Here is a 44,721-nt window from a genome sequence, read left to right on the forward strand (position 1 = left end):
CAGATAAATCGTCTGCCCAATCTTCACAAATGGTTTGTGGAAATTTTCGCTAAACCCACATAGCTATTGGATCATTCTTTTTGTGGAGGCCTCTAATTCATCGGCGGCGACACCTGGCCCAGTGTCGGAGATTGCAAAAATCAGGAAGTACGAAGATCCAGAATCTAAATCGTTAGGATTTTGTAGTGGGCTAATTTTACTACATTTTTCAAGACTCTGATTTGCTGGAATATTTGAATTTTCGCTATTCTCCACAATATTAACAGTTTTAGCGGGCTTTAGACTGCTTGCTTCTGGTTTGAGATTAACTTTTACTGCAACTCCTCCTTCTTGAGTAAATTTGAGAGCGTTACCGATCAAATTTATTAAAACTTGTCGCAATTTGACTTCATCTGTGCGAACGTATCTGGGAACATCAGGGCTGTATTCTACTACTAATTGCAATTGTTTGTCGTCAGATTTGATATGGAACATATCTTCGAGATCGTCCATAAATTGATACAAATCAAAATTTTTATAGTTGAGAATAGTCCGACCAGCTTCAATCTTTGATAAATCTAAAACCTGGTTGATTAAAGTTAGTAAATGGTCGCCGCTGCGAGTAATAATTGCGACATTATCTTGATGCTCTTTGGGTAGATTTTGGCTGCGGAGCATGATTTGAGAAAAGCCGAGGATGGCGTTGAGGGGAGAGCGCAATTCGTGGCTCATGTTGGCTAAAAAACTGCTCTTCGCTTCGTTGGCTACTTCGGCTTTTTTCTTGGCAAGAGCGAGCTCCGATGTGCGTTCTTCTACTTTTGTTTCTAAGGTGCGGTTGGAATCTGCTAGATTAGTATAAAGTCTGGCATTTTCAATGGAGATGGCTGCCGAAGCCGATAAGACTTTCAGCAGTTCTAATCTGTCTGATGTAAATGCTCCAGCAATCAGGTTGTTTTCTAAGTAAATTATGCCGATAAGTTGACCTTGGTTCAGGAGTGGCGCGCACAATATTGATTTGTTTTGATGCTGTTTGATATAGGGGTCGCTGTTAAAATTTTTGCTGGCAAATGCTTGGCTTAAAACTACTGTCTCTCCTGTACGGGCAACATAATTAACAATCGATACTGGTAGGTTATTATCTATAGAAATTGACTGCAATACCGCAATACTCTCCGAATCGATCGCACCCGCAGCTTCGATTAGCAATTCCCCGGAATTGTTATTGGCAGAATCTGAGGGGGAATGGAAAATTAAATAGCCTCGTTGTGCTCCGGCATTTTCAATCAGTATTTTCATCAAAGAAGCCAGCAACTTATCCAAGAGTATTTCGCCAGAAATGGCTTGGCTGGCTTTCACTACCGCAGCCAAATCTAAAGCTGAACTTCCTAAGCCAGGGGTGTTTAATTGGCTGGCTATAGTTACTGTACTGGCATCATGAAATTGAGTTTCTGATGTGGATTTTATTAATAATTTTGGGTGAGTTGCTTCTAACTTTTCTTGTTTGCGTTTGGCGCCCCAAATTAGATAGTTGTAGTGCGCTTTTTTTAGGTAAATTTCGGCAAATTCTGCTTTACCTTTGCTCAGCCAGAAATTGGCTGCTAATTCTGCGGCTAATGCTTCATTTTGGATAAAATAGCCGTCTCTGGCTGAAGTAATCGATCGATCGTACAAATCGATCGCCTCCATCTCCTTACCCACAATCCGCGCCATCTCCCCAGCTACCAATAAGTATTTATGCTCAAAGGTCTCCGGACAGCTATCAGCCCAGATTTTCATCTGTTTTTGGTTGGCTTTGAGCTTTCTCAGATATTTTTGGCGATCGCCCTTGGAAGCTTGCGGGTAAAGCGCAGTTAAAATTAGAGAATAATAAAAATTATGTTCGGCTACAATAATTGTGCCGATCGCCAAACTCAATTTTTTCTCAGCTTCCACAGCATAGCTGAAAGCTGCTGCATACTCTCCGTACAAATACAAAACCTGGCATTTCAAAATTTGATAGCCGCAGATTGCCAAAAAACTGCCGCGATCGGCACACCGCTCTAAATATTGTCCTTCGCTAATTTCGCCATTAGAAAATACCTCACAATTAGAAGTTTCTCCCAGTAAATTAAACAAAGCTATCTGACAGCCTAGTAAGTAATCAGTAGCAATTTGATTGTTAGTTTTAAAGTTAAATAGCAAAAAATTCCACACTTCTACACGCAGAGATTCGAGATTTTTGCCCTGGGGGATAGAATACATCAATTTGTAAAGCTGAATGTAACCTGCAAATTGCAATTCGCCGGATTCTAAGCCAGCTTGATAGCCATTATGGCTAATCGAATCCGACAGTTTCAGAGGCTGTATCCAGTGATTTAAATGAGCGACAAGCATTTCCGATGCCTTGCATTTTTGCGTCAAATCGTGAAAGCGATCGCTCAAATTGAGAGCTAACATCCCAAACTCGTATCCCGAGCGATAATCAGCCATCGCAGCCGACAAAACCAAGCCGTAGCAAGCATAGCTGTAAGATGATTCCGGCACCGGGCCGTATTTCAGAGAAAGATTGACAGATTTTGTAACAACTAATTGGTAAAGTATCGGATTGGAAAATAAACTCGCGGGAATAATTTTATCCAGAAGTTTCATCGCGGTTCTTTTTTCCGAAATCTTCATTTCCGGTACGTGCAGCAAAGCACCAATTGCCCGATCGCCCAATTGCGCTGTTGCTTCAGCAAATTCGGCTTTGCAAGCTTGCTGCAACTGCTTTTGGGGCAACTCAACCCCCAACAAACGCAAGCCCTGGCGCCCAAATTTAATAGCTTCCTCGTATTCCCCCAACATGGTATGCAGCGTAATTAGGCGATCGAAAAATTCCGCTTTTTCCACCGCCAATTGCAACTGCGATAGTGCCGAATGAATCAAAAATTGCGATTGCTCGAAATTGCCAATCAGATAATTCAATTCCGCAGCTTCCAGGTACAACTCTCGCGTCAAATTATATTCAGTTTCCCAGCTATCCGCAGCCAAAAGTTCGATCCCAAAACAGACATACTTGACAGCAGCCGCATAAGCTGTAGCAGCTTTGGCTTTTTTCCCAGCCAAAAGATTGAGTTTGGCAATTTTATCTCTTTCCGTGCGATCGATCGCCAAGGGCAGCTCCCCTGCTGTCGCCATTTCTATCGCCCCTATCGCCTTTCCTGCCGCCAGATTTAACTGATCGACAATTTCAAAAAGCTCCTCCGACAAATCTTCACCATCGCTATTATCCAATAACAAGCGACCGATTTGCAAATGAACCGCTTTTTTCTGCCCTTCGTCAATCAAAGCATAAGCAGCTTGTTGGACGCGATCGTGCAAAAACTTGTACTCTTCAAACAACAGTTCAATATCCAACTCAGACACCGGAAAAATCAAACCAGCTTCCAGTGCGGGCTTCAAATCTGAGAACACCAAATCCGGAGATCTTTCACAAATTTTTGATAAAGTAGTTAAGTCAAAAGATGCCCCAGCACAAGCTGCGAAACGCAAAATATTTTGAGTTATTTCCGGCAATATTTTTATTTTTTTTACCATCAAATCAACCACATTATCAGTGATATCCCTTGCTTCAATTTGAGCAATATCCCACTGCCAAAATCCTCCACAACCTCTATTTTTTAGAGCCTTTGGTTCCCGAATCGATAGCTCGGAAGATTCCAGAAAACTAAAATTAATCAATTTCTCAGAATGCAGCATTTTGAGAAATTGATTGACAAAAAACGGATTTCCATTAGTTTTGCATAACACCAAGTCAGCCAAAGATTGCACAGACATAGCATCGCTATGCACAGTGTCAGCTATTAAATTACTAACATCTTGGATGGTTAAATTAGCTAAATAAATAAAATCAATTGTAGCGCCTTCTTTTTGCATTTCATCCACAGTAATCATTAAGGGATGATGGGCGCTAACTTCATTGTCTCGATAGGCTCCAATCAGCAATAAATATTGTGTATCACTATCCACTACCATCAATTGAATTAAATTGAGAGTAGCTGCATCTACCCACTGTAAATCGTCAAGAAAAATTACCAGTGGATGTTCCGCCGAACAAAACACGCGAATAAATTTTTCAAACACAAAATAGAAACGAATTTGCGCTTCATTTGGTCTCAACTCTGCTACCTGGGGCTGTTTGCCGATAATTAATTCTATTTCGGGAATTACCTCAATAATTACTTGACCGTTTGCACCCAATGCAATTAAAAGTTTAGTGCGCCACTCATCGAGTTTTGCGGAACTTTCGGTTAGCAGTTGTCGCGCCAATCCCGAGAAAGCGCTAATAATCCCTGAATAGGGAATATCGCGCTGAAATTGGTCAAATTTGCCGGAAATAAAATAGCCGCGTTTTTCAGTAATTGGTTTGTAAATTTCTTGTACCAGCGATGATTTCCCCATGCCCGAATAACCGGCAACTAGCATCATTTCGCTTCCAGAAAAACTATGTTGTGGGTTCGCAACTCGCTCGAATGCTGCTAGCAAAGCCTGGACTGGCGCCGCCCGCCCGTATAGTTTTTGAGGGATTTGAAATCGATCGGAAATATCTTCTTTAGCTAAAGCAAACTCTAAAATAGTTCCTGTTGTCTGTAATTGACGCAGACATTCTTCTAAGTCTGCTTGAATTCCCCAAACACTTTGGTAACGGTTTTCAGCAGTTTTTTCTAAAAGTTTCATGACTATTGCTGACACAGCCGGAGGAATTTGTGGATTGATTTTGTTGATGGGCAATGGCTGTTTTGCAATGTGACAGTGTACCAATTCCATTGCATCTTTGGTCTCAAAAGGCAATTGGTTGGTTAGCAGTTCGTAAAAAGTAATGCCGAGGGAATAAAAATCTGTACGGTAATCTAGAGAACGGTTCATTCTCCCTGTTTGTTCTGGTGAAATGTAGGCTAAAGTTCCTTCTAAAATATTGGGATTTTTTATGGTAGGAGTTTCGCGGGTTAACAGGGTGGAAATTCCGAAGTCAATAATTTGGATTTTTCCTGTGGCTGGGTTGAGAATAATGTTGCCGGGGTTGATGTCTTTGTGGATGATGTTTGCTGCGTGAATTTGTCCTAATATTGCGGCGGCTTGAATGCCGATATTGAGAAATTCAAACAGGCTAAAGCTTTGCTGTTCCTGCATTTGTTTCAATGAGAAACCGCCAAAATCTTCTAAGATTAGAAGGAGAGTGTTGCGATATTTTTGTAAGTCGTAAGCTTTGATGACTCCTGGCAGGTTGAGGATTTGAAGAATTTTGTATTCCTGTCGGTAGCGGACTATTTCGCCGGGAGTTGGATAGTCTTCGTTGAGCAGTTTGAGAATAATTGGCTGTTGATTTTGTTCTCTAATACCTCGATAAACTGTTGAAATAGAATTTTCGTGTATTTTATTTAATGTTTGAATGCCGGGAATTTCAAGCATTGCATATTTTCCTTTTTTATTAACTGGAAATTAACTTAGAATAAGACCGGGCATAGGGCATAGGGCATAGGGCATGGGGCATATCTCACCATGCTTGAGAACCGCTATAGAATAAGATCGGGCGGTTGAAATCGCGTCTATACAGGCAAAACTCGGATGGTGCGCGGGTTGAAGAGTCGGCGGTTGAAATTAGGTTTTTTCTTCTGTCCGCGCACCATCCGGACATCGTTTGTGTAGACGCGGTTTCAACCATACGTCCTATCTGAGTGTGAAATTTCGCTAACTGTAAAGGCTTGCGACATATTCGCCGTAACCGTTATAGGGCAAAGTTGGGCGAGTTTCCCACGACCAACTGTTACCGGGTCCGACTACCCGTTCGCTGGCTTGCGACCATCTGGGGTGCGGTTTGTCGGGTTCGACATTGGCTTCAAATGCGTATTCGTTGGGGCCGATGGTATTCCAAAAAGTAGCGGGCTGTTTTTCCACAAATTCAATTTTAACGATCGACTTTGCGCCCTTAAAACCGTATTTCCAGGGAATCACCTGCCGCAGCGGCGCCCCATTTTGTTTGGGTAAGCGCCGCCCGTACAATCCTGTGGCAAAAAATGCTAAATCGTTTGCCATTTCCTCGATTCGCATACCTTCGGTATAAGGCCAAGGATAAAATTGCGACATCAAACCGGGGCCGGGAGTGATTTTTGAGTCGTAAAATGAGGTGAAGCGCACAAATTTAGCGTTCGATTGCGGTTCGACATCAGCCATGAGTAATTTCATGGGAAATCCGACCCAAGGAACTACCATCGACCAGGCTTCTACGCAGCGAAATCGATAAACTCGTTCTTCGATGGGAAATTTTTTCTGGAGGTCGTCTATATCGTAGGTGCGGGGATTTTTGACTAAACCAGTTACTTCTACTTTCCAGTTTTCGGTTGGTAAAGCTTGGGCGGCTTGCCAAATAGATTTTGTGCCTCCGTATTCGTAAAAGTTGTTATATTTGGTAGCTAGGGCTTCGTCGGTAATTGCCCGATCGACTTTCGCAAAGGTAGGATTCCGGGTCAATCCAGCGTAGGCTTGGGTTGAGCCTTTATCCAGAGCAGTTTTTGAGCCTGTATTGCTTTGACAGCCTGTCAGTGGTAGCAGCGAAGCAGTGACGCCGGCGCCGATTAAATTGGTCATGAAACGGCGGCGGTTGAGAAAGGCTGTTTCTGAGGTAATTTGTGAGTTGGAAATTTCCCAAGGTTTGGGAACGCGAATTAAGGGCATAGTTCAGTTGACAGTTGACAGTTGACAGTTGACAGTTGACAGTTGACAGTTGACAGTTGACAGTTGACAGTTGACAGTTGACAGTTGACCGCTTGAGGGCTACCTCTCCATAAAAGGAAGAGGATTGAAACAGTGAATAATTTTGTTTTATTTCCCCCGTTGAGGAGGAGGCTTTAAACCATTATTCTTCGTAATAGTTAAAAGTTAGTAGTTAGTTTGGCGAAAGTTGCCAAAATTTCAATTTTTCAGTTGATTTGAAATTTGAAATTGACTCCCTTGCCGCAATTACTGGATCTACAATGACAGTATACCGTAATTCGTTGACAGCGAGTCCAGCCGAGCAATCAAGTTCGGTGCGATCGACTTATTAAGCCTCGATCGCATAAAAGTCCTACCAATTTGAGATTTTAGACTTCGACGGCTTCTGCGGGCTACGCTGACTGACAAGTGGCGATCGCGGTTGTCCTTGCTTACCGAAGTGTCGAACGATAGAAGAATTGGGGATGACTGACTCGATAGTGGTGGGAATTTTTTCTACAGTTGTATTATTTACGCCCACAGGTGTCAGCCAGAATTTAGGCGCGATCGACAGCAGCAACTGTGGCTAAAATCTAGGAAACAATTATCATAAAGCAAAGATTCAAATTATTTAATTTGTCCACAGGAAGCGGCACGCACCGCCCCGCTTTCCTCCCCCACTCCTCCCTTTAAATCGGACGGGGGTCTCCAGCGGCAAGACAAATGAGTTACTGCATAAATCCCAATTGCCAAAATCCCAAAAATCTCGATCGCGCGACAGCCTGCACAAATTGCGAGTCGAACTTGCTGCTCAAAGGGCGCTACCGAGTCTTTCACACCCTCGGTCAAAGTATCGCTTGCCGCACCTTCCTAGCAGCCGATGAAGACCAACCAGCGCAACCCCGCTGCGTCATTCAACAGTTCTGCGGCCCCATGCCGTCAATCGCCGACGGTCAAAACCAGTTCAACCGGACATTTTTGGGTTCTGCCTCAGTTCTCGACAAGTTGGGCAAACACCAGCAAATACCGAAACTGCTGGCATCTTTTGAAGTCGAAGGCTGCCAGTATTTAGTGCAAGAATACATTGAAGGGCGCAATTTAGCCGATCGGCTTTCGGAAAAAGGCGTTTTTAAAGAAATTCACATTTGGTATCTGCTGAGCGAGTTGTTACCAGTGCTGGAATTTGTCCACGAAAATCAACTGATTCACCGAGATATCAAACCGTCCAATATTGTTCACCGCAAATCTTCCCAAACGTCGGCAGCAATAGTCGGGAAAGAGCATCTGGATTCTTGGGAGGAGGAATCCGGGCTAGTTTTAGTCGATTTCGGATCCGCAATTCCTGCCAACAGCGGGCCCCTGAAAACAGAAACAGTGACGGGTTCTGCCGAATACGCGGCGCCGGAACAAATTAAAGGTGAAGCAATTAAGAGCAGCGACATCTACAGTTTGGGCGTCACCTGCATTCACTTGTTAACGGGAATGTCGCCCTTTGATTTGTTTGACATCAAAGCCGACGCTTGGGCCTGGAGGGATTATTTGAAAGTACCAGTTTCGGCCAGACTCGGCCGCATCCTGGATAAAATGGTGCAGCGAGAACCATCAAAACGCTATCGATCGATCGAAGCAATTCTCACAGACATGAAATACGGCCCGACACCGATAGAGGTGATTGCCAGCAAACCCAAGTGGACTTTAGCTTTGTGGGGGGGAGCCACAGTTGCTCTGATTTCATTGGTGCTCGGTTCTCGCTTGCCATCTCCGGTATCGGAGGCTTTCACTTCCAATGAGCCTGTTTCTAGCATTCCCGACATTCGGTTCGACCCGCCCCCCATGCAGAATTTCAGCAGCGAGCCATCGCTGTCACACCCCGCAGTGCGGACTTTGACAGAGCAAGACAAAAATCCGGTGTGGGCGGTAGCAGTCACTCCCAACGGCCGCGTGATAGTTAGTGGCAACAACGATGGGACAATTCACCTGCTGCACAAGCGTCACGGTAAAGTGCTCAAGGTTTTGGCGGCACATTTGGGGCCCGTGTGGTCAGTGGCAGTGAGTCCCGATGGCAGGACGATCGCCAGCGGTGGCGCTGACGGTACGATTAAACTGTGGAATTTCTATTCTGGCCAGTTAATTCGGACATTGGACGGACACACAGACGGCGTGTTCTCGGTGGTGTTCAGTCCCGACGGCAAAGCCCTCGCCAGTGTAGGCAAAGATAATGCTTTGAAGTTGTGGCAAGTCGAAGGCGGGGCCGAGTTGCAAACACTCAAAGGGATAACCGACGAAGTGCATTCGGTAGCTTTCAGTGCCTATAAAGACACTTTGTTTGCTGGCAAAGGCGACGGTAGGATCGAGATGTGGAATTGGAAAACAGGGGCATTCCAAGCCACTCTGACTGGTCATGTTGATGCTGTTTCGGCGCTTACGATCAGCCCCGACGGTACAATTTTGGGCAGCGGCGGCTGGGACAATACCGTGAGGATTTGGGATATCACCACGGATCACGGGCCCGAACCGTCCGGTGAGGTGACTTTTGCCGGTCATACCGATCGAATTCAGTCTGTAGCTTTCAGTCCCGACGGGGCGACGCTAGCCAGCAGCGATTTGAGCGGAACTATCAAGCTGTGGGCGATGGATGGCGGGGAGCAAGGCACGCTGAAAGGTCATTCTACTTGGGTGGAATTGGCTTTTAATCCTCAGGACAAAACTCTGATCAGCGGCAGTTATGACGACACGATCAAGGTGTGGCAACTGTCTCCTTGATTGTGGCGATCGATTCTCGGTGCGATCGAATTAAATCAAGGTATGTAGTTGCGCTTAAGCGCTCTTTCTTAGCGCTTTTGAACAAATCGAAGAGCGAAGACAGCGCAACTACGTGCCTAAAAATCTACCTCAATAAAACCAAATTGCCGATCGCACTACCGCTTTCCTGCAATTCATGAGCGGCCGCAATCTCGTCTAAACCAAAGCGCCCAGCAATAACGTGTCGCAAAACTCCAGCTTTCAGACAAGTCGTAATATCTGCCGCCGCTTGTTGGTGCGCTGCTTTGTCCATAGCATAAACTAGGACGTAATGAACGGTAAGATTTTTGTAAATTAACGAGTACACAGGAATTTGAGGCGTTGCATTTGAATCAGAAGCATAGGTGGCGATCGTGCCGTTACGGGCGATCGCTTTGAGATTAATTTCCAGATTTCCGGCAAAATCAACTTCAATTATGCGATCGACCCCTTTACCGCCCGCAATTTCCTTAATCCGCGCCACCACATCTTCAGCTTTATAATTAACAATATAATCAGCTCCCGCAGTTTTAGCAATTTCTGCTTTTTCCGCAGAACTTACCGTCGAAATAACCGTCGCGCCACCCCATTTTGCCAATTGGATCGCATAATTACCAACAGCGCCCGCCCCGCCCGCAACCAATACAATTTTCCCAGTAACAGCACCATCTTTAAAAACACAATGGTGTGCAGTCATAGCCGGAACTCCCAAACAAGCACCCGCTGCAAAATCTGTATTTTCCGGTAGAAAAACCGCTTGTTCGCTGGGAACAACAACATACTCCGCCGCCGTACCAAACTGGCGGGGCAAAGTGGCTTCATAAATCCAAACACGTTCCCCAATTCGAGACTGTGGCACGCCTTCTCCTGCTGCTTCAATTATGCCCGCACCGTCGTTGTGGGGAATGACTCGCGGGTATCGCATTGTGAGTCCGCCCCAACCGCTGCGCTGCTTAACATCGGATGGGTTAATTCCGGATGCGCGTACTTTAACCAGCACATCATTTGCGCCCAATTCTGGAACATCGATTTCGCCAATTTTGAGGACATCTTTCGCGTTGCCGAGTTGTTCGTAGTAAGCAGCTTTCACGGTTTTTTTCTCCTGATGTTTTCAATCTCGATCGCTCCGCCCCGCGTTACTTTATCACAAATAATTGCTTTAAAGCCGGAACCTTTTTTGGAAGAAATAAAAAAAAATATTCATTACTCCAATCCTCTTCCTTCCTTTGTCAAGTGCTGTCAACTGTCAACTGTCAACTGTCAACTGAATCAAGCACTTCCGCCGTTAACGCGGATATTTTGTCCGGTAATCCATCTGGCTTGTTCGCTACACAAAAAAGCCGTCACATCTGCTATATCTTCAACTTTTCCGAGTCTTCCGAAAGCAGTCATTTGCATAAATCTTTGAATTTGTTCGGGGGTTTTGCCGACAGTGAAAAGTTCTGTATCCGTGGGGCCCGGAGAAATGACATTGACTGTAATTTGCCGATCGCCCAATTCCTTCGCCAGCGATCGAGTTAGCTGTTCCACCGCGCCTTTTGTCGCCACGTAAGCCCCGTAAGTTGGCATCATTATCGCCGTTGTCGAACTAGAAAAGTTGACAATTCTGCCTCCATCTGCCATGCGTTTAGCAGCTTCTTGACAAGCAAAAAATGTGCCTTTGACGTTAACTGCAAACAGATTGTCAAACTCTGCTTCGGTAACTTCTGCTACAGGTTTGTAAAGAATTACTCCCGCATTGTTGACTAAAATATCGACTTGTGAATAGGTTTCGAGAGTGCGATCGAACAAATTGCCAATTTCTGCGGTTTTGCTGACATCGGCTTGTACGGCTAATGCTGTGCCGCCTGAGAGTGCGATCGCGGATACAACCTCTTGAGCGGCTTCTGTTCCTCTGGCGTAGTTGACGACAACCGATGCGCCTTCTTGGGATAATCGGAGGGCGATCGCGCGTCCAATTCCCCGCGATGCACCAGTCACAATTGCAACCTTTCCTGCTAGTGATGCCATGAGATTTACTCCCCAATTAGCGTTGATGCTGCTTCTAAACAATCATACTATTTTTTTAGGAAGCCGATACAGACTGACCTCAGAAATCGGGTTTCTGCGGAGATTTCTCGTAACTCAATTCAAAATTCGTAGAAACCGGGTTTCTAGCCCCCATGCGTAGTTTCAGATTCAGGTACAGAAACAAATTTAAAATCTCAAACAGTCAGAATATCTGTAGGAATTGCACTTGCTAGCCAACACCTGTGGTAAAGTAAACTCGGCTGTTAAACTAAAAATATATGACCGTAAATTCCGAGTTAACAGAGCAGTATTTGTCAGCGGGCGAGAAACTCCAGCAATCAGGAAAATTTGAGGAGGCGATCGCCCAATACCAAAAAATACTAGCACTCGAACCGGATGTGGCGGTGGCACGCAGCAAGATAGCCGAAGTTTATTATACGCAACAGAGATATGTAGAGGCGATCGCCCAGTGCTACCAAACCCTGCGCCAGCAACCCAATTTCGCCCCCGCCTACAAAACCCTCGGGAATATCCTGCAAGCCCAAGGGAAGACAGACGCAGCGGTGCGGGCGTACTCAAAGGCGATCGAATGCGAGCCTAGATTTGTCGCAGCCTATGTTAACTTAGGCAGTATGTGTTACAAACAAGGCTTGCTGGATGAAGCGATAACATACTACCAAAAGGCGATCGCCATGCAGCCAGACTTAGCAGCCGCTTACTGGAACTTAGGCAAAGTATTAGAACAGCAAGGGCGAACCAATGAAGGTTTAATTTATCAACAAAAAGCTTTAAACTTACAGCCAAATTTAGAAAAACCAGGCACATAAATCAATAGCCAAAAACGAGCAACAAAACAACTTCTAAATCTCTCTTTTCTCTGACTCTGCGCCCTCTGCGCCCTCTGCGGTTAAAAAGCATTCTCTTTATTATAAAAATTATAAAATAAGATTGTTCAAGCAAAATTTCAGTAGATATACCAGGACAAACAATATGGATTTAGACACAAAAAATCAAGACCAACAGCACCCGCAATACAAACGCGATCGAGCCACAGTCGATAGTTTATTAGGCAAAGAACCAACCGACAACAATTTATCAGAATTAGCAAGATTAATCATTCGCTATAAAGGATTTCCCGGCGCTAGAGATATCCAAGCAGACTTAAAAAAAGCCCTGCAACAATGGAATCATACCGAAGAAACTCTGTACGAACAAACCCGCAAAATTCACGCTAATGGTGAAGTTTACAGGAAACAAAAAAGCGATCAAGAAGATTGGGCTTAATACAGTCTTCAACCCGCGGAGGCGGGTTTTGTTTGTGTAGACGCGGTTTCAACCGCCGTCTTATCTTAGTCTAGATCCCCCTAAATCCCCCTTAAAAAGGGGGACTTTGAGTGCTTCTTGTCCCCCCCGACCTAAGGGGGGCTAGGGGGGATCGGGTCTAGTCACAAAACAGCAGTTTATGACTGCGTTTGACGTTTGTTTGGCACCAACGAACATTGTTGTGTCCCGACAAAATCCCTCTAAACCATCTCAGCCGAAACAGGCATTGCAGGCTGCGGCTGGAACTGGAACAGCGAATAAACCACGTTGCGGCGGATATCCGTCATCATGTCCAAAAACAGCTCGTAACCTTCCGTTTTGTACTCGATCAGCGGGTCTTTTTGTCCGTAACCGCGCAATCCCACAGACTCGCGCAAAGCATCCATTTGCTGCAAGTGTTCCCGCCACAAAGTATCAATTTGCTGCAAGATAAAGAACCGTTCCGCATCTCGCATCAAATCGGCACGGATGGCATTAACTTCCGCTTCCTTCATGTCGTAAGCATTGCGGACTTGTTCGTGGAGGAAAGTTTTGATTTCCTCAACTGACAAATCTTCTAATTGATCCGGAGTCATGTCAGCTAACAGATAAACAAATTCCTTCACCTTGCTGACAAGTTTGTCGAGTTCCCATTCTTCCGAAGGCAAATCGGGATTGATGTATGCTCCCACGATGTCGTCCATCGTTTGTTCGGCATACTTGATTACCTGTTCCTTCGAGTCCAAACCTTCCAAGACTCGGCGGCGTTCCGCATAGATGGCTCGACGCTGATTGTTCATCACTTCGTCGTATTCAAACACCTGTTTGCGGATGTCGTAATAGTAGGTTTCGACTTTTTTCTGAGCGCCTTCGAGCGATCGAGTCAGCATTCCAGATTCGATCGGCATATCCGCCTCAACACCGAACATATTCATCAAAGTACCCACCCGTTCGCCCCCGAAAATCCTGAGCAAATTGTCTTCCAAACTCAAGAAAAACCGCGTAGAACCGGGGTCTCCTTGGCGTCCCGCCCGGCCGCGCAACTGATTGTCAATCCGGCGCGATTCGTGGCGTTCAGTACCGATCACGTGCAAGCCACCCAACTGCACAACTTCATCGTGTTCGGTGCTGGTAAAAGCATCATATTCGCTGCGAGTACGATTGTAAGCTTCCCGCAATTTTTGAATTACGATGTCTTTGGTGGGCGCTTTTTCCGAGGCTACAGCCACGATATCATCGGCTTGCAATTCCGAGAGCGATCGCTCCCCGTACTCCTTCACCGCCAATTCAACCGCCACTTTCAGCAGTTGCTCGACCTCTTTCGATAGCTGCGTCGGGAAAATCTCGGCCGAAGCCTTCCAAGACTTGACTTTTTTAGCAGTTTGACCAAAACCTTGAGCTGCGGGGCGGGCGCCCATACCGGGCGCTTGTACCAGCGAAAACCCGTCTTCATCATCGGGGCGCACGATCCGGGGCATCAAATACTCGCGCAACTTCAGGCGTCCCATGTACTCAGAATTACCGCCCAGAATGATGTCGGTACCCCGTCCGGCCATGTTTGTGGCGATCGTCACAGCGCCTTTGCGTCCGGCTTGAGCGATAATTTCCGACTCCCGTTCCACATTTTCCGGTTTCGCATTCAGCAAATTGTGAGGAATCTTGAGTTCCCGAAGCAGCCGCGACAGCAACTCGGATTTTTCCACACTGGTAGTACCCACCAGCACCGGTCTACCGATTTCGTGCATTTCGGCGCATTCTTGGGCGATCGCCTTCCACTTGCCGGCCTCTGCCTTGTAAACCATATCCGAAAGGTCGCCACGGCTGGGAATCCGGTTAGTCGGAATCAGCGTCACTTCCAGACTGTAAATCTTCTCAAACTCGGTTTCCTCAGTCTTCGCCGTCCCAGTCATCCCCGACAGCTTCGGATACAGCAAAAAGAAATTTTGATAAGTAATCGTCGCCAGCGTCTGAGTTTCTGGCTGAATTTCCGCGTGTTCTTTGGCTTCGATGGCTTGGTGCAAACCGTCACTCCAGCGCCGTCCCGGCATCACCCGCCCTGTAAACTCATCGACAATCACCACTTCGCGATCGAGATTGACGATGTAGTTAATATCCTTAATAAACAATTCCTTCGCCTTAATCGCATTAAAAATGTAATGCGCCCAAGGGTCAGCCGGATCGTATAAGTCCTTCACTCCCAACAAATCCTCAGCTTCGCCAAACCCTTCATCGGTCAACAGCACATTCCGCGCCTTTTCGTCAACCTCGTAGTGTTCCTCATTTTCCTTTCTCAGGGAAGCAGCCACCTCAGCCGCCCGGATGTACTTCTCGCTGGGGCGTTCCACCTGACCCGAAATAATTAGAGGTGTTCTGGCCTCATCAATCAGCACCGAGTCAACCTCGTCAATCACGCAGAAATTAAAAGGACGCTGCACCACATCTTCCATGACAGTAGCCATGTTATCGCGCAAATAGTCAAAGCCCACTTCGCTGTTGGTGGCGTAGGTAATATCGCAGTTATAATTTTTCTTGCGTTCCACCTGATCCATGCCCTGCTGGATCAGTCCCACAGTCAATCCCAGGAAGCGGTGCACCTGCCCCATCCATTCCGCGTCCCGCCGTGCGAGATAATCGTTGACGGTGATGATGTGCACGCCTTTACCGTTGAGGGCGTTGAGGTAAGCCGGCAGCGTCGCTACTAGAGTTTTGCCTTCACCGGTTTTCATTTCGGCAATTTGGCCTTTGTGCAGGATGATGCCGCCGAGGAGTTGGACATCAAAGTGGCGCATTCCCAAAACTCGCTGTCCCGCTTCCCGCACCACTGCAAAAGCTTCGGGCAAGATTTCATCGAGGATTTCTTTCTCTTCGTTGAGAGATTTAGCTTTGGCCAGACGTTCTTTAAACTCCGCTGTTTTGCCTCTGAGGTCGTCGTCTGAGAGGGCGCGTAAGTCTTCTTCCAAGATATTGATATCAGCTACCCAAGGCTGAAATTTTCTCAGTTTGCGAGCGTTGGGGTCGCCGAGTAGATTTTTAAACATGGCAGGAGAGGCAGATTTTTAATAATTTAGCTAGTAGCTTGCAGAATTAGGGGCTGTAGTGTCAGCCACAACGTTTACCTTCCCCGATTGTAGCAACCATTTGCCGTCCTAGGCGGTCGAAGGCGCCCTTGGGGGCGATTTGGGATTTGGGATTTGGGATTTGGGATTTGGGATTTGGGATTGAAGAAGTGACTTCTCTTGTCCCTTGCTGATTCAGCAAATCATTTCCACAAACTATTGAGTAAGGGCGTTATGCGGGCAGTTTGTGGATTAGGTGTATAGCCCGAAGGCGGATGAGGAGATTTTAGAGCAACGGGAAGTCATTGTAATTATGTCCTTCTGAATCCTTCGCAAGGCTCAGGACTGCGAAGAATCGAGCGAGATTCTTCCCGGAGTTTACTTGCAGAACCCTTCACTCCGTTCTGCAAGTAAACTCCGGGTCGGGATCGGAATGACAGACAATAGATGCGTAAGTCCTGTACTCAACAAAACGGTTACTCAGTTTTACTGACGAACTTATAAGCTTGATAACCTCCGTAGGTTAAAAGTGCCCCTGCTGCCACAATTCCTGCAACTGGGAGAGTCACAGGAGCAGCCACAATAGTTGTTGCTGTCGTTGTCAAGCCCAACCAACCTGCGACACCAGCAGCAGGCACTGTTGCAGTAGTGGCTATAGGTACAGTGGCAATTGTAATTGAACCCAATGACGAACCACCAAGTGCAGCGATTCCAGCGATCAACTCGTTTTTCATTTCTCTAACTATTGTGATAATTGTATATTTTATCTCATAATTTACCGCATATTTTTTTTTCTGTCAATATCGAATCAAAAAAAAAAATTAGGATTTTCCAGTGTCTATACCGGGCTGCAACGCAGGATTTTAAAAAATTGATAATCTCAACTATCCTTAAATTTAGGAGACACTTCAAACGCTAATTGTGACCCATAAAAACAAACATCAAACTCAGTAAAAAAATTAGTTCGCCCTAAAAGAATGGGAATATTATTCACCCTACTCCAGGCAAAAACTAACTGAACTGGATCAAAGTCCCCTATTTTTGCCAAGACTAATAACCCTTTCGTTTCAGCACTCGCTAAATTTCCCGCTAAAGTAACAGAAAATCTTTGCTCTTCCCAAATTGCCCCTAATTGCACCCCAACATTATAGGGCAAAACATTTACGCTAGCTCCTGTATCCAGTAAACCCATAACCTCAACAGAACGATTTTGATAAGTTAGTGTTAAAGGCAGATACGGAACATCAGCTAAAACACCTGACTCATCTCGTTTAGGTTGAAAAGAATATCGCCTACCATTAAACATTTTGAGTTTGTTTTTGTTCTGTTTCTAGTAACTGCATTAATTGCTCTGCTGCACTATTAGAAGTATGCACGGAATACATAATTTCAGCAGATTCATTGCCCATGACAATTCCTTCTTCTTTCGCCAATTCTGCTATTAAAAACAGCATTATTTGAAATTTATCAGTGCGGGACAATTGCTGAAGTTGGGCTAATAATTCAAGATTTGACATAAAACGCCATTGAATTCGTTTTTCCATTTTATCACACCCTTGAGATTTAAACTACTCCACAACAGCAGTGTGAATCCCTAATTCCTGAACAGGCAAGATGCCTGTTCCACAAAGAATGAATTTGATTGTGGAACAGGCATCTTGCCTGTTCTTGAGAATGGTGTAAGATGTGAGATTAACCCTACTCTTCAACAGGCCTGGGGACTTCGTAAGTCAAAAAGTCATAGGCCATTTTCGTATTTGGAAAAATTGCCTGGGCTTCTTTGAGCAAGTCATCCAGGACGATCGCATTTCCCGGAGCGTAACGCGGGCTAAAATGCGTCATGATCAACTGTTTCGCCCCAGCGAGCAAAGCTACTTGAGCCGCCATCGTCGAAGTTGAATGCAGGCGATCGAACGCCATTTGAGCATCTTGATGGGCAAAAGTCGCTTCATGCACCAACAGATCGGCATCCTTCGCTAAGTCCACCGCGCTGTCACAAAAAACCGTGTCTGTACAGTAAACAAACTTTCGCCCGACTTGATCCGGGCCGCAAAAATCACTACCTTTAAACTGTCGCCCGTCCGATAATTTTACCGTCTTTCCTTGTTTTAATTCACCGTAAACTGGCCCCGACGGAATACCCACAGCCTTCGCTTTTTCTACATCAAAATGTCCCGGACGGTCTTTCTCAGTTACTCGATAACCAAAAGCAGTAACTCGGTGTTTCAAAGGAGCGCAGCTAACAATATATTCGTCATCTTCATAGACAACTCCCTCATGACTTTTGTGCACCTTCACGGGGTAAGAAAAATGAGTTTGAGAATAGCGAACGCCAGCTTGCAAATATTCTTCAAGTCCCGGAGGCCCGTAAAGATCGATGCGCTTGACATTCCCCGCCAAACCGCAGCTAGCCAGCAAACCCATTAAGCCGAAAATGTGGTCGCCGTGCAGGTGAGTGATGAAAATACGGCTCAGTTGGCTGACTTTTAGCTCGCTACGGAGGAATTGGTGCTGGGTTCCTTCGCCGCAGTCAAACAGCCAGAGTTCCGCTCGCTGGGGCAAGCGGAGGGCGATGCTGGATACGTTGCGCGATCGCGTGGGGACGCCGGAGCTAGTTCCGAGAAATGTAATCTGCAAGAGTTAAATCACCTCAATTAAATCTTAAAAAATATGTTACAAATATCCAGAGTGCGGCGAATCCGACATAAAGGAAATATTCGCAGGCAGGAACCGAGATAAATCGCTGTTGCTGCTAGGATCTAGTCGCTCCAATCATTTTTGACGCACAAAGTGCCAAACCCAATTCTGGGTGCATCTGGTTTTTGAAGAGGGCGAAGCATGACCGTATATGAGTTATTAGTTATAATCCCATATTGACTGCGGTCATGCTTCGCCCCTACAGATATATTTGCTTGCATTGAGATGCACCCCCAATTCTAACGTTTTCTTTCTGCCGTTCTCCTTCCTTTTTCCCGAACCTTCCCGAACTCTTAAAAATTCTCAAACTCATACAGCACAGGAGGAAAATTTTAAAATGCAGTCAGGAGTGTTCTTTACTTCCGTTCTTTCGACATTAAAAAAACGCTACTTTTGGATTTCGCTGTTGTTTTGGCTGGTAATGGTAGCCCCAGCACAGGCGGCGCTGATTTTGCGAGTTGCGGTACAAGACGGGACGAGTCAGATCAAAGTCGGCAGTTCTACTAAGGCTGCAATCCGCGACAGCAGCGGGCGCAATTTGGGGGAACTGCCCGCCAACAGTTCTCAGTCTGCTCAATTTCGATCGGGAACTGTGGCAATTGGCCGCTGGGCTGCCAATCAAATTTGGATCGAGCCGACCGGAAACGGTTATGTTTGGATTGGCGATCGATGGTATCGGGGACGCACGCTTCTAGTTCCCGAAAAAGGAGCCTTAACCGCCGTCAACTATGTCGATATCGAACAGTATCTCTACAGCGTTCTCGGTGCCGAAATGAGTGGCAATTGGCCTCAAGAGGCTTTGAAAGCCCAAGCAGTCGCCGCCCGTTCCTACGCTCTCCACAAGCGCCTCAAAAGCGAAACCGACCTTTACGATGTGGATGACACTCAGTCTTCCCAGGTTTACAAAGGATTGCAAACAGAATCTTCGGGTACTTATGCCGCAGTGGATGCCACCGCCGGTCAAGTTCTGACTTACAACGGTCAGATTATTTTAGCCGTTTTCCACTCGGCGTCTGGCGGACATACGGAAAATGTCGAGGATGTTTGGACGGAACCCCTGCCTTATTTGCGGGCTGTTCCTGACTTCGACCAAGGCGCGCCGGTTTACCAGTGGAAAGAAAATTTTTCCCGCGCTCAAATGAGCAGCAAGATTTCTGGTGTGGGGAATGTAATCTCGATGAAGCCAGAACGTACTACCGCTTACGGCAGCGTTTTATCCATGAAAGTAGTCGGGGATGGCGGTTCTAGGGTGATGACTGGCGCGGATTTGCGTCGGGTTCTAAATTTAAGGAGTACCCGCTTTACTGTGATTCCTCAGTACGGCGGGATTTTTAGCGGCCAAAATAGGGGGAAGCCTCCTACGGGTTTTCAAGTTGCTGGCAAAGGTTTCGGTCACGCTGTGGGCATGAGTCAGTGGGGGGCTTACAATTTGGCTAGGCAGGGATACGGCTACCAGCAGATTTTGTTGCACTATTACCGGGGTGCTGCTTTGGCTAGAATTGCTGTGCAGTAACTGTTGGGAATGGGGGATGGGGCATGGGGCATGGGGCATGGGGCATGGGGCATGGGGCATTGGTAAGAAATAACAAATAACCAATAACAAGTAATAACGAATAACTAACTAACTGTCCACTGCCAACTGCCAACTGCCAACTGACTAACTAAATTAAGGATTGCTATGCAAAAGTGGGAGTATTTATTTGTGGATGCGAATATGTATCCTTTTGGAAATAAGCTAATTAGTTTATATGTAAATGGTGAGGAGCTGCGAGATTGGAAACAAGGCTCGCTACATCTATTTGTCAATCAATTGGGGGAGGATGGGTGGGAACTTGTGGCTCTGCGACATGACTCGAAATACGACCAAAATTGTTTGATTTTTAAACGCCCTAAGATTGTTAAAAAAATCAGAAAAACACCAGATACTGATATTCAAAATAAATGATTTGGGCGTTGTTTAATCAGGGTATGAAAATGGGTAACTTGAAAATTCAGAATATTGACTGACTCGCTTGTTTCATTTTTTCACATTGAGTCGTTCATACCGTAAATCAGCAACGCCAATACAAGGTACGTAGTTGCGCTTGAGCGCTCTTTCCTAATATAAGCAAAGAGCGCTGAAGCGCAACTACGTACCTAAGATCAATTCTCAGAAGACTTCTAGTCTCCGGCGGTTAGAAACCGCGACTACAAAAACAAAGTCCACCTCCGTGGACTAAGAAAAAATCTGTGTGCTGCATTCCTGATTCTTCGGGTTATAAATTAATTGTCCGATCGCCCAATTCGCCGCTGCCATTCAGCATCTATTTTTGCTGATTGTTCGAGTTCTTGTTGAGTTAATTCGCTTTCTGTGGTATAAGCTAAGTCTTCTCCACTCAGAACGTTTTCGCCTGCAAATTCCTGGGCGTAGGCCAGTTTTTGCTGCAAGTTGGCATCGGGTTGGTTTAATAACATGGCTCGCTGCTGCCGATCGTGATTCCGAGCTTCTATCCTGCTATTTTTCCACTGAATCCAGAAGTAGCGAATTAAGGGAATTGTCAGAAATCCGACGCCGTAAATCAGCAGCAGTGGATAAATACCGCTGACGAAGCCGATAAATCCACCTGCGATCGCACTTTTCGTTAATAAATTCCCCAAAACCAGCGCACCGACAAGATTGACGGCTCCTAAACCTGCTGCGAGCATGATTTGGCCGGAGTCGGCGTGACTGAAACGCCACAGCATTTCTCGCAAATAAGTTCCTGTTGGTTGAGGATTTTGCAGGAGGGCTGTGGTTTGCAATTGCGGAAAATGATAGATGATTTGCCCTTCGGGACTGACTTCGGGGCGGCCGTCAAAACGGGCCAGGGCTGGTAACATATATTCTTCGTATTCTCGGGCGTATCCCTGTCCGAGATTGTCGAGATAGGGCGCAATTTGTTCGGCTGCGACTGCGCCTCGGTTGTTGCGAATTGCGGTGGCTATATCGCTCCACTTGCGCTCTTCTAGATTTTTATTGGGATTCCCGTCTCCAAATATAAAGGAGAAAACTGCTTCCAGAAAACTCATTTGGGGTTTTTGACCGCGATCGCGCGATCGCTGCTGGTAGTATGGTTCATCATGGTTCCAGTAAAAGATCCAGATTAAGTCGTTCCAGAAGTAGGGAAAAAAGAAAAAGCCTCCGCCGCCACCTCCACTTTCGCCTCCGCTTCCGCCTCCTCCACCGTTATTGTCGCTGTTCATGCTGGAGAGTAAAAGCGTAATAGCAACAACAATTAAAAGGATGGAAGCTACCAGCACTAAGCCAAAAGATATTCTAATCAAGTAAAATAGAACTCGCCAGATTTTTTGCCACCATTCCTGCAACTGCAAGCGCAAGAATTTGTTTCGCAAAATATCTCGAAAGTTGTTGGGAAATATGTAGGCAATGTCGCCGGATTCTGCTACTTGCAGGTTGCCGCCTGCTTCGGAGGCCAGCGTTAACAGTTCTCGCTGGGCAAAATTGACATCTAGTCCAGCTTTTGCCGCCACGTCTCCAACCGTAACGCGGTAGCCAAGTTGCTCGACGGCTTGCATAATCCCGGGATTTGGAGCCATGTGTTTCTCTTTGTGAAAATTACGCGGTTATTTTTAATTATAGGTTGCGGGCATTAAAGCTGGTTTAGACCTGGAGAATTTAGGCTTTTTTTGTGGCTGACCTTGATTTTGGGGCAAAACATTGCTACTTTTGGCATGGTTCAAAAATGGCAGTTTTAAGGTAGCACTGCACGGCAAATTCTGCCATCATTAAAGGTACATCAAAGCTGATAGCGATTGCTGTCAGCTTTGGGTCGAGAATACCGGCGATCGCCAGTAATTCGTCGCGTCGATCAATTGAAAACATCTACTTGATTCTCATTTGTTTCTGAGTGGTATTTGTATTCTTGGATCAGAGTCAAAATTGAACTAGATACAGGGGGTGTCGGAATATAACCACCTGCGACGAATGCCATCTTAATAAAAAATATCAGCTTGCATAATTAAATTAGTGAATAGTGAGTAGTGGATAGTGGATAGTGAATTAGATTGTTTCTAAGAACTCAAACAAATAGTTTTCATCTTTTAAGTTAAGAAAATTTTCTTTACCATTGAGAACATCTTCATAAGTCATTTTATCCAATTCATCTTTGCTCAGGTTGAGATCGATATCAGGCTTTCCTTTCATAACTATGCCTAAGCCAAAATCGCAATCCAACACAAAGACTCGCAAATCTTTGCGATTACTTCTTAGATAACAAATCGTTTTCCAGACATCACCACACCAGTTGCCATCCCATCCAGGTAAATTCATGTCGATCGCAGCTTGCAGAGACTGAGCTGGACAGGCTGCGAGGACATGGGGTGGTTTGCAATCATGCATGACTATTACGCCATTTTCATTGAGGTTGTCCAAGGTATTCAGGACATCTTGCAATGATTGTTCGTAGGTATGCAATCCATCGATAAATGCTACATCAAACCGTTCGATCGGATTGGCACTTGCAAAAAAAGCATCGCTAGTGGCGTCTATATATTCCGCTGTTGCATTACATAGATTTTTACTAGCCCATTCCAATTTACGTTCTTCAGAAAATGCAAAACTAGGATCTACTCCCACCTTTTGAGCGATCTCGATCGGGAAAAAACTATCGCCATTATTTACGCCGATTTCTAAATACCTCAGGGCTTTTTTCTTGTCGATTATTTTTTGAATTACATCGGTTCTGAGCATTTCGGTTTCCTGAGATAATAGACAACAATTTGAAACCTAACTATTTAGGCTGACTGTTTACTATAACATATCTCACGCATTGCCCCACGTATTTTTGTTACTGCTGTTGGGGGAAGGGGGAAGGGGTAAAGAGTACAGGACTTACGCAAAGAATCTATCTGTAGGGTGCGTTACCTCTGGTAACCGATCGCCAACGCTACTAATAGTGTGGGTGCGTACTTTGTCTTTGCCAATATCACGATCGCTATTTTCTGGCGAGCATCAAGCGGTAAACTGGCTGCGACTGATTGGCTCGGACTCATTCTTGTAGATTATACCCAGGTTTTTCCTAAGTTCCCTCTGAAACCATCATAAGTTCCGCGCAGACAAGCCCAAATTTTCAATCTTCTTGATAGGTTTTCTAATAGCAAGATTTTAATAACTAAATTAATCATAATTTTAATTCTATGAATACTAAACATAATCAATAGTTTGTTCTCCATAGCGAGACTAAGTTCGACAAAGGTGTTATTCCTGCATCGGTAGTAGTAACGCAACGGAGAACAATTCAATCGCATTATTTTTATTTTAGGATAAAATAAATTAACTTCTTGAGTCTCTCCAAATCGTTGTTTTAGAACAATATTTCTATTGACAAATATAGAATAATTTTGTTTCTTTAATTTTAGACAATATTCCCAATCAACTGCTTCAATAAATAAATTTTCATTAGGAAAGGGAGTATTGTAAGCGGCTTGAATGGAAATAAGAGAACCTGCTGTAATAACGGCATCACATTTATAAATTTCAGGGATTTGATCGTTTATAAGAAATTGTTTTAGTTGATACTTATCTAAGATCATTCCATTCCATTGTTGTCCTGTGACTCTATCAACAGGAAGTGGAGCAATAATTCCAATTTTTTGATGAGCTTCTTTGAGATTATCATAGGTTTCAATTAATCTTTTTAAAGCATCTGGTGAAGGTTCAGTATCTTGATCGAAAGTCCAAATAAAATCAAATTCATTTTTAATAGACCATTCAATACCCACTCGTAAACCGCCAGAAATGCCGATGTTTTGGGGATAAGATTTGACGATAATAGATTCGTCTAATTCTTCAGGAGACAACAACACATGAGGCGAGTTATCGACTATTAAGATTTTCTCGATCGAATAAGTTTGACACTTAAGAGAAGCGATACACCGCTCAAGGGCAGTTTTATCTGAATAGGCAGTGATATAAGCAACAATACGATACGACATTACCTAATTAATACTTCCAACTTATTTTTACTACAAATGAATACAATTACCCCGACTGCTTAGTCCTGCTTGAAAAATTAACATTTTTTACGCTGGAATAGTCTGACATTACCATGCTAATTAGCAATTGTCAACAACTGTCTCAAATTGTTGTTGGATCTGAAAAATATCTCCATGACAAGGAGTATCAGGCAGGACTTCTTTCTGACCTGCTCTCAATCCCGTCCCGACATCAGCAATGGTGAAATCTGGCTGAAACCCCTGCGCCATCGCATCTAGCAAATGCCAACCCCAAGACTGATTGGCTCGGACTCATGCTTTGGGGGGCGAATTAGGACTAAGGCGACAGCCTTCACCTTACACCGATCGCTCGCAAACTGTTACCCTCAATTGAACCGTACCCTACTTTTTTCCCAAAAGCTTTTCAGTGTTGGCTGAACTTTGAAAACTTAATAAAAGTTTAAATATGTAAAAAAAATATGTTTTTTTTGCAAGTCTTGCAATAGTTATCTACAATAGATAGGACTTGCGCGTGTTGTCAAGTTTGTCCTTGTGTCTCACAAGTCTTTTTCGCATTCTCAGCACAACTCTAAACTAAAATTGTTGTGCAAGTATTCATAGGAAAACTTTACCCGCTAATTTTTGAGATTAGCCACTAACGAAAAGAATCGCATATGCCAAGAACTCAACGCAACGATAACTTTATTGACAAAAGTTTCACGGTAATGGCTGATATCATCCTGAAGATTATGCCCGCGAAAAAGAAGGCGAAGGAAGCTTTTGCTTATTATCGGGATGGTATGTCGGCTCAAGCTGATGGCGAATATGCTGAAGCGCTGGACAATTATACTGAAGCGCTGAAGCTGGAAGAAGATCCTTACGATCGCAGTTATGTATTGTACAATATGGGTCTGATCCATACTAGCAACGGCGAACACGATAAAGCTTTGGAGTATTACAGCGAAGCGCTTGAACTGAATCCCAGAATGCCGCAAGCGCTGAACAATATTGCTGTGATTTACCACTATCAAGGGGAAAGGGAAAAGGAAGCTGGCAATGTTGAAGGGGCGGAAGGGCTGTTTGATAAAGCTGCGGATTACTGGAAGGAGGCTATTCGTTTGGCGCCGAACAATTACATTGAGGTGCAGAATTGGCTGAAGACGACAGGGCGATCGCAAATTGATGTGTATTTTTAACTATGATGGGAATGGGGAATAGGGAATGGGGAATAGGGAATGGGGCATCGGGCATAGTTAATAGTTAGTAGTTAATAGTTAGTAGTTTCTCTAATAACAAATAACAAATAACAAATAACACATAACTTGTTTGGCCTCTTTGCCCCATGCCCCATGCCCCATGCCCCATGCCCTATGCCCAATTCCCAATTCCCTATGCCCAATTCCCAATTCCCAATTCCCAATTTTTATGATTGACAAAGAAGAAGTTCGGAAAGTAGCGAATTTAGCCCGATTGGAATTAACGCCGGAAGAAGAAGAGCAGTTTACTGGTCAACTGAACGGTATTTTGGATTATTTTGAGCAGTTGAGCGAACTGGATACGAGTAAGGTAAAACCGACAACTCGGGCGATCGATGTTAGCAATGTTATGCGATCGGACGATTTGCAACCGTTTGCTAACGGCGAGAGTATTTTGGCGGGTGCTCCCGATCGCGATGGGGAGTTTTTTAAAGTGCCTAAGATTATGTAGAATTTCCGCTGTGTACCTGACTCGATCGCCCTAACCCCCCTTAATCAGCAGGGTGGTTTTATTGTCGTCAGACAAATTAGGTACGTAGTTGCGCTTCAGCGCTCTTTATAATATTAGGAAAGAGGGCTGAAGCCCAACAACGTACCTAAGGGTGCTTGTGGCGTACCTTACGATCGCACTAAATTCTCACTCCAAAAGATGCGGCCAATTCCCGTTCTGGCTGCATACCAACTGTCGGCGGCATCGATCGACTTGCAACCTGCTCGATTAGTTGTAATTGCTGCGGTAACATATTAGCTAAACTGTAGCGTTCTAGGGCGGTTTGACGGGCCTTGACCCGAATTTCTGCCATGCGGGTAGGATGGTCTAAAACTTCGTCAATGCGATCGGCTACTTGTTTCGGCGAGAAGTAATCGACGATTAAACCGTTTTCTCCATCGCGGATAACTTCTCTCACCGGGCCCGTATCGGAACCGATTACTAAACATCCTGCCGATAGAGATTCAATCATCGACCAAGATAGCACGAAAGGTCTGGTTAAATAAACGTGTACGTCGGATGCTTGAATTACTTTTAAATACAGTCCGTAAGGTAGCGGCCCGACAAAGTGTACTCGCGACATATCTAGCGGCACTTTTTTGAGCATATGGTCTTTGTAAGACTCGCCGTTGGGTAGGGAACGGCCGTAACAAACTCTGTCTGAACCAACAATTACAACGTGACAGTTGGGGCGGCGTTCTTGCACGTAGGCGATCGACTCAATGAACTCTGGAAAACCACGGTAAGGTTCCATTCCCCGCGATACGTAGGTGACAATTTCATCAACGCCGGACAAATCTAAGTTCGGTAAAATTAGTTTAGCACCGGGATCTGGTTTAAAATAATCGGTGTCTACGCCGTCGTGGAGTACGGATAATTTTTGTTGTAATTCTGGCGGAAATTGCGATCGCTGCCAATAAGTCGGCGACAAACCCCAATCGCAAGAATATAAATCGATCAGAATCGGCGCATTTTTGATTCTAATTCTCGCCATATCGTCAACACTTAAAGGTTCCGCCGGATCGAAATCTGCGTCGGAACCAATGGCGTGATAAAACCACTCGAAATAACACAAAAGTGGCGTATTTGGAAAAGCTTCTTTGACAAATAGTGTCGGCCCCCAACCTGAATGTCCGCAGATTACATCGGGTACAAAACCGTCAGCTTTGAGTTGTTCGGCCATTCTAAATACAGCTTGTCCGTAGATGACGGCACTTTCTAAAGGGCGCACGTATTGGTGAGTCTGGGCGTGGGGTTCGCGGCTGGGGGTAAATGCTGCTTTGCGAACTCCGGGAATGTCCCATTCTGGACGCTCGTTTTTAGTGCCGAAAACAATTTGATTTTTGGGATTGGCGCCTAAAGCCGTGATAATGTGGCGGTATTGGGCGGGGAAGTTGGGGTGGAGAAATAATGCTTTCATTTTAGAAGGAAGAAGGAAAAAGGAAGGAAGATGAACAGGATTTACATGATGTTCGATCGATTAGTTATAATTCCAGCAGGTGTGAGACTGCTTTAAAAACATCGCTGTCAACTGTCAACTGTCAACTGTCAACTGTTTAATGGTGCTTTGCAAATCCAGACGCAATCTCGCGGTACTGAAGATGTATTTTTCAGGAGGATTTCATAGTTTAAATGGTTGAGAAATTTTTCCATAATTGTATCTGTCATTATTGAGAATGCAGTGCCATCTCTGCGTCCCAGCAAGTTTTTGTCCCACTCGCCGGCGAATTTTTGCCACCCTAATTCGCTGAGAATATTGCCGTGGTGGAAGACGCAAATGCGATCGCCCCGCAGCAGTTTTGGAATGCGAGTTAGGTAGTTGAATATGTCTACGGCTTCTACGTGTACCATGGTATCGTAGCAAAAGCAGACATCGGCTGCACCCTCGGCGATGCCGTCTAATGTTAAACCGTCGAGTTTGACGTAGGAAACGCGATCGACTCCCAAGCGCGATCGCGCGGCTTGCAGCATTTGACTGGAAATATCGGCGCAAATTAGGCGATCGCAATATTTCAGCAACAGCGAACCAGTTTTTCCGCCACCGATACCAATTTCTAAAACCGTATGTTCTTTTTTGATGTACGGTGCAACAAACTCCTGTTCTATCAGTGCTTCGTATTCGGCTAAGGAGTTGGCCGCACCAGCAGCTTTACCTATCCATTCGTCCCCAATATGGGAAAGTTCGGGATTAGTTTCTTCCCACTGTTGGGCGTAACTGTCCCAGGCTGTTTCATAATCTACTCTTGGGCGATCGGTCATTTTTTCATCGTTCATTTTTGATTATTTTATAGTATAGATGTCTGGATTTTGAATATGTTCCGCAAGTCTTCGTTTCTCCTTGCCCTGTGCTACCAATTATATCAAATCCGGTCTTCATTGGAATGATTCATCTCTCCATTCTCTTCCTCTGTGTCCTCTGTGTTCTCTGCGGTTTAATAATTCCGGTACAGCCAGATTTGATATTACCAATTACCTGTTCTACCAATGCCCTGTTTGCCCAATGACCTGTTTGGCCAATGACCTGTTTGGCCAATGACCTGTTTGGCCCATGATTAATGACTGCTGAAATATGCTTCGCAGAAAATGTCTGCATAAGCTTGAGTCATCTCCTCAAAAGTATTGAGTGAATCCAAGACATATTTAGCATTTCCAGCTAACTGCTGGCGCAAAGATTTATCCTCCAACAAACTAATCAAAGCTGCAAGTAATTGATCCGGACGATCCGGCGTATAAAACAAACCGTTAATTCCCGGCCTCACTTGTTCCTTAATTCCAAAGACTGGCGATGTAATAATTGGTAAATCGCAGGCCATCGCTTCCAAAATCACTCGCGGAAAACTTTCGACACGAGAAGTGCAAACAAAAATATCCGCCGCTTTGTAATATTTTCCTGGTTCCCCGGTTTCCGGGACTACTGTCACCCTTTGTCGCAACTCTTCCGGCAATGCGTTCACCATATCGGCTAATTTATTGCTGTAAATACTCGGCCGATCGCCCACAATGAAACACCTAATCTTATTGTGCCATTTTTCAGGCAAAAGTGAAAGTGCTTGAACTAAATCTTGCTGGCCTTTACGTTCGCAGACGGTTCCCAGCAGCAACAATACCACATCTTCCGCTGCCACACCTAAAGTGTTTCTAGCGTCTTCAGAATTCTCGGAATTTTCCAGTTTGCTCAAATCTAAGCCGTTGTGAATCACTGTAAAATTGTGGTGGCTGTTGAGAGGCAAATACCTGTCACGCGTTGCATCCGCCACAAAAATCACCTTGTAAGGAAAGCGGAAACACTCCAAAGCTCTCGCCGCAATCTCCGAGCCAAACCTGTTAAAATAAGTTTGCCAAGGTTCGCTTTCGTGCACGTTCCACACCGCCGGAACTCCGATTTCTCGCGCCGCATCAACTACAAAGAAGTTTTCTAAAGTATTGGCATAAATTGCATCTACTTTTAAACTTTCAATTTCCTTACTAAAACTCCGGATAGCTTCATCGTAAGCATCGCGCTGGTAGATGTGTTCGAGGGGATTGTCGCGTACAATGACTTCAATTCCCTGTTGTTCGTAAGCTTGGCGCAGGGGGCCGTCTGTCGTGCAAAGTACGATCGGCAAAATCACACCCTCAGCCGCCAATTTCACCGCAATTTCGTACTGATGCAGCGGTGCCCCCGTAAAATCCAGCGAATTGCTGCACATCAAAACCTTAAGAGGATGAATAGAATTGTTTGTATTGGCTACCAACAAACCAGAATCCGAAACTTCCAATGTATAACCCTCTTCCTTTTTCCCTCTTTCTTCTTCCTTCTTCCCTCTTCCTTCTTCCTTCTTCTTTCCCTCTCCTTTCATAAAAACCCGTCGGGGTTGAATATGAAAATACTCATCTTCTAAAGACAAATGAGGACTGTAAAAGCTGTCATTTTTCCCCGCATACTTGCGCCGAAAAGCCGCAACTTCTTGAGGATTGTCAGTAAAACCTCTCGAAGTTCCCTCCTTGTGCAACAACTCCGCATCGGGACAATACACGCACCGATAACCCCGTTCTAACAATCGATATCCGTAATCGACATCATTGTAAGCAACAGCAAAATCATCCTCATCAAAGCCGCCCAATTCTAAGAACAATTGACGGGGAGTAATCGTGCAAGCAGCAGTTACTGCCGAGTAATTTCGCGTTACCATCGCTTGAGAAAGATAGCCTCGATTCTCCTTATCCATCAGCTTAAAAGCGTGACCGGCCAAACCGTGATGGAGGCCGTGAATTACTCCCGCGTGCTGAATTCTACCGTCGGGATATAACAGTCGCGCGCCGACTGCACCAACGCCGCGAATTTGAGCGTATCCCACCATTTGACTCAGCCAGCGCGGGTTGATTGCTTCAGTATCGTTGTTCAAAAACAATACATATTCGCTGTCAACTTTCTCGACGGCGCGGTTGTTGATTGCTGCAAAACTAAACTTGCCACCAGGATTTTTGATTCGCAAAACTTGGCAAGTTAATTGCTTTAAATATTCTAGAGTTTTCGGATCGTCGCTTTCATTATCTATGACAGCAATTTGAAAGTTTTTGTAGGTTGTAGTTTCCAGAGAATCTAGACAGGCTTTCAGCAATTTCACCTGATTTTTAGTAGGAATAATTACCGTTACTGACGGGCCGTCATCCGGGAAATCTTGGGCAAAGATGCCCAAATTTTCTTTGGTAGCCCAGGCGTGCTGAGCGACATTGCCATTAATTTGTCGGCGGTTTAGTGCATCTTGGATTGCTTTTTGACCTGCGCCAAAACTGGCGGGTTTTGCGGCCCCAGATATGGCTGTAGAACCGGGTGCAGTTCGCCAATGATACAGCACTAGAGGCAGGTGCGCGACGTGGCGACAAATTTCGGTTGCTCTTAAGGCAAAATCGTAATCTTGCGAGCCTTCAAAACCGAGGCGCAAGCCACCTATTTCTTCAAAAATCTGTTTTCTGACGGCGCACAAATGACCGAGATACATATAGGAAAGCAGCAGTTCTGGCGACCATTGCGGTTTGAATTGTGGGGCGAAACGGCGACCTTTGGTGTCGATTTTGTCGTCGTCTGAGTAGAGAAAATCGGTGGTTGGATGGGTGGCAAAATATAGCGCTACTTCGCCTAGGGCGTCGGGAGTTAGTTCGTCGTCGTTGTCTAAAAATAGGATGATGTCGCCTGTGGCGAGGGCGGCTGCGCTGTTAGTTGCGGCGCTGATGTTGCCGTTTTCTGTGCGAAATTGTATGCAGATACGATCGTCCTTTTCGGCCCAATTTTTCAAGGTGTCAGCAACCGTGGCGTCGGTACTATAGTCGTCAGCGATGCAGAGTTCCCAGTTTTGATAGACTTGATTGATTACACTGTCGATCGCACTTTCGAGAAAATCTATCTGCGGATTGTACACTGGCATGACCACCGAAATCTTGGGCAGCGCTTCCCCACAGGATTTTAACCGAGAGATCAAGTAATCGCGCGATCGACTATTCCACTGATTCACCTCCAACCAAGCGTCATACCTATCAATCGGTTTCGGCACCACAAAACCCGCAGGCGGTAGCAAATCCCCCGGCGCAGTCAACTGTTTTTGCTGTTGGTAAATCTTCCCCAACTGGCGCATCACCTTGACAATTTCCCAAGGCATCGGCACAATTCTGCCCAGACGCTGTTTTCTCTCCCTAGCCCGCTGCCGGATTGCCTCTACAAAACTCGAAAACTCCTCAAATTTATCAGCACTTCGCTGCCAAATATGGTAGCGCCGCACAGTCAATATTTGTGGCGCTTGAAAATACAAAATTTCCTCGGTATCTAACTCAGCTTGCAGCGAAACTTGCCATTCCCCTGGCGGCAAATCGACAAGTGCCTCAAAGCCGCTTTCCGAACTGTTAACCCAGTCGGGAAACACTTCGCCGACATCTTTTCTCCGCAAACCGTAGGCGCATTCTACAGAAATATCTCCGCACACAAAGCTTAATTTAGCAATTTTGCGATCGTGGTGACAGCACCAACCTGCGAACAAAATTTGACCCTGACGCTGTTCCCACACTACGGGTACATCTAACGATGCTTGAATTGTTGAAACCAACAGCGGATAAGTTGCCAAGAGATGCCAATTTCCGCCTGCTTCTTGGGCTTCTAGTACCACTTCGTGCCGTCCGGCAGGCGCTTGCAATTCAATAGTAAAACCCGCTTTCCTCGCAGCCAAAATATTAGAATGTGCTAGCGCTATATCGCTTCTTTCTATGCCGTAAACGCCCGAAAATATTTTGTCATCAATTCGGACACGCACTGCTTTAATCTCAATCTTTGTGTTAAATACCCAGCCCACAATTAGTAAATTAGAATCGCTAATTTGCCAAGTAGTGGGTTGGTCTAACGAAAAAATATATTTCGGGAAGAGGTCACGGATTCGGCGCCTAAAACCCCACAAATTTTCTCGGATTTGCCACCAGTCAGAAGACTTGATTGCCTCAATTTCTGCCCGCACTCTTTCTGTTTCCTGGCGCGATTTTTCTAAGTCTTCCCGACTTTCATTTAATTTTTCCTGAGTTTGACTCTGTATTGTTTCCAACCACAGTAACTCAGCTAACTTTTGCTCCAATTTGAATTCTTTTTCTTCGTATTTTACCTGACTCTTCCCTAATTCTGCTTCTAATTCCAAGACTTTTGCTAAAGCTGTTTGAAATTGCGATTCTTTGCCGGCAAGCTGTACCTGAGTTTGTCCTAATTCTGCTTCTAATTCCAAGACTTTTGCTAAAGCTGTTTGAAATTGTGATTCTTTGCCTGCAAGTTGTACCTGAGTTTGTCCTAATTCTGTTTCTAACTTCAGGACTTTTGCTAAAGCTTCTTGAAATTGCGATTCTTGACCGGCAAGCTGTGCCTGAGTTTGTCCTAATTCTGTTTCTAATCCGAGCAGTTTTGCTAAAGCTTCTTGAAAATTTGATTCTTTGCCTGCAAGTTGTACTTGAGTTTCTCCTAATTCTGCCTCCAATCCCAACACTTTCGCCTGGGCTTGGTGAAATTCTTCTTGCCACTGTTTGATTTCGGAATTGCTGGTTTTTTGCTGTTTTTCCAGCAAGCGGATTTTTAGCCAATCTTCAAAAGGCCCGACAGAAGATGCTGGAAAATGAATAATTTTATCGCTGGCAGAATTCGATTCGCTGCCCAGATTGCCAGCTTGGGTTTCCAAAACTTGATATAGTTCTAAGGCTTCGGGAAAATATTGTTCTATTAAACTTGGTCTGTGACTTTTGACAATATCGTTGACTAATAAAGATTCTTCAAAATTGTCGGCAGGTATCGCCCCTAAATTAACGTTAAATTTGTCGTTGACTCGATCGATAAAAAATTCCGGAGTGTTGCCGATCGGGTAAACGTTGGCCAACAGACAGCGATCGGGAAAACGTTCGGACAATTCTAAGACTTTTTGGTTGTAGTGAATCCACATTTTTACTGCCATTTGGGGATTTTGCAGCAAGCTGACATCGGTTCCGCGGCGGTACAGCGAATCCACGACTTCCCAGGGCGATCGATAAACGCAGATGAAATTGGCTGTGGGAAGCAAATTTAGCCAAAAATCCCAAAACAGGGCGGTTCGCGGGTCTTTCCAGCCCCAATGGTTGTCAGTTTGTTGGTTTTGCGCGATCGCCCGTTTGGCAATTTCCACATATTCCGCTGCTACCGGAATCGTTTGTTCAAACGTACAGCCGAGTTCATCTATGCCGTGCGATCGTAAAACACTCTTGTGAAACTCAACAAAATCAACATTCTCGAAATGACCTTTCACATTTCCCACCGCCGGGCCCACCAACTGTTTGCCAATATCAACTCCGACTTTCTGAAACAAAGAAGCCGTTAAAGATGTACCGGAACGGTGCATTCCAGTAACAATAAAAACCGACGGTTTGCTGTCATTCATATTCACAATTTCTCTCCCTCGCCCTAATTCCCACACCATTTTTACTCGCTACACGATTTAGCCCAAAATGCAACTTATAGGTAATATCCCAACACTTAGTCCCTCATCTCTCCCAATCTCCAATCTCCAATCCACAATCTAAAATCCAAAATCCAAAATCCAAAATCTAAAATGGTCTTGTCTTATTCTCCCGCTAAACCGAGCGCTCGCCTGACTTGAAACCACGTGCTTCTCAGCTTCCAGAACTTGCTACTTTCCATCGCCACAACTCGACATTGCGATTTCTCTAGTTCTTGCTTGACATTCATCAACTGATTTTCAGTCTTCTCCAACTGCATTTGCAGAGACACTAACTGACTTTGAGTTTGTTCCAACTGCGAGTGAACTGAAATTAATTGATTTTGAGTTTCTTCCAACTTAGTATGAGATTCTTCTAACTGAGTTTCAGTAATCATTAACTTACTTTGACTTTGCTCCCATTCTATCTTAGCCCCAGCTAGCTGAGTTTCAACCAATTGAAGTTTGAGTTGAGTAGACCCCAACAAAGACCGCGATTGCTTTTGCCTTACCAGCGATTGCACAGTGCAAGTTTCCAAAATCCATGTCAAACCGTAGTTATTGATTGCTTTAACGGTTAACACATCCTGCGGCGCCACAGAGTTTTTCGGTAAATAACAGTTCCAACCCGACTGCAAAGCCACATCAGTTTCAAAGTGTCCGGCCACATCCGGGCGATCGTAAAAAGGCTCGCACCTCTGCACAAACTCACCGTTTACCAGCACTTGCAAATCCTCAATTTTACCGCCATTATTCAGATCTGCCGCCCATCCTTCCAGATACAAATTCTCCTTATTTGTAAAAGCAGCAACATCAACATATCCTTCCGGGTGCTGATTGAATTTCAACTCCGAAAAATCTCTAGATAGTTGATTTGTGACAACATACAAATCCTGAAACCTGCATATACCTTTTTCGATGCGGTGAACAAAAGCCTTACCTGCGCTAACTTTATCGACAACTTCTCTGACAAACTTTTCAGTTACATAAGTTGTGCCGTATTCCTCCTTATCTAAAGACTGACTTTCGCTGAGGGCGCTGAACAGAATACCATTAGCAGGCATTTCTACATTAGGAGCACGCAAACACTCATCGTGAACGCTGAACATCAAAATACCGTTAGGAGTCAACAAATCGTACAAATTTTGCAACCAACTTGTAAAAGTTCTTTCCGGCATATGGCTGAAAAAAGAATTAGCCAGAATGCAGTCAAATTTGCGATCGATTAAATAATTTTCTGGTTTGCCAGTCGAAACAATACCGCTAACGCCGAAGTATTCAGCTTGAAACTTAACCGCATTAGCATAAATATCAGAAACCCAAACTTGTTCCGGCGGCATTTCCTGAATCAAAAACCGTGTAAATCTACCGTAACCGCAGGCAAAATCTAGAAAAGATGGTACATTTTCAAAACTGCCAAAATGCCAATCCACAACCTGTTTAACCGTATCCAGGATGCGGCGCCCCAGCGAATAATAGCGCACCAAAGCCCGATCGCGATCGTCCTTGACATTGCTCAACGCAAACAAATACATTTCATCGTTTTCGCAGATATTTAGTTTAAAATCTTCGGGAAACTTAGTTTGCTCTCGAATAAATGCTTCGATTACCGGATTTTGGACTAAATCTAAATTGCTCTCGCTCATTGTTTTCACAGAATTTTAGATGACTTCGGTTGACGCCTTTTTCACCAGAGAATCAGAATTAACAACAGTTAAACACGGTTCGATCAGCAAGTCAACGATGCCGTTACCGCAGGACTCAGTACAAGACTGAACTCTAAACATCGCCACATCAACGCAGCGATCCAGATAAGTTAAATCCTCATCTACCGTTCCCACAACCCCCGCATTCAAAAAATAAACCCCAGGATTTAGCAAACATTTAAACTGAAACTTCACGACAATTGTCGTTCCCGCTTCCACATATCTAACGGACTGACTGGAAGCCTTTAAAGAAGCACCAGCTAACTCAAAACCGCTAATCGTTTTAATCAACATTCCAAACCTCACCTTGGAAGTTGACCGCGAGAAAGTGACAGAGTAAGTGTAAACATAATCTTGACGACCAATCAAGTGATTTACCACAGTTCCCGAGCGTGTCTCGATGTGGGGGTTGATAATTTCCGCTCCACGAGACGGATACCTCACCGTATTCGACGGTATCATCCCCGGATCGTAAAATTCATCATAATGTTCCTGGGATTTCGAGTGATATTGCTCGGGTTTCACCTCCGTCTTTGTGCTTTCTAAATTAGCATCCTGAAGATTGTTGTCACTTTCTTGCTTTGTGAGTTGATTTAGCGATCGAATATCTGACTTCAGCCCCAACACTTTATCTGGATCTGCATATATCAACTTTTGATACTTAGAAATTACCACCTTCGGCGTGTGAGCGAGCAGCAATTCTCCGCTATCCATTAAAATTGCTGACGTACAAAGTTGCACCACCGAAGTAGCAGCGTGAGAGACAAATAAAATCGTGCCGCCACCTTCTTGAATGCTTTGCAAGCGGGCAAAACACTTGCGCTGAAAAGCTTCGTCGCCTACCGAAAGTGCTTCGTCAACCACCAAAATATCCGGTTCGACGCTAGTCGCAACAGCAAAAGCCAGCCTGACAAACATACCGCTGGAATAAGTTTTGACTGGCTGTTCGATGAAATCTCCAATATCAGCAAAAGCAGCTATTTCGTCAAACTTTGCTTCAGTTTCTTTTTGACTGAATCCCAGTATTTGAGCGTTGAAGAATACATTTTGCCGCCCGGTAAATTCCGGGTTAAATCCGCTTCCAAGTTCCAACAAAGCGGAAATTCGTCCTTTCACATCCACGCTGCCGGTGGTGGGCGTCAGCGTCCCCACAATTATTTGCAAAAGAGTGCTTTTTCCCGAACCGTTGCGGCCGACAATTCCTAGAGTTTGTCCTTGAGGAATTTCCAGATTGATGTCGTGGAGAGCCCAAAATTCGTCAGCGAGTTTTTTGCTGGGGTAAATAATTTCTTTTAAGCGGTCTCCTGGACGATCGTATCGCTTAAAGCATTTAGAAACATTTTTTAGTGAAATTACATTTTCTGTCATCCGATTTTAGATTTTAGATTTTAGATTTTAGATTGATATTATGTCCGATCTCACTAAAAATAGGTTTGTAGTGAGGACTTTAGTCCTCAGATTTTTATGAGGAATGCGAGTCCTCACTACAAACCTTTATTGGAATTTTAGATTTTAGATTGACTTGCGATCTCAAATAAGTTTACCAGGAGAAATTGGTTTAAAGCCGGAACCCTTGTAGGGAGAAATCAAAAAAAGACGATTCATTACTCGAATCCTCGGACTTCCAGGTAGAGGTCGCCCTCAACTGTCAACTGTCAACTGTCAACTGTCAACTGTCAAAGCACGTCAGCAAAAGCGGGGCGCAAACGGCGGTAAACTGCAAAACCTGCACAAAATATAGCAGCAGAAATCAGGGTGGCGACACCCCATTCACCCCAATGCTTGACTTCTCCAAGCAGTATCAGATCTCGGTAAATCTCGGAGATGGCGGCCATTGGATTGAGCCAAAATATCCACGCTCGCCATTCTTCGGGGATGATTGATGCTGGATAGACGATCGGCGTCAAATAAAACCAAAAATTTAGAATAACACCTAATGTCTGAGGAATGTCTCGCAAAAACACTGTCAAGCCCGCTGTCAAATATCCCAAGCCCGCTGTTAGCAGCAACTGAGGCGCCCAAACCAGTGGCAGCAAGCATAAAGTAGCGTTGAGCTTTTGCGTGGACACTGCTACGATCAGAATCAAAGCTGCTAAACCGAGAGAACTTTCAATAAAAGCGGTCAAAATCGGCACTAGCGGCAGCAAACCGAGGGGAAATACCACTTTTTTGACTAAATTTGGCTGCCCAACCACGGATACTCCCGATTTAATCAAACCGCTGGTGAAGGCACTCCAAGGCAATAAACCTGCAAACAGCCAGACTCCAAAGGTAATGTCACTGTTTTCGGGGAACCCTGCAAGTTGGAGCTTGACCTTGAGGACGATCGAGAATACATAAGTGTAAATCACCAATTGCGATAGCTGATTCAGCAGCGGCCACAAATTGCCCAGAATCGAACCTTTGTATTGAGCTTCCAAGTCCCGGCGCACCAATGTTGTCAGTAGATGCAGCTTCGTCCACCGTTGGCTGCTTGCGGGCATCCTGCCGCGAGCCGATCGGGCTTTTTGGGCAACTCCTTTCACCGTTCTCAGCAATTTTTTCGCCCTCGTTCACTAACCTTCACACCTAAATCAACTCCAGCTACGATTGTGCAGCTTTTGCTAAACCGCAATTATTCCACAGCCCCGCCGCTTTGATCAAGCATCTGCTGGCAAAGATCGGACTCGGCGGTTGAAACCGCGTCTAGACAAACGAAGTCTGCCTCCGCAGACTGAAGAAAATAAGAGACAAAATTGCAAAAGTCCTTTTAATCAATTTTTTGAGCGGGACTGTAGCCCATCCTAGCTATTTTTGCTAGAGGTCTACTTTACCCGATCGCCTGACTCACTGCTGAACGTATCGCCAGTTTTTGCTCGTCGTCGTAGCCCCACCGTTCAAAAAATTCCTCGTACTCGCCGCTAGCATTCTGCAAACTTTCCAGCATTTCGGACGCTACAGCTTTACAGGCGGGCATTTGCAGGATTTGAATCAAATTGTGCGATCGCCCCTGCACTCTAGCAGAACCCGCGGCTCTTTCCTCGCTTTGATGGCGCGAATGATAGACAACCATCGCCGACGACATCGCTAAATTTTTCACCAGCAGTTCTGCTACGATCTCAGGAGCCGATCGCAGCGCCTCGATAACTCCGGGTGAAGGCCGGTCTGCCACCTGTCCCTCGTCCGTCAGATAAGTAACAAAAAAACCCCGAGCACCGTTCTTAGTTTTCACCAGAGAGGCCACTGCTTGCTCGATCTGGGCCTCTGAAAGTCGTGAACCCTCAATTTGGGGCAATAAAGATTGAGTCAGCTCGATCGCCCCCTCAAAAGTTATGCTTTCCGACGCTAATAAAGAAGATGGAATACTCATAGCGAACTCAATACTGGTAATGATTCCGCTCACAATTGTAAACAATTCCCATTGCCCGATCGCAAATAACTATGGCAATTATCTCCTCCAAACAACAACCACCCGACCCAAATCTACCCGAAGACATAGCCCCGGCACCCCGGAAAAAAGCCGCCAAACCCGAGACGGAATCGCTACTAGAATCGCAAGAACTACCCGACGAAATCAACAGCAAACAAGAAGACAAAATCCGGCCCCAGCGGTTAGCTGAATATATCGGGCAAAAAGACTTGAGAGAAGTTTTGGCGATCGCAATTGCAGCAGCCAAATCCCGCGGCGAACCGATGGATCACCTGTTACTCTACGGCCCGCCGGGATTGGGCAAAACCACAATGTCGCTAATTCTAGCCGCAGAAATGGAAGTAGAATGCAAAATCACCACAGCCCCAGCCCTAGAAAAACCGCGAGATATTGTCGGATTGCTAATCAACCTGAAAGCAGGCGACGTGCTGTTTATCGACGAAATTCACCGATTATCGAAAGTTACAGAAGAAATCCTGTATCCGGCGATGGAAGACTGCCGCTTAGATATTACGATCGGTCAAGGAAAAAGCGCCAAAATCCGCAGCATTCCGCTGAAACCCTTTACCTTAGTAGGCGCCACCACCAAAGTTGGGTCACTGACATCTCCATTGCGCGATCGCTTCGGCTTGATCCAAAGACTGCGATATTACGAAATAGACGAACTTAGTCTAATTGTCCAAAGAACCGCCCAAGTTCTTGACACTCAAATCACCCCAGAAGGAGCCGAAGAAATTGCCCGCCGCGCTCGCGGAACACCCCGGATTGCCAACCGTTTGCTGCGCCGAGTCAGAGACTACAGCGAAGTCAAAAATTTAAAGCCAATCAACGCCGAAGTTGCCTCCGTCGCCCTCGAATTGTTCAACGTCGATCCGCTAGGTTTGGATTGGACAGATCGGTCTCTTTTGACAGCAATGATCGAAAACTTTAACGGCGGCCCCGTGGGTTTAGAAACCCTCGCAGCTTCTACAGGAGAAGACACTCAAACAATTGAGGATGTGTACGAACCTTATTTAATGCAAATCGGATTTTTGCAGCGAACAAGTCGGGGTAGAATTGCCACAGCCGCTGCTTGGAAACACCTAGGTTTTGTCTCACCTAAATTATTGTAGGGTGCGTTAGATGGAGCGTGCTTAAATAATTGCGATGGAACAGTCGTAGGGTGCGTCGCCCTCGAAAATTCCCAAAGAAATATCGATAATCTTACAGCGACGCACCTGACAAACAGCGCTACAGTGCATCAGGAAAGGCAATTCTCAATCATCACTGAAAATTCTATCACAAAGCCCTGCACGAAACTCGTCATGTTGTTGATTGATACATTATATCGTTTCCGGTTGCATCGGTATTCTTTAAACCGTAAACAATTAACAGTCAACAGTTAACATTCAACATCACCTGACAGTACAACCGAAATTGATATAACTTGCTATCTAACAAATTTTAAGAGGGCTCGCATCCCAACAACATACCTTTCTTAGTACGTAGTTGCGATGCAAGCGCTCTTGGGGCCCAAGCCCAACAACATACCTTTCTTGGTACGTAGTTGCGCTTCAGCGCTCTTGGGGCTCGCATCCCAACAACATACCTTTCTTGGTACGTAGTTGCGATGCAAGCGCTCTTGGGGCTCGCATCCCAACAACATACCTCATCTTTTTGGTAAAGGCTATATGTCTATCACAATCAATTACACACTATCCGAAGCCAGACGCAACTCCCGCAACATCTTTTCTCGCTCGCGCGCAATTCTTATAGCAGTTTCCCAAGTAAAAGTAAAAGATTGAAAAGAATCAGAATCAATCCGATCTTCGTCCAAATCTACAATCACCTGGTTAAAAATCTCAAATAACTCTTCTTGCAAGAAATGAATTTCATGCGAAGTTTTCGCTTGACGAATTTTTTGAATCAAACTTAAAATCGCCAAATTAAACTGATCGGCTTGATTTTTTTGTTTTTCTACAAAGCGCGAGCGCAACTGCCAAACCCAAGAGGCGAAAAGCGTTCCGATAGATAAATATAAAGCCATAAGATCGGAATTAGCAGCCCAAAAATCCGGCTTTTCGCGATCGTAATAAGCCTGAGCGCCCTCATGTAGGGGCAAAGCCAAACCCCCATTTCCTCCAGGCTGACTAATCATTGCCGCCAGCGAATTAGCAGCTACCAAATTGCGGCGGTACTCGAACACAATCCGCGTAATTTCCCGCACGATCTCCGGATCGACATCCTTCCGGGCCAACAGAGTAGCCTGCACTCCCACGGTCGCCAAATCTGCATCGGGAACAGCCGGATCGGCTTTGTAAGTACCCTTAGGAATCATATCGGCTTCCAAATAAGGCAACTTTATTTTCATGGCAGATCCTTGGTCGATCTGTACTAGCTTTCCCTGCGTATTTTGCAGCAAGTTTCTAACCAGATCGCTGCCGGGAGGCAGTACCCTGAAAATAGCATCAACCTCGCCATTACTAAATAATTTACTAGCCTCTGTCCAAGAATTTGGAGTAAACATAAAATCGGTTTCTTTTAAACCATAATGTTCGCTCATCAACCAAAAAGAACTGTAAGAACCACTGCCTCTTGCCATCAGTGCAATATGTTTGCCTTTTAAATCCGAAATACTTTTAATTCCCGACTGTTCGGAAACAATTAAATGAAAAACTTCCTTAAACAACGAAGCTATTACCCGAGCAGAAGGTACCGCAGCCGTATCGTTTTGTACGATCGCTAACTGAGCCTCATTCGACTCAAGCTTCCGCATATTTTCCTCAGCACCTTGAGTTTCAATAACTTGAATGCGGATGCGCGGATTGTGTTTCACGACGACATCAGCAAGTGCCTGTCCGAAAGGGTAATAATTCCCAGTTTTTGTTCCCGTGGCCAGTGTTAATTGATAGACTCGCTCCTTGTCTTGGTGAAGCTTCCAGCCAAAAGCTCCAATCAGGACAAAGCTTAAGAGAGCAACGGGCAGCAGTAATTTACTTTGCATTGATGTTGAGACTCGATCGATAATGGCAAAATTACAAGTATTGTAGTTGAAAATCAAAAGAAGACTCGGGAAATTCGACGCGCCCGATAGGGGAGGAGTCAATGCCCTGCGCGGGCCCCATTCCCAATGCCCCATTCCCCATTCCCTATGCCCAATTCCCCATTCCCAATTCCCCATTCCCAATTCCCCATGTTACTATCCCTCAGAATAGAAAACTTTGCCCTAATTGACCGCCTGGATCTAGACTTTGGCCCGAGTTTGAACGTATTTACAGGGGAAACCGGGGCTGGAAAATCGATTATCTTAGATGCGATCGATGTAGTTTTGGGCGGGAAAGTCGATCGCCGATCGATTCGCACCGGAGCAACGCGGGCAATATTGGAAGCTACCTTTGAATTAGACTCATCCGCCACCAAGTGGCTCTTCGAGCAAGAAATCGAACCCATAGATGGCAATTTAGCCGTTTGCAGCCGGGAAATTAACGTATCTAGCGGTGCTTTGCGGAGTCGATCGCGTTTGAACGGAATTCTCGTCAACCGCCAGTTAATGGAGCAACTGCGCGATCGGCTTGTGGAAATTACGGCCCAAGGCCAAACCGTCCACCTCGGCCAAGAAACTCTCCAGCGAGAATGGCTGGATTTGTACGGTGGTAAAAAACTCACTCAAGCGCGATCGACAACCAGCACCGCGTGGCTGGGGGCTGCCAGCGCCAAAACAGCCCTCAACCGCAGGCGTCAGTCGGAACAACAGCGGCTGCAAAGACTGGATTTATTAGAATACCAAGTCCGAGAACTTAGCGAAGCCCACATCGAAGACGGCGGGGAACTCGAACAGCTAGAACAAGAATCAATCCGCCTCGGCCACGTCGTCGAATTGCAGCAGCAGAGTTACCGAGTTCACCAGGCCCTTTACCAAAACGACGGCGATAGCGCCTCAGCCGCCGACTTGTTGAGCAAAGCCGAGGAAATTTTAAACGACATGGTAGTCTACGATGTCCAGTTGCAACCAATTTTAGAAATGGTCAGCGACGCCCTAGCTCAAGCCACAGAAGCCAGCAGCCAAATTAGCAGCTACGGCGAACAATTAGAAGCAGATCCCGAAAGACTCGAAGAAGTAGAAGATCGGATTCGCGAACTCAAACAAATTTGCCGCAAATACGGGCAGCTCTCAGAAGCGATCGCCTACTACCACAGCATCCAAAACGAACTAAACGAACTTTTAGAAGGAGGCGAGTCAATGGAAGCCTTAGAACTCGCATATCAGACTGCTCTAGAGCAATTAAAAGACGCTTGCAGCCACCTCACCATCCTGCGGCGCTCCGCAGCCCTGAAACTCGAAACCCACCTCGTGGGAGAACTTAAGCCCTTAGCTATGGAAAAAGTCCAATTTCAAGTCGAGATCTCGCCCTGTAGCCCAACCGCCACCGGTGCTGACCAAATTGCCTTTTGTTTCAGCCCCAACCCGGGGGAACCGCTGCAACCTTTAGGGGCGATCGCCTCCGGGGGAGAAATGAGCCGCTTTCTACTCGCCATCAAAGCCTGTTTTTCCCAAATTGAAAGCGCCGGAACCCTAATTTTTGACGAAATCGATGCCGGAGTCTCCGGGAGAGTCGCCGGTGCGATCGCCAAAAAGCTCTATCAACTCTCCGACAAACACCAAGTTTTGTGCGTCACCCACCAGCCGCTAATCGCCGCGATGGCTGATTGTCATTTTCGCGTCAACAAACAGACGATCGCAGCAGAATCAAGTATCGGCGAAGCAGCCAACACCGAACCGGGCGAACGAACTGTAGTCAGAGTTGCAGTCCTCAACAGCCAGCAGCGCCGGGAAGAGCTCGCCCAACTCGCCAGCGGTCGATCGGCCCATGAGGCGATCGCCTTTGCCGAATCACTACTCGTCGAAGCCGCCGGATTGCGCCAAAGTCAGTCGGCCAAACCCTCAAAGTAGCAGCATTGCTCCCGAATCGCCAATCAAAAATAGTCTTGTCAGTAAATCCACCTAAACTTAACGTAAAATATGAATCGCGATCGAGCTTGCTGTGTATGTCTTCTGACTTCATCGCGATAGATAACGAAAGTCTTCTTGCTCTTCCTTTTACTCACCGTTCCGAGTCTCCCAAACGGTTTGAAGGAAATATGGAGATTTAAAAAACCAGTTTCAATGCCCAAAACTGCAAAAAAACTGCAACTGACAACCGACGATCGAACGGCGTCAAACTCAGTTCTTCAAAGCCTAATCTGATCCTCCAGGCGATCGGGGGGTCAAAAGGCGGACTTTTTTTCCGAGTCGGAGGTTACACTGAAAATGACCGAAAAACGAGGCGCAAGCCCCGTCCTTTTAAGGCTGGGGTCTAGCCGATTAGCGACTTCAGTCGCCTTGGAGCGAGTGCGCGGCTTCAGCCACA

At 45.5% G+C, this 44,721-nt stretch carries 31 protein-coding genes; 9 read left to right on the plus strand and 22 right to left on the minus strand.

Features of this window, described 5'->3' with window-relative positions; translation table 11 throughout:
- Positions 1-63 precede the first annotated feature (63 nt).
- Together JGK11_RS11680 and msrP are read right to left on the minus strand one after the other, a co-directional pair.
- The gene (locus JGK11_RS11680) at positions 64-5,406 is read right to left on the minus strand and encodes an AAA family ATPase (protein ID WP_293211769.1); all 5,343 of its coding nucleotides are present in this window, start codon (positions 5,404-5,406) and stop codon (positions 64-66) included.
- A gap of 279 nt (positions 5,407-5,685) precedes the next feature.
- Positions 5,686-6,669, minus strand: a complete 984-nt coding sequence (msrP, locus tag JGK11_RS11685) for a protein-methionine-sulfoxide reductase catalytic subunit MsrP (RefSeq protein WP_293196646.1) — start codon at positions 6,667-6,669, stop codon at positions 5,686-5,688.
- Positions 6,670-7,410: 741 nt separating this feature from the next.
- Here msrP and JGK11_RS11690 point away from each other — a divergent pair.
- The gene (locus JGK11_RS11690) at positions 7,411-9,450 is read left to right on the plus strand and encodes a protein kinase (RefSeq protein ID WP_293184894.1); all 2,040 of its coding nucleotides are present in this window, start codon (positions 7,411-7,413) and stop codon (positions 9,448-9,450) included.
- A gap of 124 nt (positions 9,451-9,574) precedes the next feature.
- On the opposite strand, the gene JGK11_RS11695 is transcribed toward JGK11_RS11690, so the two are convergent.
- Positions 9,575-10,558: an NADPH:quinone reductase gene (locus tag JGK11_RS11695; RefSeq protein WP_293184893.1), complete on the minus strand. Its 984-nt coding sequence runs from the start codon at positions 10,556-10,558 to the stop codon at positions 9,575-9,577.
- 179 nt (positions 10,559-10,737) lie between these two features.
- Positions 10,738-11,478, minus strand: coding sequence for an SDR family oxidoreductase (locus JGK11_RS11700; RefSeq protein WP_293184892.1), 741 nt, complete (start codon positions 11,476-11,478; stop codon positions 10,738-10,740).
- Between the two features lie 278 nt (positions 11,479-11,756).
- Between JGK11_RS11700 and JGK11_RS11705 the strand changes: the two genes are divergently transcribed.
- Positions 11,757-12,305 (plus strand): tetratricopeptide repeat protein, encoded by a 549-nt coding sequence (locus JGK11_RS11705; protein ID WP_293184891.1) that lies wholly within the window; start codon positions 11,757-11,759, stop codon positions 12,303-12,305.
- 163 nt (positions 12,306-12,468) lie between these two features.
- On the plus strand, positions 12,469-12,762 hold the full coding sequence (locus tag JGK11_RS11710; protein ID WP_293184890.1) for a DUF3288 family protein: 294 nt from the start codon (positions 12,469-12,471) through the stop codon (positions 12,760-12,762).
- Positions 12,763-13,001: 239 nt separating this feature from the next.
- Here JGK11_RS11710 and secA read toward each other — a convergent pair whose 3' ends face one another.
- The 5 genes from secA to JGK11_RS11735 all read right to left on the minus strand — a co-directional run bounded on the left by secA (position 13,002) and on the right by JGK11_RS11735 (position 18,473).
- Positions 13,002-15,818 (minus strand): preprotein translocase subunit SecA, encoded by a 2,817-nt coding sequence (secA, locus tag JGK11_RS11715; protein WP_293211772.1) that lies wholly within the window; start codon positions 15,816-15,818, stop codon positions 13,002-13,004.
- Positions 15,819-16,312: 494 nt separating this feature from the next.
- Positions 16,313-16,570 carry a hypothetical protein gene (locus JGK11_RS11720; RefSeq protein ID WP_293190502.1) on the minus strand — a complete coding sequence of 86 codons (258 nt, stop codon included), beginning with the start codon at positions 16,568-16,570 and terminating at the stop codon, positions 16,313-16,315.
- Positions 16,571-16,716: 146 nt separating this feature from the next.
- Positions 16,717-17,142, minus strand: a complete 426-nt coding sequence (locus JGK11_RS11725; protein WP_293190501.1) for a retroviral-like aspartic protease — start codon at positions 17,140-17,142, stop codon at positions 16,717-16,719.
- Entirely contained in the window at positions 17,135-17,380 is a 246-nt protein-coding gene (locus JGK11_RS11730; protein ID WP_293203051.1) for a hypothetical protein, read from the minus strand. The genes JGK11_RS11725 and JGK11_RS11730 overlap by 8 nt, the downstream gene beginning before the upstream one ends.
- A 154-nt stretch (positions 17,381-17,534) precedes the next feature.
- On the minus strand, positions 17,535-18,473 hold the full coding sequence (locus JGK11_RS11735; protein WP_293211774.1) for a ribonuclease Z: 939 nt from the start codon (positions 18,471-18,473) through the stop codon (positions 17,535-17,537).
- A gap of 397 nt (positions 18,474-18,870) precedes the next feature.
- Here JGK11_RS11735 and JGK11_RS11740 point away from each other — a divergent pair, with 397 nt between their 5' ends.
- Positions 18,871-20,046 (plus strand): SpoIID/LytB domain-containing protein, encoded by a 1,176-nt coding sequence (locus JGK11_RS11740; RefSeq protein WP_293183332.1) that lies wholly within the window; start codon positions 18,871-18,873, stop codon positions 20,044-20,046.
- 165 nt (positions 20,047-20,211) lie between these two features.
- The gene (locus JGK11_RS11745) at positions 20,212-20,478 is read left to right on the plus strand and encodes a hypothetical protein (protein ID WP_293211777.1); all 267 of its coding nucleotides are present in this window, start codon (positions 20,212-20,214) and stop codon (positions 20,476-20,478) included.
- A 317-nt stretch (positions 20,479-20,795) separates the two neighbouring features.
- Here JGK11_RS11745 and JGK11_RS11750 read toward each other — a convergent pair whose 3' ends face one another.
- The 5 genes from JGK11_RS11750 to JGK11_RS11770 form a co-directional block, all read right to left on the minus strand.
- Positions 20,796-22,109, minus strand: coding sequence for a hypothetical protein (locus JGK11_RS11750; protein WP_293190497.1), 1,314 nt, complete (start codon positions 22,107-22,109; stop codon positions 20,796-20,798).
- 124 nt (positions 22,110-22,233) lie between these two features.
- The gene (locus JGK11_RS11755) at positions 22,234-22,395 is read right to left on the minus strand and encodes a hypothetical protein (protein ID WP_293183326.1); all 162 of its coding nucleotides are present in this window, start codon (positions 22,393-22,395) and stop codon (positions 22,234-22,236) included.
- A gap of 177 nt (positions 22,396-22,572) precedes the next feature.
- On the minus strand, positions 22,573-23,262 hold the full coding sequence (locus tag JGK11_RS11760) for a class I SAM-dependent methyltransferase (RefSeq protein ID WP_293152513.1): 690 nt from the start codon (positions 23,260-23,262) through the stop codon (positions 22,573-22,575).
- Positions 23,263-23,432: 170 nt separating this feature from the next.
- Complete coding sequence (locus JGK11_RS11765) at positions 23,433-23,564, minus strand: hypothetical protein (RefSeq protein ID WP_293152510.1); 132 nt, start codon at positions 23,562-23,564, stop codon at positions 23,433-23,435.
- Positions 23,565-23,573: 9 nt separating this feature from the next.
- Positions 23,574-24,506, minus strand: coding sequence for a glycosyltransferase (locus tag JGK11_RS11770; protein WP_293183324.1), 933 nt, complete (start codon positions 24,504-24,506; stop codon positions 23,574-23,576).
- A 674-nt stretch (positions 24,507-25,180) separates the two neighbouring features.
- Here JGK11_RS11770 and JGK11_RS11775 point away from each other — a divergent pair.
- Together JGK11_RS11775 and gatC are read left to right on the plus strand one after the other, a co-directional pair.
- A complete protein-coding gene (locus JGK11_RS11775; RefSeq protein ID WP_293183322.1) occupies positions 25,181-25,702 on the plus strand; it encodes a photosystem I assembly protein Ycf3 in 522 nt (173 codons plus the stop codon).
- 229 nt (positions 25,703-25,931) lie between these two features.
- Positions 25,932-26,213, plus strand: coding sequence for an Asp-tRNA(Asn)/Glu-tRNA(Gln) amidotransferase subunit GatC (gene gatC, locus JGK11_RS11780; protein WP_293128462.1), 282 nt, complete (start codon positions 25,932-25,934; stop codon positions 26,211-26,213).
- A 178-nt stretch (positions 26,214-26,391) separates the two neighbouring features.
- Here gatC and JGK11_RS11785 read toward each other — a convergent pair whose 3' ends face one another.
- From JGK11_RS11785 to JGK11_RS11815, 7 genes are all read right to left on the minus strand, one after another.
- Positions 26,392-27,672: a glycosyltransferase family 4 protein gene (locus tag JGK11_RS11785; protein ID WP_293183320.1), complete on the minus strand. Its 1,281-nt coding sequence runs from the start codon at positions 27,670-27,672 to the stop codon at positions 26,392-26,394.
- Positions 27,673-27,800: 128 nt separating this feature from the next.
- The gene (locus JGK11_RS11790; RefSeq protein WP_293190496.1) at positions 27,801-28,526 is read right to left on the minus strand and encodes a class I SAM-dependent methyltransferase; all 726 of its coding nucleotides are present in this window, start codon (positions 28,524-28,526) and stop codon (positions 27,801-27,803) included.
- Positions 28,527-28,804: 278 nt separating this feature from the next.
- The gene (locus JGK11_RS11795; RefSeq protein WP_293211781.1) at positions 28,805-34,168 is read right to left on the minus strand and encodes a glycosyltransferase; all 5,364 of its coding nucleotides are present in this window, start codon (positions 34,166-34,168) and stop codon (positions 28,805-28,807) included.
- Positions 34,169-34,344: 176 nt separating this feature from the next.
- Positions 34,345-35,865, minus strand: a complete 1,521-nt coding sequence (locus tag JGK11_RS11800; RefSeq protein WP_293211779.1) for a class I SAM-dependent methyltransferase — start codon at positions 35,863-35,865, stop codon at positions 34,345-34,347.
- Positions 35,866-35,880: 15 nt separating this feature from the next.
- Positions 35,881-37,293: an ABC transporter ATP-binding protein gene (locus JGK11_RS11805; protein ID WP_293183314.1), complete on the minus strand. Its 1,413-nt coding sequence runs from the start codon at positions 37,291-37,293 to the stop codon at positions 35,881-35,883.
- A 308-nt stretch (positions 37,294-37,601) separates the two neighbouring features.
- The gene (locus JGK11_RS11810) at positions 37,602-38,408 is read right to left on the minus strand and encodes an ABC transporter permease (RefSeq protein WP_293190518.1); all 807 of its coding nucleotides are present in this window, start codon (positions 38,406-38,408) and stop codon (positions 37,602-37,604) included.
- Between the two features lie 326 nt (positions 38,409-38,734).
- Entirely contained in the window at positions 38,735-39,274 is a 540-nt protein-coding gene (locus JGK11_RS11815) for a hypothetical protein (RefSeq protein ID WP_293183312.1), read from the minus strand.
- A gap of 71 nt (positions 39,275-39,345) precedes the next feature.
- Here JGK11_RS11815 and ruvB point away from each other — a divergent pair, with 71 nt between their 5' ends.
- Positions 39,346-40,446 (plus strand): Holliday junction branch migration DNA helicase RuvB, encoded by a 1,101-nt coding sequence (gene ruvB / locus JGK11_RS11820; RefSeq protein ID WP_293196652.1) that lies wholly within the window; start codon positions 39,346-39,348, stop codon positions 40,444-40,446.
- 575 nt (positions 40,447-41,021) lie between these two features.
- On the opposite strand, the gene JGK11_RS11825 is transcribed toward ruvB, so the two are convergent.
- Positions 41,022-42,494, minus strand: coding sequence for a TAXI family TRAP transporter solute-binding subunit (locus JGK11_RS11825; protein WP_293183308.1), 1,473 nt, complete (start codon positions 42,492-42,494; stop codon positions 41,022-41,024).
- 12 nt (positions 42,495-42,506) lie between these two features.
- On the opposite strand from JGK11_RS11825, the gene recN reads away from it, so the two are divergent.
- Positions 42,507-44,264, plus strand: a complete 1,758-nt coding sequence (gene recN / locus JGK11_RS11830) for a DNA repair protein RecN (protein ID WP_293211783.1) — start codon at positions 42,507-42,509, stop codon at positions 44,262-44,264.
- Positions 44,265-44,721: the final 457 nt, after the last annotated feature.

Source organism: Microcoleus sp. PH2017_34_RAT_O_A (genome assembly GCF_020737885.1).
Lineage (GTDB): Bacteria > Cyanobacteriota > Cyanobacteriia > Cyanobacteriales > Microcoleaceae > Microcoleus.

Excerpts from the sequence above, each read along its gene's own strand:
- JGK11_RS11680 (WP_293211769.1), bottom strand. The coding sequence starts at position 5,406 with ATGCTTGAAATTCCCGGCATTCAAACATTAAATAAAATACACGAAAAT.
- msrP (WP_293196646.1), bottom strand. The coding sequence starts at position 6,669 with ATGCCCTTAATTCGCGTTCCCAAACCTTGGGAAATTTCCAACTCACAA.
- JGK11_RS11690 (WP_293184894.1), top strand. The coding sequence starts at position 7,411 with ATGAGTTACTGCATAAATCCCAATTGCCAAAATCCCAAAAATCTCGAT.
- JGK11_RS11700 (WP_293184892.1), bottom strand. The coding sequence starts at position 11,478 with ATGGCATCACTAGCAGGAAAGGTTGCAATTGTGACTGGTGCATCGCGG.
- JGK11_RS11705 (WP_293184891.1), top strand. The coding sequence starts at position 11,757 with ATGACCGTAAATTCCGAGTTAACAGAGCAGTATTTGTCAGCGGGCGAG.
- JGK11_RS11710 (WP_293184890.1), top strand. The coding sequence starts at position 12,469 with ATGGATTTAGACACAAAAAATCAAGACCAACAGCACCCGCAATACAAA.
- secA (WP_293211772.1), bottom strand. The coding sequence starts at position 15,818 with ATGTTTAAAAATCTACTCGGCGACCCCAACGCTCGCAAACTGAGAAAA.
- JGK11_RS11720 (WP_293190502.1), bottom strand. The coding sequence starts at position 16,570 with ATGAAAAACGAGTTGATCGCTGGAATCGCTGCACTTGGTGGTTCGTCA.
- JGK11_RS11725 (WP_293190501.1), bottom strand. The coding sequence starts at position 17,142 with ATGTTTAATGGTAGGCGATATTCTTTTCAACCTAAACGAGATGAGTCA.
- JGK11_RS11730 (WP_293203051.1), bottom strand. The coding sequence starts at position 17,380 with ATGGAAAAACGAATTCAATGGCGTTTTATGTCAAATCTTGAATTATTA.
- JGK11_RS11740 (WP_293183332.1), top strand. The coding sequence starts at position 18,871 with ATGCAGTCAGGAGTGTTCTTTACTTCCGTTCTTTCGACATTAAAAAAA.
- JGK11_RS11745 (WP_293211777.1), top strand. The coding sequence starts at position 20,212 with ATGCAAAAGTGGGAGTATTTATTTGTGGATGCGAATATGTATCCTTTT.
- JGK11_RS11750 (WP_293190497.1), bottom strand. The coding sequence starts at position 22,109 with ATGGCTCCAAATCCCGGGATTATGCAAGCCGTCGAGCAACTTGGCTAC.
- JGK11_RS11755 (WP_293183326.1), bottom strand. The coding sequence starts at position 22,395 with ATGTTTTCAATTGATCGACGCGACGAATTACTGGCGATCGCCGGTATT.
- JGK11_RS11760 (WP_293152513.1), bottom strand. The coding sequence starts at position 23,262 with ATGCTCAGAACCGATGTAATTCAAAAAATAATCGACAAGAAAAAAGCC.
- JGK11_RS11765 (WP_293152510.1), bottom strand. The coding sequence starts at position 23,564 with ATGAGTCCGAGCCAATCAGTCGCAGCCAGTTTACCGCTTGATGCTCGC.
- JGK11_RS11770 (WP_293183324.1), bottom strand. The coding sequence starts at position 24,506 with ATGTCGTATCGTATTGTTGCTTATATCACTGCCTATTCAGATAAAACT.
- JGK11_RS11775 (WP_293183322.1), top strand. The coding sequence starts at position 25,181 with ATGCCAAGAACTCAACGCAACGATAACTTTATTGACAAAAGTTTCACG.
- gatC (WP_293128462.1), top strand. The coding sequence starts at position 25,932 with ATGATTGACAAAGAAGAAGTTCGGAAAGTAGCGAATTTAGCCCGATTG.
- JGK11_RS11785 (WP_293183320.1), bottom strand. The coding sequence starts at position 27,672 with ATGAAAGCATTATTTCTCCACCCCAACTTCCCCGCCCAATACCGCCAC.
- JGK11_RS11790 (WP_293190496.1), bottom strand. The coding sequence starts at position 28,526 with ATGAACGATGAAAAAATGACCGATCGCCCAAGAGTAGATTATGAAACA.
- JGK11_RS11800 (WP_293211779.1), bottom strand. The coding sequence starts at position 35,865 with ATGAGCGAGAGCAATTTAGATTTAGTCCAAAATCCGGTAATCGAAGCA.
- JGK11_RS11805 (WP_293183314.1), bottom strand. The coding sequence starts at position 37,293 with ATGACAGAAAATGTAATTTCACTAAAAAATGTTTCTAAATGCTTTAAG.
- JGK11_RS11810 (WP_293190518.1), bottom strand. The coding sequence starts at position 38,408 with ATGCCCGCAAGCAGCCAACGGTGGACGAAGCTGCATCTACTGACAACA.
- JGK11_RS11815 (WP_293183312.1), bottom strand. The coding sequence starts at position 39,274 with ATGAGTATTCCATCTTCTTTATTAGCGTCGGAAAGCATAACTTTTGAG.
- ruvB (WP_293196652.1), top strand. The coding sequence starts at position 39,346 with ATGGCAATTATCTCCTCCAAACAACAACCACCCGACCCAAATCTACCC.
- JGK11_RS11825 (WP_293183308.1), bottom strand. The coding sequence starts at position 42,494 with ATGGGGAATTGGGAATGGGGAATTGGGCATAGGGAATGGGGAATGGGG.
- recN (WP_293211783.1), top strand. The coding sequence starts at position 42,507 with ATGTTACTATCCCTCAGAATAGAAAACTTTGCCCTAATTGACCGCCTG.